The sequence below is a fragment of the Bergeyella anatis genome (assembly GCF_036016955.1).
Lineage (GTDB): Bacteria > Bacteroidota > Bacteroidia > Flavobacteriales > Weeksellaceae > JAYWXI01.
Map to the genome: position 1 here is coordinate 1 of NZ_JAYWXI010000008.1, position 57671 is coordinate 57671.

Annotated in this window: 50 protein-coding genes and 1 CRISPR repeat array (1 of these 51 running past the window's edge); of the genes, 25 read left to right on the forward strand and 25 right to left on the reverse strand. The window is 44.3% G+C overall.

From position 1 onward, the window contains the following. The coding region (locus VQ048_RS06895; protein ID WP_327610957.1) for a site-specific integrase at positions 1-836 on the reverse strand (836 nt) is incomplete at its 3' end. 267 nt (positions 837-1103) lie between these two features. On the opposite strand from VQ048_RS06895, the gene VQ048_RS12945 reads away from it, so the two are divergent. From VQ048_RS12945 to VQ048_RS06905, 3 genes are all read left to right on the forward strand, one after another. Continuing rightward, the gene (locus VQ048_RS12945) at positions 1104-1376 is read left to right on the forward strand and encodes a LytR/AlgR family response regulator transcription factor (protein WP_442872813.1); all 273 of its coding nucleotides are present in this window, start codon (positions 1104-1106) and stop codon (positions 1374-1376) included. A gap of 94 nt (positions 1377-1470) precedes the next feature. Next, positions 1471-2340: a transglutaminase-like domain-containing protein gene (locus tag VQ048_RS06900; protein WP_327610958.1), complete on the forward strand. Its 870-nt coding sequence runs from the start codon at positions 1471-1473 to the stop codon at positions 2338-2340. 25 nt (positions 2341-2365) lie between these two features. Then, complete coding sequence (locus tag VQ048_RS06905) at positions 2366-3091, forward strand: CPBP family intramembrane glutamic endopeptidase (RefSeq protein WP_327610959.1); 726 nt, start codon at positions 2366-2368, stop codon at positions 3089-3091. A 349-nt stretch (positions 3092-3440) separates the two neighbouring features. On the opposite strand, the gene sucC is transcribed toward VQ048_RS06905, so the two are convergent. Next, complete coding sequence (sucC, locus tag VQ048_RS06910; RefSeq protein ID WP_327610960.1) at positions 3441-4631, reverse strand: ADP-forming succinate--CoA ligase subunit beta; 1191 nt, start codon at positions 4629-4631, stop codon at positions 3441-3443. Between the two features lie 282 nt (positions 4632-4913). On the opposite strand from sucC, the gene VQ048_RS06915 reads away from it, so the two are divergent. Then, positions 4914-7058: an endonuclease MutS2 gene (locus VQ048_RS06915; protein WP_327610961.1), complete on the forward strand. Its 2145-nt coding sequence runs from the start codon at positions 4914-4916 to the stop codon at positions 7056-7058. A gap of 6 nt (positions 7059-7064) precedes the next feature. Beyond that, on the forward strand, positions 7065-7727 hold the full coding sequence (locus VQ048_RS06920) for an NAD(P)H-binding protein (RefSeq protein WP_327610962.1): 663 nt from the start codon (positions 7065-7067) through the stop codon (positions 7725-7727). 10 nt (positions 7728-7737) lie between these two features. On the opposite strand, the gene VQ048_RS06925 is transcribed toward VQ048_RS06920, so the two are convergent. Beyond that, positions 7738-8139 (reverse strand): META domain-containing protein, encoded by a 402-nt coding sequence (locus VQ048_RS06925; RefSeq protein ID WP_327610963.1) that lies wholly within the window; start codon positions 8137-8139, stop codon positions 7738-7740. Between the two features lie 264 nt (positions 8140-8403). Between VQ048_RS06925 and VQ048_RS06930 the strand changes: the two genes are divergently transcribed. From VQ048_RS06930 to VQ048_RS06990, 13 genes are all read left to right on the forward strand, one after another. After that, entirely contained in the window at positions 8404-8823 is a 420-nt protein-coding gene (locus VQ048_RS06930; protein WP_327610964.1) for a MarR family winged helix-turn-helix transcriptional regulator, read from the forward strand. A gap of 15 nt (positions 8824-8838) precedes the next feature. After that, entirely contained in the window at positions 8839-9261 is a 423-nt protein-coding gene (locus tag VQ048_RS06935; protein ID WP_327611076.1) for an organic hydroperoxide resistance protein, read from the forward strand. A gap of 12 nt (positions 9262-9273) precedes the next feature. Then, positions 9274-9642: a DUF1304 domain-containing protein gene (locus tag VQ048_RS06940; RefSeq protein WP_327610965.1), complete on the forward strand. Its 369-nt coding sequence runs from the start codon at positions 9274-9276 to the stop codon at positions 9640-9642. 145 nt (positions 9643-9787) lie between these two features. Then, positions 9788-12268 (forward strand): FtsK/SpoIIIE family DNA translocase, encoded by a 2481-nt coding sequence (locus VQ048_RS06945; protein ID WP_327610966.1) that lies wholly within the window; start codon positions 9788-9790, stop codon positions 12266-12268. A 103-nt stretch (positions 12269-12371) separates the two neighbouring features. Then, positions 12372-13019, forward strand: coding sequence for an outer membrane lipoprotein periplasmic chaperone LolA1 (gene lolA1, locus VQ048_RS06950; RefSeq protein ID WP_327610967.1), 648 nt, complete (start codon positions 12372-12374; stop codon positions 13017-13019). 69 nt (positions 13020-13088) lie between these two features. Further along, positions 13089-14543 carry an LptF/LptG family permease gene (locus tag VQ048_RS06955; protein ID WP_327610968.1) on the forward strand — a complete coding sequence of 485 codons (1455 nt, stop codon included), beginning with the start codon at positions 13089-13091 and terminating at the stop codon, positions 14541-14543. 40 nt (positions 14544-14583) lie between these two features. Continuing rightward, the gene (locus VQ048_RS06960; RefSeq protein WP_327610969.1) at positions 14584-15741 is read left to right on the forward strand and encodes a sulfite exporter TauE/SafE family protein; all 1158 of its coding nucleotides are present in this window, start codon (positions 14584-14586) and stop codon (positions 15739-15741) included. Continuing rightward, on the forward strand, positions 15738-17399 hold the full coding sequence (locus VQ048_RS06965; RefSeq protein ID WP_327610970.1) for a DEAD/DEAH box helicase: 1662 nt from the start codon (positions 15738-15740) through the stop codon (positions 17397-17399). The genes VQ048_RS06960 and VQ048_RS06965 overlap by 4 nt, the downstream gene beginning before the upstream one ends. Before the next feature lie 141 nt (positions 17400-17540). Further along, on the forward strand, positions 17541-18179 hold the full coding sequence (locus tag VQ048_RS06970; RefSeq protein ID WP_327610971.1) for a DUF47 domain-containing protein: 639 nt from the start codon (positions 17541-17543) through the stop codon (positions 18177-18179). A gap of 24 nt (positions 18180-18203) precedes the next feature. Then, the gene (locus VQ048_RS06975; protein WP_327610972.1) at positions 18204-19346 is read left to right on the forward strand and encodes an inorganic phosphate transporter; all 1143 of its coding nucleotides are present in this window, start codon (positions 18204-18206) and stop codon (positions 19344-19346) included. Between the two features lie 158 nt (positions 19347-19504). After that, a complete protein-coding gene (cas13b, locus tag VQ048_RS06980) occupies positions 19505-22825 on the forward strand; it encodes a type VI-B CRISPR-associated RNA-guided ribonuclease Cas13b (protein ID WP_327610973.1) in 3321 nt (1106 codons plus the stop codon). Positions 22826-22831: 6 nt separating this feature from the next. Continuing rightward, positions 22832-23356, forward strand: a complete 525-nt coding sequence (gene csx28 / locus VQ048_RS06985) for a type VI-B CRISPR accessory protein Csx28 (RefSeq protein WP_318161649.1) — start codon at positions 22832-22834, stop codon at positions 23354-23356. Between the two features lie 247 nt (positions 23357-23603). Continuing rightward, a CRISPR array of direct repeats spans positions 23604-24298; the repeat unit is 36 nt; unit sequence GTTGGGACTGCTCTCATTTTGAAGGGTATTCACAAC. A 623-nt stretch (positions 24299-24921) separates the two neighbouring features. Continuing rightward, entirely contained in the window at positions 24922-25101 is a 180-nt protein-coding gene (locus VQ048_RS06990; protein WP_327610975.1) for a hypothetical protein, read from the forward strand. A 43-nt stretch (positions 25102-25144) separates the two neighbouring features. On the opposite strand, the gene VQ048_RS06995 is transcribed toward VQ048_RS06990, so the two are convergent. From VQ048_RS06995 to VQ048_RS07060, 14 genes are all read right to left on the reverse strand, one after another. Continuing rightward, positions 25145-25864, reverse strand: coding sequence for a DNA-binding domain-containing protein (locus VQ048_RS06995; RefSeq protein WP_327610976.1), 720 nt, complete (start codon positions 25862-25864; stop codon positions 25145-25147). A gap of 13 nt (positions 25865-25877) precedes the next feature. Beyond that, positions 25878-27032: a phage tail-like protein gene (locus tag VQ048_RS07000; protein WP_327610977.1), complete on the reverse strand. Its 1155-nt coding sequence runs from the start codon at positions 27030-27032 to the stop codon at positions 25878-25880. 743 nt (positions 27033-27775) lie between these two features. Then, a complete protein-coding gene (locus VQ048_RS07005; protein WP_327610978.1) occupies positions 27776-28723 on the reverse strand; it encodes a pseudouridine synthase in 948 nt (315 codons plus the stop codon). A gap of 140 nt (positions 28724-28863) precedes the next feature. After that, the gene (locus tag VQ048_RS07010) at positions 28864-29811 is read right to left on the reverse strand and encodes an electron transfer flavoprotein subunit alpha/FixB family protein (protein WP_327610979.1); all 948 of its coding nucleotides are present in this window, start codon (positions 29809-29811) and stop codon (positions 28864-28866) included. Between the two features lie 44 nt (positions 29812-29855). Then, complete coding sequence (locus VQ048_RS07015; protein ID WP_327610980.1) at positions 29856-30602, reverse strand: electron transfer flavoprotein subunit beta/FixA family protein; 747 nt, start codon at positions 30600-30602, stop codon at positions 29856-29858. Positions 30603-30735: 133 nt separating this feature from the next. Further along, on the reverse strand, positions 30736-31446 hold the full coding sequence (locus tag VQ048_RS07020) for an SDR family oxidoreductase (protein ID WP_327610981.1): 711 nt from the start codon (positions 31444-31446) through the stop codon (positions 30736-30738). 81 nt (positions 31447-31527) lie between these two features. Then, entirely contained in the window at positions 31528-32910 is a 1383-nt protein-coding gene (locus tag VQ048_RS07025) for a dipeptidase (RefSeq protein WP_327610982.1), read from the reverse strand. A gap of 86 nt (positions 32911-32996) precedes the next feature. Next, positions 32997-33650 (reverse strand): OmpA family protein, encoded by a 654-nt coding sequence (locus VQ048_RS07030; protein WP_327610983.1) that lies wholly within the window; start codon positions 33648-33650, stop codon positions 32997-32999. A 112-nt stretch (positions 33651-33762) separates the two neighbouring features. After that, positions 33763-34920, reverse strand: a complete 1158-nt coding sequence (locus tag VQ048_RS07035) for a class I SAM-dependent methyltransferase (RefSeq protein WP_327610984.1) — start codon at positions 34918-34920, stop codon at positions 33763-33765. 32 nt (positions 34921-34952) lie between these two features. After that, on the reverse strand, positions 34953-36116 hold the full coding sequence (locus VQ048_RS07040) for a methylmalonyl-CoA mutase family protein (RefSeq protein WP_327610985.1): 1164 nt from the start codon (positions 36114-36116) through the stop codon (positions 34953-34955). A 27-nt stretch (positions 36117-36143) separates the two neighbouring features. Further along, positions 36144-36515 (reverse strand): FtsB family cell division protein, encoded by a 372-nt coding sequence (locus VQ048_RS07045; protein WP_327610987.1) that lies wholly within the window; start codon positions 36513-36515, stop codon positions 36144-36146. Continuing rightward, the gene (gene udk / locus VQ048_RS07050) at positions 36515-37132 is read right to left on the reverse strand and encodes a uridine kinase (RefSeq protein ID WP_327610988.1); all 618 of its coding nucleotides are present in this window, start codon (positions 37130-37132) and stop codon (positions 36515-36517) included. The genes VQ048_RS07045 and udk overlap by 1 nt, the downstream gene beginning before the upstream one ends. A 95-nt stretch (positions 37133-37227) precedes the next feature. Then, positions 37228-37839: a SanA/YdcF family protein gene (locus tag VQ048_RS07055; RefSeq protein ID WP_327610989.1), complete on the reverse strand. Its 612-nt coding sequence runs from the start codon at positions 37837-37839 to the stop codon at positions 37228-37230. Beyond that, positions 37836-38966, reverse strand: coding sequence for a 2Fe-2S iron-sulfur cluster-binding protein (locus tag VQ048_RS07060; protein ID WP_327610990.1), 1131 nt, complete (start codon positions 38964-38966; stop codon positions 37836-37838). Before VQ048_RS07060 ends, VQ048_RS07055 begins: the two co-directional genes overlap by 4 nt. 21 nt (positions 38967-38987) lie before the next feature. Here VQ048_RS07060 and VQ048_RS07065 point away from each other — a divergent pair, with 21 nt between their 5' ends. Next, complete coding sequence (locus VQ048_RS07065; protein ID WP_327610991.1) at positions 38988-39527, forward strand: TlpA family protein disulfide reductase; 540 nt, start codon at positions 38988-38990, stop codon at positions 39525-39527. Between the two features lie 23 nt (positions 39528-39550). Here VQ048_RS07065 and eptA read toward each other — a convergent pair whose 3' ends face one another. Continuing rightward, the gene (eptA, locus tag VQ048_RS07070) at positions 39551-41071 is read right to left on the reverse strand and encodes a phosphoethanolamine--lipid A transferase EptA (RefSeq protein ID WP_327610992.1); all 1521 of its coding nucleotides are present in this window, start codon (positions 41069-41071) and stop codon (positions 39551-39553) included. Next, the gene (locus tag VQ048_RS07075; protein ID WP_327610993.1) at positions 41058-41885 is read right to left on the reverse strand and encodes a phosphatase PAP2 family protein; all 828 of its coding nucleotides are present in this window, start codon (positions 41883-41885) and stop codon (positions 41058-41060) included. Before VQ048_RS07075 ends, eptA begins: the two co-directional genes overlap by 14 nt. A gap of 252 nt (positions 41886-42137) precedes the next feature. On the opposite strand from VQ048_RS07075, the gene VQ048_RS07080 reads away from it, so the two are divergent. Further along, on the forward strand, positions 42138-42380 hold the full coding sequence (locus VQ048_RS07080) for a YtxH domain-containing protein (RefSeq protein ID WP_327610994.1): 243 nt from the start codon (positions 42138-42140) through the stop codon (positions 42378-42380). A 78-nt stretch (positions 42381-42458) separates the two neighbouring features. On the opposite strand, the gene VQ048_RS07085 is transcribed toward VQ048_RS07080, so the two are convergent. From VQ048_RS07085 to VQ048_RS07100, 4 genes are all read right to left on the reverse strand, one after another. Next, complete coding sequence (locus VQ048_RS07085) at positions 42459-45734, reverse strand: TonB-dependent receptor (RefSeq protein ID WP_327610995.1); 3276 nt, start codon at positions 45732-45734, stop codon at positions 42459-42461. A 276-nt stretch (positions 45735-46010) separates the two neighbouring features. Then, entirely contained in the window at positions 46011-47294 is a 1284-nt protein-coding gene (gene hemL, locus VQ048_RS07090; RefSeq protein WP_327610996.1) for a glutamate-1-semialdehyde 2,1-aminomutase, read from the reverse strand. 81 nt (positions 47295-47375) lie between these two features. Then, on the reverse strand, positions 47376-48428 hold the full coding sequence (locus tag VQ048_RS07095) for a glucosaminidase domain-containing protein (RefSeq protein WP_327610997.1): 1053 nt from the start codon (positions 48426-48428) through the stop codon (positions 47376-47378). A gap of 51 nt (positions 48429-48479) precedes the next feature. Next, complete coding sequence (locus tag VQ048_RS07100; RefSeq protein ID WP_327610998.1) at positions 48480-49406, reverse strand: 1-aminocyclopropane-1-carboxylate deaminase/D-cysteine desulfhydrase; 927 nt, start codon at positions 49404-49406, stop codon at positions 48480-48482. Between the two features lie 165 nt (positions 49407-49571). Here VQ048_RS07100 and VQ048_RS07105 point away from each other — a divergent pair, with 165 nt between their 5' ends. Both VQ048_RS07105 and VQ048_RS07110 read left to right on the forward strand, forming a co-directional pair. Then, positions 49572-51452, forward strand: coding sequence for an ABC-F family ATP-binding cassette domain-containing protein (locus VQ048_RS07105; protein ID WP_327610999.1), 1881 nt, complete (start codon positions 49572-49574; stop codon positions 51450-51452). 12 nt (positions 51453-51464) lie between these two features. After that, a complete protein-coding gene (locus VQ048_RS07110) occupies positions 51465-52850 on the forward strand; it encodes an APC family permease (RefSeq protein WP_327611000.1) in 1386 nt (461 codons plus the stop codon). Between the two features lie 67 nt (positions 52851-52917). On the opposite strand, the gene VQ048_RS07115 is transcribed toward VQ048_RS07110, so the two are convergent. After that, positions 52918-54090 (reverse strand): proline dehydrogenase family protein, encoded by a 1173-nt coding sequence (locus VQ048_RS07115; RefSeq protein WP_327611002.1) that lies wholly within the window; start codon positions 54088-54090, stop codon positions 52918-52920. 94 nt (positions 54091-54184) lie between these two features. On the opposite strand from VQ048_RS07115, the gene aroB reads away from it, so the two are divergent. Continuing rightward, positions 54185-55222, forward strand: a complete 1038-nt coding sequence (gene aroB, locus VQ048_RS07120; RefSeq protein WP_327611003.1) for a 3-dehydroquinate synthase — start codon at positions 54185-54187, stop codon at positions 55220-55222. 127 nt (positions 55223-55349) lie between these two features. Here aroB and VQ048_RS07125 read toward each other — a convergent pair whose 3' ends face one another. Next, positions 55350-55490 (reverse strand): hypothetical protein, encoded by a 141-nt coding sequence (locus VQ048_RS07125; protein WP_327611004.1) that lies wholly within the window; start codon positions 55488-55490, stop codon positions 55350-55352. Between the two features lie 246 nt (positions 55491-55736). Here VQ048_RS07125 and purC point away from each other — a divergent pair, with 246 nt between their 5' ends. Both purC and purF read left to right on the forward strand, forming a co-directional pair. After that, entirely contained in the window at positions 55737-56459 is a 723-nt protein-coding gene (gene purC, locus VQ048_RS07130) for a phosphoribosylaminoimidazolesuccinocarboxamide synthase (protein WP_327611005.1), read from the forward strand. Positions 56460-56488: 29 nt separating this feature from the next. Then, positions 56489-57671 carry the 5' portion of an amidophosphoribosyltransferase gene (gene purF, locus VQ048_RS07135; protein ID WP_327611006.1) on the forward strand. The gene runs 311 nt beyond the window's last position, so only the first 1183 of its 1494 coding nucleotides appear in the window; it begins with the start codon at positions 56489-56491; the stop codon falls past the right edge of the window.

Sequence of the window (57671 nt, forward strand, 5' to 3'; positions counted from 1 at the left end):
ACAGAACTAAGTTGGTATATATCAATATACGAAAAACCTGTAAAACAACTAAAAAGGGCTAAATCCCTAACTAATTCTATGAGCTTTTTCATTCTTTCAGAAAAATCATCATAAGGTGTGTATTCAATGAGTTTTATAATCTCTGATTTTAAGAGATAACCTCTATCTTTTGGTACAAGTGTATTTTTATAGTGCCGAAAAGGATTAACAATAATGATGTTGTCATTTAACGCTCTTTTTATGGTTCGTAAAAGCGGTCCCATATTACCATAAATACTATTGTGGTCTAACCCTCTCTCTATTCTAAGATAATAGTCATAATCATCAATAAAGGTTTTGTCAAGCTCTATCAATTCTATATCGTCTCTGTGAAGTTTTTCTTTAAGAAATCGTTCTAAATTTCCATAGGCATTTTTATGAGTATTATAACTTCCTGGGGCTCTCAATTTCTTCTCAACTTTGAGTTCAAAATCTTTGAGTAAACCCTGAAAGCATTTTAATAAGGTGTGCCCCGAATGTTCTCTGCCTAAATATCTATCTTTTACTTTTTTTGCAGTTACATACCCCTCGTATTTTAGCATATCGCTATAAATATTCTGGATATTGGTTTCAATGGCTTTTAATTTTTTGTTGATTTGCTTAGCTTCGTCGGTTTTTCCGCAAACCTGACTGTTTTGTAAATCCAACGAAGGAGATAAACTCAACTTGGTAGAAAAGGGTTCATTTTTTCCGTTAATGGTAATCCTTGCCATAATGGGAATAGTTCCATCGGCTTTCGGATTTTTTCTTTTTAGGTAAAACAATACTGTGAATGTTGTTCTTTTGGTCTGTTTCATCACTCCATATTTTATAGTTACTAAATTAGTTTCTATTGAGTAACAATGAAAGATGAAATTTTACGCAAATTACTGAAATATAACCTCTTTAATGAAAAACTTTCTATACAAATCAAGTAACTGATAAGTAACTCAACTTTGTCATTTGAGGTCAAATCTCAGTAAATCACAGTCTGCAAGTTAAAGGTAAATGAACAATTAATCTCTTATTTTACAACTAATTATGATTTTTTTCATAATTTTGCTTTTTGACTAAATGTTTATTTTATAGAATCTGCGGATAATTATTGTACTTTTTACTATCAAGACCATTTTGGAATAAAAAAAACACTCATTAGAACCACGCTAAAATCAATTTTGGAACAAACCCAATCCGAAAAAATTCTTCGTAGTCATCGTTCGTTTATCATAAACTTAAAAAAGGTGATAAGTATTAAAGGTAATGCTCAAGGTTACAAATTGAGACTACAAAATTGTGATTATGAAGTTCCTGTGTCTCGAAAATATATGGAAGAAGTAAAGAGTCAATTAAATGATTGATAATCAAAGTTTGACAAACACCACATTTCTTTGATAAACAGCCCTTTTATTTTCAAACCCCATTTTTTCATAGCAACTTTGCAATAAAAAAAAGATGAAGCAACTATTTTTCATTGGTTTTTATTGTGTCATTTTATCACTCACTTCTTGTCAACCTACTGCCCGACTTCTCAAATACATACCTTCTCAAAAAATTGAAAGACTAACTTTTGAAGAATCGTCTAACAAGGATTTTCCATTTCATTGCAATGAATCTGAAAACGATTATATTAAGCAATTGAACGACAATTACGGATTACAAAATATGGTCAAAGGAAAAACGGAAATTGAAGCAGTCGGAATATTGACCAATTGGACAAATAAACAGTGGCCACATTCAGGAAATAATGTTCCATCAAAGTCTGATGCAATAAGCATTTTACGAGAGGCAAAGCAAGGGAAAAAATTCAGATGTGTGGAATATGGAATTGTAAATGCCTCTGTTTTAAATGCGGTAGGGTTAAAAGCCCGAACCATTGGACTGAAAACAAAAGACGTGGAAAAAGTTAAATATGCAGGCGGACACGTGGCTTCAGAAGTTTACCTTTCGTCATACAAAAAATGGATATTTGCAGACGCTCAATTTAACGTTATCCCATTCTTAAATGACATTCCTCTTAATGCTGTCGAGCTTCAAAAGGCTATTATAGGAAATAAACAAGAATTGCAGTTTAAACGAAACGGAATTATTATTGACAGCAAAGAAAAAAGCGATTATTTAAAATTCATCTCAAAATATCTCTTCTATTTTGACATCAACTTTGACAATCGAATCGGAGTAGCAGACAAAGAAAAACACAATGGATTCTATAAGTTAATGCTTGTTCCTATCGGTAAAGAAAAACCAAAAACTTTTCAACGAGATTCAAAAATTGAAGCAATTTATACAAATTCCATAAATACTTTTTATACAATACCAAACTAATATAAAAGACTGAAACAAACTAAAAATGCTCAATCTATTTCTTGAACCTATTTTACATATTCTGATTTTAATTCCTTTTATCCTACTCTTGCTGAAAGAAAAGTTGGCATTAAATTTTCAAAGAATTTTCGCCTTTTCAATTTGCTATATCGTATATGAAATCGCTCTTGTCTTACCCAAAATCAGTCCAATATTTGAATTTATAAAAAGCAGTTGGAATTGGGAAGGTAAATTATTCGGAATCGTTTGGGCAATAATCGCTTATTTCTTATTTAGAAACCTGTTCAGAGAAAATGACTTTTTCACTTTTCGGCAAAATAAGAAAGGCTTTAAAAGTGCTATAATTGGAGCGATTTCAATTGTTATTTTATCAATAACTATTTGGTTCATTCTTGGAAAATCAACATTTGATTACGAAACATTGTTTTTTCAAATTTCACTTCCAGGAATAGATGAAGAAATGATTTTCAGAGGAATTCTATTTGGACTTTTGCTAAGTTCATTAAAAGAAACTATTCCAGTAATAGGAAATCCAGCAACTTTAATTATCTCAATACTTTTTGGACTAACGCACGCATTAACTTTGGACAAAAGTTATTCTATAAATTTTGAACCGATTTACTTTATGCAAACAGCATTTGCAGGCTATGTTTGGGCTTGGATAACGCTGAAAAGCAGAAGCATTTTATTATCAATGATCTCACATAATTTGAGTAACTTTTTTGGAATTCTTGTAACAATGATTAAATAGTGAAAAAAGAAAAACGGCATATAACAAGGTATTGCCGCAAGCGGACTGAAACTGTTTTTTAGAAACTTCAATTTATCTTTGAAATATCGTGTTTTAGTTAAAGTTAGGTGCTAAGAAGCCCTACTTTCGCAATACTTTTTCCGTTAGCAGCAGTTTGGCAAAAGTGGAGGGCAGTACTCACAGACAATTTTGAGGTTAATCAATCGCTGGATCTCCGCATAAACATTTGTAGCGAACCCCGCCCCGAGCACTCCTAACCTATTTTAACCTGATTTTCTAAGCCTCAGAGTCTTCCCAACAAAAAAGCATCCGCTTAAAACGGATGCTTTTACTTTATGATTTAAACAGCTTAAGCCAAAACTTCTTTCACCTTGTTTGCTGCTTCCTCCAGCGTAATTGCCGAGTGAATAGGCAATCCTGCCTCGTCGATCAATTTCTTCGCTTCTTCGGCATTCGTTCCTTGCAATCTCACGATCAAAGGAACCGGGAACTCTCCTACAGCCTTGTAAGCATCCACAACCCCTTGGGCCACTCTGTCGCAACGCACAATTCCTCCAAAGATATTGATAAGGATTGCCTTAACGTTCGGATCTTTCAAAATGATGTCAAATGCCGTCTTCACACGAGCAGCATCCGCCGTACCTCCTACATCCAAGAAGTTTGCAGGGTTACCACCGGACAATTTAATAATATCCATGGTGGCCATTGCCAAACCGGCACCGTTAACCATACAAGCCACATCACCGTCCAACTTCACGAAGTTAAGCCCGGCCTCTCCGGCCTCTACATCCATCGGATCCTCTTCTCTCTTATCTCTAAGTTCGGCCAAATCTTTGTGACGGAAAAGCGAGTTATCATCCAATGTCACCTTCGCATCCACCGCGATGATTTTATCGTCGGAGGTTTTAAGCACCGGATTAATCTCGAAAAGCGAAGCATCAATACCTACGTAAGCATTGTAAAGGTTGGTAATGAATTTGGTGAATTCTTTAAATGCATTACCGGAAAGCCCTAAATTAAATGCAATTTTACGGGCTTGAAACCCTTGCAAACCTATAGCTGGATCAATGGTCTCCTTATGAATCAAGTGAGGGGTTACTTCAGCCACGTGTTCGATATCCATCCCTCCTTCTGTGGAATAAACCACCGTATTTTTACCCTGAGCACGATCCAAAAGAATGGACACGTAGAACTCCTTGGTTTCGGACTCTCCCGGATAGTAAACATCCTCCGCAACCAAAACAGAGTTCACCAGCTTACCTTCAGCAGAAGTCTGAGGCGTCACCAAACGCATCCCGATAATGTTCTGCGCATTCTCTTTCAATTTATCCATGTTCGGAGAAAACTTTACGCCACCGCCTTTACCACGGCCTCCCGCGTGAACCTGAGCCTTAACGACCCATCCCTCGTTTCCTGTAAGCGCTTTCAACTTATCTGCAGCTTCTACCGCCTCATCAACGTTATTGGCTACAAACCCGCGCTGGATAGCAACGCCATACTTCGCTAAAATCTCTTTAGACTGATACTCGTGAAGATTCATAATATTTTTTTGTTAGATTTTCAATTTTTTAACGTTCCACAAATTTAAGAAAAAGATGCAAACGACCGAATCCGTGCACGATTTTTTTTGATTTTTTGTGAACAAAAACAGTTTGCTTCTCTTCCAACCTGCCCTCAAAAGCCTTCTCATTCGACTGAAAATCAACCTCAAAACCTCCACCAAACCTCAAAACGAAAAAAACGACCGAATCCCTGCCTGCAAAAACAATTCTCTGCCATCGGATTTAGAAGCTACATTTTCCAAATTCACTATTTTTGCACCGTGCATATCAATAAAAAAGACCTCGTAGAATTAGAGTTTCCGGAACTGCTTTCGGAAATTGCGCCTTTGGCCTACTCTCCCAAGACGGCAGACCAAATCATGAACCTTCGTCCAATGGCTTTGGAAGATGCCGAATTGGCTTTAAAAAAGACGTCGGAGTTTCTCACCAGTTTTGAAAGCGAAAATGCGATTCCCTTCAACGAATACGAAGATATTGAAGACGAATTAAAACTTATGCAGATTGAGAATTTCCGTTTGGACAATAAAGCCTTTATCAAAATAAAGGCCCTGACCGAACAAATCGGAAAACTCCAAAAATTTTTCCCTTCCCTTCCCGAAACGTTCCCACATTTGCTTGAAGAAGTCCGCCATCTTGAATTCCGCAAGGAAATCATCGATAAAATCGACAAGGTTTTCAACCGCTTTGGTGAGGTCAAAAACGATGCCTCGCCCGATCTTCACCTTTTACGAACCGAAATCCAGCAAGCCCGAAAGACCATCGACGAAAACTTTAACCGCGCACTCACCGCTTCTGCCGACTTCTTGGAAGACATTCGGGAAACCATCATCGAAGACCAAAGGGTTTTGGCCGTAAAATCCGGATTCAAAAAAAGAGTGGCAGGGCGAATCCTGGGGCTTTCCAAAACGGGATCCATCACCTACATCCAACCGGAGTCCGTCGTAAATCCGTACTTCAAATTGAGAGAAAATCAGGAGGAAGAAAAAAAAGAAATCGACCGCATCCTTCGGAAATTAACCGCCGAAATAGCCCTCTATACGCCTGAACTATCCGAATACCAAACCTATATTTTCAGGCTGGACCTCACTCGCGCCAAAGCCAAATTTGCAGAAAAAATCAACGGGGTTTTACCCAAAATCAACCGTCATAAAACCCTAAGGCTAAAAGACGCCTACCATCCGTTGCTATGGCTTCAGAATACCGCCGAAAACAAAAAAATCCATCCCCAGACGCTTACCCTCACCGAACACAATCGCATCATCTGCATTTCCGGGCCTAATGCCGGAGGAAAATCCATCACCTTAAAAACAATAGGGCTGCTGCAGTTGATGCTTCAAAGCGGTCTATTGATTCCGGTGCATCCCAAGTCCGAAATGTTCTTCTTTGACAAAATCATGACGGATATCGGGGACAATCAATCCATCGAAAACCATCTTTCCACCTACTCGTCCCGGTTGAAGAAAATGGCAGGCATCATTCGTGAAGCCGACTCCAACACCCTTCTCCTGATCGACGAATTTGGTACGGGGTCCGATCCAGAACTCGGCGGGGCATTGGCTGAGAGTTTTTTGGAATTCTTTTACGACAAAAAGTCCTTTGCCATTATCACGACCCACTACACCAACATCAAGCTTGTTGTGGAGCAACTGCCCAACGCCACCAATGCCGCCATGCTCTTTGACGAACATTCTTTAGAACCACTCTACAAATTGGAAGTCGGGCAAGCCGGAAGTTCCTTCACCTTCGAGGTGGCCGAAAAAAACCGAATCCCACGGTTCATCATTCAAAAAGCACGAAAAAAAGTGGAACGCGACGTGGTCAATTTGGATAAAACCATCGTAAAGCTGCAGCAGGAAAAATTTGAGGTCGAAAAACTAAAATCCAACCTCACCGAACAAAAAGAAAACGTGGAAGACAAAAGGGAAAACCTTCAGAAGCTAAACACCCAGCTGGAACAAAAACTTTTCAACTTCCAAAAACTTTACGAGGAGGAGCATCGCAAACTGCAATTCGGCAATAAGGTTGAGGCCTTCATCGAGGCCTACATCAAAGGACGCCCCCGAAAAGACCTCGTCCGAGATTTCGTCAAAATACTGGAGCAGGAAAAATACCGAAAACTCGGCACCGACAAAGACGAATCCAAACGCCTGCAAATCATTAAGCGCAAAATCACCCAACAGCTTAAAAAAACAGACGTTAAAGAAAAAATTGCCCAAACCAACGAAAAATTAGAGCTCAAAAAGCAGCAGGAACGCGCCGTATGGCTCAAACCCGGGCAACGCGTCAGAATTGCGGGATCCACCAGCGTCGGCACCATCGAAGAAGTCCTAAAAAATGGAAAAGTTACCGTGAATTACGGCAAGTTCAAAACCCAAATTAACGCCGACGAATTAGAACGAATCTAAAAACCCATGAAAGCCCTTGTCATCGGAGCCACAGGCGCCACAGGAAAAAAGCTCGTCCAAAACCTTTTGAAAGACGACGATTATCGTGAAGTTCATATTTTCGCAAGGAATCCCGTGGCCTTTTCCCACGAAAAACTCACCGTTCATTGCATTGACTTCAACCGTCCCGAACAATGGAAACACAACGTTTGCGGTGAGGTCTTATTTTCTTGTTTGGGAACCACGCTCAAAACCGCCGGAAGCAAGGCTCAACAACGAAAAGTGGATTTCGATTACCAGTTTCATTTTGCCCAAGCTGCAAAATCCAACCACGTTAACCATTACGTTTTGGTTTCGTCCTATGGAGCCGATGCGCGGTCTTCGTTTTTCTACCCCCGAATGAAAGGAGAACTGGAAGAAGCTGTTGTAAAATTAGATTTCAATCAAACCACCATCTTCCGCCCCGGCATGTTGGAACGGGAAAACTCGGATCGTCCCGCAGAAGTATGGGGCGTCAAAATATCGAAACTATTTCTCCGATGGGGAAGACTAAAAGCCTACCGCCCCTTGCCCGTCGAACAACTGGCCAAAGCCATGATCAACCGCTCCAAACAGAACCAAAAAGGAACAGCCGTGGTCAGTTTGGACGAAATCCTCCCCCTTGCCACGGCCGAAACTTCCTCTTACTAAAAGACAAGAGTTACATCTTGGTGAATTTCATCAAAAGTAAGCTCCCTTTGTAAAGCTCCAGTACATTACCGTTAACCCTGTAACGATCGGCTTGGCGAAGCATATTCAAGAAATTGGATTCCGTGGTCATCTGATCGCAAGCCATACGTGTCGAGCCGATATTCTGAGCCGAAAAACGCCCCACCGAAGCATCCAAAGTCAATTCGCCAAAATAATTATTACACCCTGCATTCCCCGAAATTTTATCGGCTTCCAACACCAAAGTAGGGCTCTTTCCCTTAACCGAATCCACCAGGGTCCACTGCGTTCCGGCAATAGAGGTCTGCTTTTTCCCCACCGTGCTCCCCGTCGATACCGAAGAACAAGAACTAACGAAGAGCGCCGACAGCACCCCGAAAATCATTTTTTTCATAACATCTCAATATTAAGGTCAAATTTAGACATTTTTTAAACCCTATACAATAAAATCCGTGCCACGCTCCTCCTGCCGCCCTGCTGCGCGCCTTCAGTTCTGTTGAAAAATAGAATAAATTCAAACTTGACCACACCGATATATAAAATCAATCCCCTTGATTTAAAGCCATTAACAACACAAAAAAGAAAAAAAACACAAAATTATATTGTGCGCAATTAAATTTCGCCTTATATTTGCAGTGTCATTTAAGACCCCTTGAAAATGAGCAGCGAAAAATTGAAACTATCCAACCAGTTTTGCTTTCCGGTTTATGCCTTGGCAAAGGAGATGGTTCATTTGTACCGACCGCTTTTGGACGATTTGGATTTAACCTACCCCCAATACCTCGTGATGCTTACGCTTTGGGAATCGCCAAATCTTTCCGTTACGCAGATTGGCGAAAAACTTTCGCTTGACAGCGGTACCTTAACTCCTCTGCTCAAGCGTTTGGAACAAAAGGAATTGCTAACCCGTAACCGGCTGGCCTCCGATGAGCGGGTTGTCGAAATCAGACTCACAGCAAAAGGACTCCAATTGGAAAACAAAGCCGAGAAAGTCCCCGAAAAACTGCTCGAATCCCTAAACGTAAACCTCGAGGAATTAAAAACCTTAAAAACAATTATTTGTAAAATATTAAACTAAAAAACACATTTTATGATGAAATCATTATACAGCATCAGCGCCACCGCTACCGGTGGAAGAAACGGTAACGTAAAAAGCGAAAACAACGTTTTGAACTTGGAAGTTCGCTCTCCTAAAGCCCTTGGCGGGAAAGAGGATTCTTTTGCCAACCCTGAAATGCTTTTCGCCGCAGGTTATGCCGCTTGTTTCGACAGCGCCCTAAACCTGGTGATAAGACATGAAAGGGTAAAAACGGGAGAAACCTCTGTGACCGCCAAAGTCGGTTTAGGCCAACTGGATCATGGCGGCTACGGCTTGGAAGTCGACCTTCACGCCAACATTCCGGGAGTAAGTCTTGAGCAAGCCCAAACGCTTATCGAAAAAGCCCATCAGGTCTGCCCGTATTCGAACGCTACGAGAGGTAACATTGAAGTCCGCCTAAGCGTATCCAACCAGTAAAAATCGGTCTTTATGGAACTTTTAGCCTCTATTCTAACCGCAGTCGTTGCCATCGAACACCTCTACATCCTTTGGATCGAAATGTTCGCTTGGGAAACCACCGGAAAAAAAGTTTTCGGAAAAACCATTCCCCACGAACTTTTCCCCCAAACGAAAAAATTGGCAGCCAACCAAGGGCTTTATAACGGTTTTTTAGCCGCCGGATTGTTTTGGAGTTTTTTCATCCAAAATCCGGAATGGGCCTTCAATATCCGCCTCTTCTTTTTAGGGTGCGTCATCGTGGCGGCTTTGTACGGCGGAGCTACTTCTTCACGAAGCATCCTTCTGAAGCAAGGCCTTCCGGCCATCCTCGCATTAATCGCCACTTGGTGGGCATACTAAAATCATCAGCGGCTTTCAGTCCGCTTTTTTTGTTTCGTATCCTTCCGAAAAGACGCCTTGATTTCCCCTAAATTTCCATCCAAGTATTTTAGTCCCGACCGTTATTTTCACTCAAAAAAGTGTTAAATTTGCCGAGATTGAAACTATGGAAAAAACACTAAAAAAAACAAAACCCTTCGCTTCGGGCGACAGTAAAATTTTATCGAAACCACGCATTTTTTTCGGACTCCTGTTCCTCTTTTTTGCCGTGATTTTATTTCTTTCCTTCAGCTCTTACCTTTTTAACTGGAAAGCCGACCAAAGTCAGGCGGGAACCATGTTGGACAAAACCATCAAGTCCTCCAATCTTTTCGGAAAAATCGGCGACTGGCTGGGTAATCTTTTTATTTTTGAAAGTATTGGTGTAGCGGCTTTTGTCGTGGCTTTTTTATTTTTCATGTTCGGAACGCTTATTCTGAAAAAAAAGTGGTTTAAGCCTTGGAAAACCATTGGACATTCTTTATTTTTCATCTGTTGGCTGCCCATCTTTCTCGGTGCACTAACGCAAGGCGAAGGCGTCTTAAGCGGAGTCTATGGCTTTCAAATCATGGACTTTCTGCAAGCCGTCATGGGCAAGGTCGGTTTATGGCTCGTTATCGTGGCCAGCATCCTTTTGTATTTTATTTTGGAATTTAACCTAAGACCGAGTGCCATCAAGAACCGCTGGAACGAAATCAATGAAAAAACCGTAGGAAAAGTAAAACAAATCCTACCCAATCCGCAGGAACTCTTCCAGGAAGAGGAAAACGAGGAAGAAGAAATGGTGGAAACAACACCACCATTCTCCCCAAATCCTGTCCCACCAGCCGCTTCAACCCCAGAGACCACAAAAGAAAAAGCGAGCCTCCAACCGACAGAAACCTCAAAAAACGAAGTCCAATCCGCTTCTTCAATCGTATTGGAACCCGAGGTCGGCGAATCCCTCGTCTTATCTCCTTCCGCTCTCTCTACGAAAATCAGCGAAACGCCGTCGTCCCCGAACGAAGCTTTCGACTTCAAAGTCGAAGTGGCTCAAGCGGTTGACGAAACCGACGAAGACGAAATCACATCGTCCAAACTTGTGGCTCAGTACGGCCTCTACGATCATACGTTGGATTTGCCCAAATACCAGTTCCCCACCTTGGAACTTCTTAAAAACTATGGCAACGAAGAAATTTCGATCGACAAACAAGAACTCGAAGAAAATAAAAACCGCATCGTCGGCCTGTTAAAAAATTTCAACATCGGTATTTCGGAAATCAAGGCCACCATCGGCCCAACCGTTACCTTGTACGAAATTGTTCCGGAAGCAGGAATACGGGTATCGTCCATCAAAAAACTTCAAGACGACATCGCCCTAAACCTTTCCGCCTTGGGCATACGCATCATCGCCCCTATGCCCGGAAAAGGAACCATAGGCATCGAAGTGCCCCGTCAAAACCCCACCATGGTTTCCATGCGGAGCGTTCTTTCCTCCCAAAAATTTCAAAATACGGACATGGAACTCCCCATCGTCTTCGGGAAAACCATTTCCAACGAAATCTTCATGGCAGATTTGGCCAAAATGCCCCACCTTCTAATGGCGGGAGCCACGGGACAGGGAAAATCCGTAGGAATTAACGCCATCCTGACCTCATTGCTTTACAAAAAGCACCCCAGCGAACTGAAATTCGTCATGGTGGATCCCAAAAAAGTAGAACTAACGCTCTATTCCAAAATCGAACGCCACTATCTAGCCAAGCTGCCCGACACGGAAGAAGCCATCATCACGGACACCAGCAAAGTGATCAACACCCTGAATTCTCTCTGTGTGGAGATGGACAACCGTTACAGCTTGCTAAAAAATGCCTTCTGCCGAAATATTAAGGAATACAATAAAAAATTCAGCGAACGCAAACTCAACCGCGAAAACGGCCATCGTTATCTGCCTTACATTGTATTGGTGGTCGATGAATTTTCGGATCTGATTATGACGGCGGGGAAAGAAATCGAAAATCCCATCACCCGACTCTCCCAACTGGCCAGAGCCGTAGGTATCCACCTGATTATCGCAACCCAAAGGCCTTCCGTTAACGTAATTACGGGGATGATTAAAGCCAACTTCCCGGCAAGGGTCGCCTTCAGAGTGATTACCAATATCGACTCGCGAACCATTTTGGACTCGCCGGGAGCCGACCAACTCATCGGAAAGGGCGATATGCTCTATTTCAACGGCAACGAACTTACCCGTCTGCAATGCGCCTTCGTAGACACGCCGGAAGTGGAAAACATCGTGGACTACATCGGTGCACAAAAAGGGTTTGCCTCGGCGCTGCTTCTTCCCGAAGCCCCCGAAAGCGAATCCGCGAACGGTGCGGGACCATTCGACCCCAACGAAAAAGACGCCTTGTTTGAAGACGCCGCCAGAATCATCGTCTCGTCCCAACAAGGCTCCACCTCCATGCTCCAACGCCAGTTAAAACTCGGCTACAACCGTGCCGGAAGAATTATGGATCAATTGGAAGCCTGCGGCATCGTTGGCGGATTTAACGGAGCCAAGGCAAGAGAGGTTCTCCTCTCCGATTTGGAATCTTTAGAGCGTCTTCTCGATGAATTGAGAAAATCTTAACATCCGCACGAGACTTTTTAAGATTTTTTTAAACCTTGATTGGAATGCTTTTTGCGCCGTCTCCAACGAGACAAGTTAAACAACGCCAAAAAAACAAACGACAATGAACAATACCATAAAAAAAATAGCTTCCGTAACCTTCGCTTTAGGAACTCTTGCATGGGCCGATGCCCAAAAAAGCGATGCCAAATCAAAACAGATTTTGGATGCCGTAGCCAACAAATACAAAGCCAATAAAAACACGTATTTTAAGTTTGCCTACGGAACAGGCAGCCAGGGAAAGGTCAGCAAAACCCAAACGGGAATCTTCTACACGACGCCCTCGCAGTATAAACTTAAAATCATGGGCATCGAGCAACTATTCGACGGACAGAAGGTGTACAACATTAGCGAAGAAGACCAAGAAGTTACCATTGCCAAAGCCAACGGTAACGAAATGATGTTCTCTCCCACCAACTACCTTAACAGTTACAAAACCAACTACAACACGCAATACGTCGGAAAGCGTACCCTGAACGGAACCAGTACCGAACTGATTAAACTGACCCCCATAAAAAATAACGGAATCAAAAACGTATTCATCTTCGTGGATGCCGCCAAAAATCAACTCGTGAAAGTCGAACAATACAACTCCAACAACGATGTGGCCATCATCCAAATCCAAGATTACCGTACCAATCAGAATTTAGCCGCGGATTTATTTCGTTTTAACCGCGACAAATACCAAAATTACGTCATCACGGAACTCTAACCCCTCCTCTCCTGAGGCTCCAAAATTACGAAGTCCCAACTTTGGGACTTTTTGATTATTTTTGCGCCAATGAAAATCCTCGACCGCTACATTATCAAAACCTTTTTTGGACCGTTTCTGTTTATCTTTAGTGTTTTGTTCTTCATTTTTGTGGTGAACATTATCTGGATACAGATGGCTCAATTCATGGGAAAAGGACTTTCAGTATTCCAGATTGCCAAACTGCTTTTCTATATGGGGGCCACAGTGGTTCAGATGGTTCTTCCCCTCACTGTCCTTCTCTCCTCCATTATGACCTTCGGCGAATTTGGCGAACGTTACGAATTGGCGGCCATGAAAGCCGCCGGAATATCCCTAACGCGGATTATGGCCCCTCTTTTTTTGGTGGTTTCGCTTATGGCCGTGGTTTTGTTTTTTTTCCAAAACAACATCTCGCCCGATTTCCAAAGAAAAGCGAGAAACATGATGTATAACATCGCCATCTCCAAACCGGCACTCAACTTTGTCCCGGGACAATTTATTAGCCAAATCCCCGGCTACTCGGTAAAATTTGACGAAATATCAGGCGAAAACGGCGAAAACGTCAGCGGGGTATTCATCCACAAAGCCACCAATATTTACGAAGATCAACAGGCGGTTATTGCAAGAAAAGGAAAATTCGTCCCTGCAGCCGATAAAAATTACCTGAAATTGGAGCTCCATGACGGGTACGCCTATGAAGGGAATTATAGAAACCGAAATTACCTCGAGCGGTTAAAACAACCCAACCAATCCATGAAATTCGATACCTTAGTGTTGCATTTCGACGTGAGCGAACTCATTAACAAAGCCATCGAGAAAGAACAAATTACAGACGACTACCGCTTTCAATCCTACGCCGAAATCGAATCGACCATCGGAAAAAGAAAAAAAGAAAACACCGAAGTATTCAACGGGTTGGGAATCTCCTTGGTCAGTAGCGCCAACAACTACATCAGCATGATCGAAGCCTCCAAGGCCAAATCACCAAAAACCAAGCCCCAGTTTAAAATCGATACCCTGAAAAAAGACAAAAAAATGGAAGTCCTCTATGCTTCCTACCACCAAATCGAGAACCAAAAAAACGAACTGGCCGTAAAATTAGACCAAATTAATGGCATCACCAAAGGGCAGAATAAAATGATTATGTATCAGCAACGTATTTTGGCCTATTCGTTCACTTGCATTATTTTCTTTCTCATCGGAGCCAGTTTAGGCAGCATCATCCGCAAGGGAGGCATCGGCACGCCCGTAGTTATCGCCATTATCATTTTCATTATTTTCTACGTCCTAAACCTCACCGTGGAGAATCTTTCTTGGAAAGGTAAAATGGATCCTTATTTGGCCTCTTGGCTTCCTAATCTCCTTCTCTTTCCTTTTGGCGTGTGGCTAACCTTCAAGGCCCTGGCCGACTCGCAACTTTTTGACGTGGAAAAATACAAAACGTTGCTTAAACCTTTATGGAGTAAATTTGTCAAACCCAAAGAGCATGCCCGATACCGATAGTATTTCTTCGGAACCAAAATAAACAACAAACCAAAAACCATTGATAATCAAAATCTTATTATTATTTTCAGGTGCCGTAGTTGCTTTTTGGATCAGTGCCATTTGCGGAGGAGGCGCAAGTTTGGTTCTCATCCCTATCCTCAACCTTCTTCTTCCCGCTTCGGTTGTTCCTTTTTCCTTAACGATAGCCACTTTTACCAGTTCGGCCTCCCGAATTGCCGTATTCAAAGAACACATCCAATGGAATATCTTTTTTTGGTTTGTCCCTTTTTCGATCCCTGCGGTTTTACTCGGTGCTTACCTAATTAAATACGTAAACCCGATTTACCTGCAACTGGTTGTGGCTCTTTTTCTCATCGCCAATATTCCTCAGCTCTTTGCCTCAAAGAAAAAACAGGCAACAGAAGAAAAGCCCTACCCTAAAGCCGTTTTGGGAGCCGTAGGCTTTTTGGCAGGTTTGGTGTCTGGCGTTACGGGAGCTATCGGGCTGTTGTTTAACCGTTTTTATCTTAAATACGGGCTTTCCAAAGAAGAAATCGTTGCCACCCGTGCTGCAAACGAAATCTGTTTACATTTCATCAAGCTGGTAGTTTACATCCTTTTAGGCTTGTACTCCGATGCGGCTATCGGCCTGGGTATTGCCATTGCATTGGCCTCCGTCGTTTCTTCCTACTCCGTTAAATTTATTCTGCCTTATTTGAGCGAATTTATTTTCAGAAAAATTGGTTACGGCGCAATGGTTGCGTCTGGAGTCGTCCTGCTGGTCAATACCTCCGATAAAATCATAAAACAGGACCAAATCGCCGTCCATACCAAAAGATTCGGCCCCAAAAGCGAAACTACAATAAGCTGGCGGGATAGCGATTTTGTTTTGGAATACGCTTTGGACTCGGGATTGGAATTGGAACGTCCCATCACACCAAAGGAGCTTCCTCCCGCTTTATTTCTCAAATACAAAGCACTTTCGGCGCATTACGACGAAATTGCTTTGGAAAAAGTATTCAAATTTGAAAAAAAACACAGCTTCGAATTTTACTGCTACAAAAATGGCGCTCTGACCAAATTGCACTTCGATGCCCCCGAAGAGTACTATTTTCGCACGGATTTGGAGGCCTTTCTAAAAACAAAAAAACTTTATGGGGTGCTTTCGGATAAAAAGCCTATCTTTGCCGCAAACTTTAGACGATCTTTTAAATGAATTTATTTACGGAATCCAATTTAAGCCCTGAAGTACTTCAGGCCATTGGCGACCTCGGCTACGAACAGCCGACCGAAATCCAGAAACAGACTATTCCTTTTATTCAGACAGATTTGCGCGATCTTATTGCGCTTGCGGCGACAGGAACAGGCAAAACAGCAGCATTTTCGCTTCCGATTCTGGATATGATAGACGACACGAGTCGTAAAATCCAGCTCTTGGTGCTTTGTCCTACCCGCGAACTCTGCTTGCAAATCGCTAAAGACATCAAAAATTTTACCAAATACCTTCCCAACCTCAAGACCACAGCCGTCTATGGAGGAAGCAGTATTATGGATCAAATCCGCTCTCTGAAAGAAAAACCCCAAATTATTGTGGGAACTCCCGGGCGGGTTATCGACCTTATCGGACGTAAAGCATTGGATTTTTCGCAAATCCACTGGTTGGTTCTCGACGAAGCCGACGAAATGCTCTCCATGGGCTTTAAGGACGACTTGGAAACCATCCTGAGCGAAACCCCCGAAACCAAACAAACCTTTTTGTTTTCAGCTACGATGAGTAAGGAAGTCGAGAAGATTTCCCAAAACTACCTGACCAAACCGCATAAAATAGCGGTAGGTTCCATCAATGCCGTCAAAAAAAACATCACGCACGAATACTACGTGGTAGGACACCGTCAGAAAAAAGAAGCCCTCAAAAGGCTAATTGACGCTAACCCGAACCTTTATTCCATCATCTTCTGCCGTACGCGGATGGAGACCCAAGAGGTCGCCGATTTCCTTATGCAGAACGGCTACTCGGCAGACTCGCTCCACGGCGATCTTTCTCAAGCCCAAAGGGATACGGTGATGAAAAAATTTCGCTTGAAAAACATTCAGGTTTTGGTTGCCACCGATGTGGCCGCCCGAGGTTTGGATGTGGATTCGCTAACGCACGTCATCCATTACTCCCTACCGGACGATCCCGAGGTCTTTGTCCACCGAAGCGGAAGAACAGGACGGGCAGGAAAAGACGGTATCTCCATGGCGTTGATAAAACCCGAAGAAACCAGAAAGCTGAAGCAAATTAAATCCCAAACCAAAATCGACATCATCGAAAAAACGGTACCCACGGGAGACGACATCATTAAAGCCCAAGTGGCCGGAGTTTTTGAAAGCTTATTGACCCAGCATGAAACCTTCTTCGATTTTGATGATGCTCTTATCCCGGATTTATCCGCCTTCTCCAAAGAGGAACTCGTACATCAGCTGTTGCAGTTCCAACTCAAAGACCTCGCCCTATACTACAAAGACAAAAAGGATTTGCAGCAAAGCAAAATGACGGAAGAAAGAGACCTTCCGCTCAGCCGTAGGGACCGCCGCCGTGACGACCGCAAAGGCGGAAGGGAACGAGGAGGAAAACCCAAACGTCGGAACGAAAGCATGGTACGCTTCTTCTTCAATTTGGGTAAAAAAGACAACCTGAAAAAAGTGGATCTTTTGGACATCATTAATAAAGCCACCAAAAAAGCCAAAAGACGCCCCGATATAGGTGACATCGAAATTCTCGAAAAATTCTCCTTCTTTGAAGTCGATAAAGAATTTAAAGGCGAAATCCTTCATAATTTTTCGGCCATGCGATTCAAAGGAAAAGAAATGAGAGCCGAAGTGGCCAACTAAAACAAGAACCACCGAATATCCGCATAAGCCAAAACCTGATAAAAGACATCCCCAATGTTAACAAAAATTAATATTGGCGTTTGGAAAGGTAACGGCATTATGCGGATATTTGCGTTCTGAAAAAAAATCACGTTAAAAGACATGGGAATAGGAAATATTTTCAAGGCTTTTCAGCCTAAAGACAAAGTTTTTTTTGTATTATTCGAGAAAGCTGCGGATAATCTCTACGCAATGTCCAAGGAATTCCACGAAGGACTGATGGACTTCGATCTGAATAACGACAGCCTCTTGAAAAGGATGAGCGACTACGAGCACAAAATGGACGATCTGACGCACGAGATTTTCGTACAGCTCGGCGAGAATTTCATCACGCCATTCGACCGAGAAGACATCAACTATTTGGCTTCCGGATTGGATGACATTGCGGATTACCTTTACGCTTCCGCCAAGTACATCTACCTTTACAAAACCCCCGAATTAAAAGAGTTCACCGAGCTTTCTTTGCTTATCCACAAATCGTGTGTGGAGGTGCGTAAGGCCATCACCAACCTCAACGGCTTCAAAAACCCTAAGGAAGTGAAAGAAGCCTGCATCAAAATCAATTCGTTTGAAAACATTGCCGATGATGTATTGAGCCAGGCTTTGGTAAAACTTTTTGAAACCAACGATGCCATTACGATCATTAAAGCCAAAGACGTTTTGGAATACCTCGAAGTGGTAACCGATAAAGCCGAAGATGTGGCCAATACCATAGAGAATATTCTCATTAAATACGCCTAAGTTAATCTAATACCCTTTAAAAGGATGGATCTTCCTATATTGCTGATTGTTATTGTTGCGCTGGCATTGGTTTTCGATTACATCAACGGATTCCATGATGCGGCCAATTCAATTGCCACGATTGTCTCCACCAAGGTTCTTACGCCTTTTCAGGCGGTACTTTGGGCGGCATTGTGGAATTTTGCGGCGTTTTTTGTCGCCTATTACCTGATTGGAGAGTTCAAAATCGGAAACACCATTGCCAAAACCGTTAATGAAGAATTCATTAATCTGGAAGTCATTTTCTCGGGACTCATAGCAGCTATTTTTTGGAATTTGCTCACATGGTGGTTTGGGATTCCCTCTTCCTCCTCGCATACTCTGATTGGAGGATTTTTGGGCAGCGCACTGATGTTTGCTTTGGTGAAGGATTACCAAGCGGCAGCCCAAATGCACCCTGAGGCCTCGTTCTTCTACACGCTGAAAGTAGCCTTTCAGGAACTTCTCACCCAAAGCGTGGTAAAGTACAATAAGGTAATCCCTATCTTCTTGTTCATTTTCTTGGCGCCGATTATCGGGATGATTATCTCGGTGATCATTACCCTGATTATCGTGTACATGGCACGTAACTCCAACCCGCATAAGGCGGAAAAACAGTTCAAAGGCTGGCAGTTGGTTTCTTCTGCGCTTTTCAGCCTTGGGCACGGGCTTAACGACGCTCAAAAAGTCATGGGGATTATCGGAGCAGCCATTATTTATTACCATGTGGATATGATTAACGACCCGATATACACCTCCTTGGAGGCGACGGAACGGTTCAATTATTTTACCGACCATTACCTTTGGGTGCCTTTTGCTTCGTTTTTGGCTATCGGCTTGGGAACCATGAGCGGCGGGTGGAAGATTGTTAAAACCATGGGAACCCGAATCACCAAGGTAACACCGTTGGAGGGCGTAAGCGCAGAGACCGCCGGGGCATTTACCTTGTTTTTGACCGACCACTTCGGTATTCCCGTATCGACCACGCACACCATTACCGGTTCGATTATCGGTGTGGGCCTTACCAAAAGGGTTTCGGCTGTACGTTGGGGGGTAACGGTGAGCCTGCTTTGGGCATGGATTCTGACCATCCCCGTTAGTGCATTCATCGCTGGTGTAACCTACCTTTTGGTTACCTTCTTTAGCTGATTATTCGCCGAAGGAAATAAATTAGTTATAAACGAGTTTCGCCCTCATCTAAAGATGGGGGCGAAACTCGTTTAAGTGGTTTTTCAAACCAACAAAGTGTTGATAAGTCGGCTGGTTTATTATTTAGGAAAGTTTTAATTTTAAAGAAAAATAAAACTATGAAAAAATCTTTACCACCGAATGTTTACACACTGAAACACAAATTCTTTTGGGGAGCCTTCCTTAACATTGCAAGGCATAATGCTTTTATTACCATTTGCCATATCAACGAACAATTGGGGCTTAAGATCCCTTCAAATGATGATAAAATCGTAGATGTTGTCTGTGGGACATGGAATAACATACTCAACAACGACCACGATTTACTTAAGAAGAGCCAACTAACGGAGCTTATCCTAAAACACTTCCCATTCCTTACGGCAATGTGCTACCACCCTCCTAAAAAAGAGGAAAAAAAGAAAGGTAGCCAAAAAGAGCAGCAGAAAGAGAAAGAAAATGAAGCCCAATCTCAAACCGAGGCTCTTAATCCAAGCAAATTGATTGAGGTATTGGAAATCCTTGTAAATCAACTCCACAGTCTTAGGAATTACTATAGCCACTACAAACACAAACAACCCGATGCAGAAAAAGATATTTTTAAGCATCTTTACAAAGCCTTTGACGCTTCTTTACGAATGGTAAAAGAGGACTACAAAGCCCACTTTACCGTCAACCTCACTCGGGACTTTGCCCATCTAAACAGAAAAGGTAAGAACAAGCAAGACAACCCTAAATTTGACCGCTACCGCTTTGAAAAAGACGGCTTTTTTACAGAATCAGGGCTATTGTTTTTCACTAATCTGTTCTTGGACAAACGCGATGCCTACTGGATGCTGAAAAAAGTCAGTGGTTTTAAATCCAGTCAGAAACAAAGCGAAAAAATGACCACCGAAGTGTTTTGCAGAAGCCGCATACTCCTTCCTAAACTAAGGTTAGAGAGCCGATACGACCATAACCAAATGCTCTTGGATATGCTTTCTGAACTGAGCCGTTGTCCTAAACTGCTCTATGAGAAACTCTCCGAAGAGGATAAAAAACATTTTCAAGTAGAAGCTGATGGCTTTTTGGACGAAATTGAGGAAGAACAAAACCCTTTTAAAGATACCTTGATCAGACATCAAGACCGTTTCCCTTATTTTGCTCTACGCTATTTAGACCTCAATGAGTCTTTTAAGTCCATAAGGTTTCAAGTGGATTTAGGCACTTACCATTACTGTATTTACGACAAGAAAATAGGCGATGAACAAGAGAAACGCCACCTAACCCGAACCCTATTAAGCTTCGGTAGGCTACAAGATTTCACAGAGATAAACCGTCCCCAAGAATGGAAGGCTCTTACCAAAGACCTCGACTATAAAGAAACTTCCAAACAGCCATTTATTAGTAAAACCACTCCGCACTACCACATTACCAATAACAAAATAGGCTTCCGCTTAGGAACTTCTAAAGAGTTGTATCCTTCGTTGGAGGTAAAAGACGGTGCCAACCGTATAGCCAAATATCCCTATAATTCCGATTTTGTGGCTCATGCTTTTATCAGTGTCCACGAATTGTTACCTCTGATGTTCTACCAGCATTTAACTGGTAAATCGGAAGACTTGTTGAAAGAAACCGTTAGGCATATCCAAAGGATTTACAAAGACTTTGAAGAAGAACGCATCAACACGATTGAAGATTTAGAAAAAGCCAACCAAGGTCGCCTTCCTTTAGGCGCCTTTCCAAAACAAATGTTGGGCTTACTGCAAAATAAACAACCCGACCTTTCGGAAAAAACCAAAATCAAAATAGAAAAACTAATAGCCGAAACCAAGCTGCTCTCCCACCGCCTCAACACCAAACTAAAAAGCTCTCCAAAGCTCGGAAAGAGACGAGAAAAGCTCATCAAGACAGGCGTATTGGCTGATTGGCTGGTGAAAGACTTTATGCGATTTCAGCCTGTGGCTTACGATGCTCAAAATCAACCTATAGAGAGCAGTAAAGCCAACAGCACAGAATTTCAGCTTATCCAAAGAGCATTAGCCTTGTACGGAGGCGAAAAGAACCGATTAGAAGGCTACTTTAAACAAACCAACCTCATCGGAAATACCAACCCGCACCCGTTCCTAAATAAATTTAATTGGAAAGCGTGCAGAAATTTGGTGGACTTTTACCAACAGTATCTGGAACAAAGAGAAAAATTCTTAGAAGCTATCAAAAACCAACCTTGGGAACCATACCAGTACTGCCTACTTCTTAAAATACCGAAAGAGAATAGAAAAAATCTGGTTAAAGGTTGGGAACAAGGGGGCATTAGCCTGCCAAGAGGGCTGTTTACCGAAGCAATTAGAGAGACCCTTTCGGAAGACCTCACGCTATCCAAACCTATTAGAAAGGAGATTAAAAAACACGGCAGAGTGGGCTTTATCTCCAGAGCCATTACACTATACTTTAGGGAAAGATACCAAGACGACCACCAGCGTTTTTACAACCTTCCGTACGAGCTAGAAGCCAAGGCTTCTACGCCCAAACCACCACTACCGAAGGAAAGAGAATATACCCTCAGAGCAGAACACTACGAATATTGGCAACAGAACAAACCCCAAAGCCCTACGGAGTCGCAGAGGCTGGAGTTGCATACCTCTGACCGATGGAAAGACCACCTCCTCTACAAACGCTGGCAACATTTGGAGAAGAAACTTAGGCTCTACAGAAACCAAGATATTATGCTTTGGCTGATGACCTTAGAGCTGACAAAAAATCACTTTAAAGAACTGAATCTGAACTACCACCAGCTCAAACTAAAGAACTTGGCGGTCAATGTTCAGGAAGCAGACGCCAAACTCAATCCGCTGAACCAAACCTTGCCTATGGTATTGCCTGTAAAAATCTATCCTGCCACTGCATTTGGGGAAGTACAATACCATGAAACACCGATAAGAACCGTCTATATCCGAGAAGAGAATACCAAAGCCCTTAAAATGGGGAACTTTAAAGCCTTGGTAAAAGACCGCCGTCTTAACGGTTTGTTTAGTTTTATCAAAGAGGAGAACGACACCCAAAAGCACCCGATTAGTCAACTCAGACTAAGGCGGGAGTTAGAAATTTACCAATCGCTAAGGGTAGATGCCTTTAAAGAAACCTTGAGCTTGGAAGAGAAACTACTGAAGAAACACACCAGCCTCTCCAGTTTAGAGAATGAGTTTCGTGCATTGTTGGAAGAATGGAAGAAAGAGTATGCTGCTTCCTCCATGGTTACGGACAAGCATATCGCCTTTATCGCCTCGGTACGCAATGCCTTCTGCCATAACCAATACCCTTTTTATGAGGAAGCTCTCCACGCTCCTATTCCGCTCTTTACGGTTGCCCAGCCAACCACCGAAGAAAAAGACGGCTTAGGCATTGCCGAAGCATTGCTAAAAGTCTTGCGTGAATATTGCGAAATTGTTAAATCTCAAATTTAGAATAGCATGTATTGGATATCAGAAGTTTTAAAAATAGTAACCCCTACCATTGCCGTCATTGTGTCTGCCATTTTATTATCCCGTAAGATTAGGCAAGAGCTTAAGGGCAACATTGAACGCCAAAAGTACGAGGCCATACTCCATGCCCATAAGCAGATGTACCGTCTGCTGGCGTATATGACTGACCAAGACAACCCCAAAAACCTCTTAAAATGGGAAGTTCCCAAAGGGCAAAAGGATAAAATTCATTATATTAGCCGAGCCAATGCCCAAGCCTTTCTAAGGGAGCTCCCAGAGCTATTTTATGGGGAGGGCTGTGGGCTCTTCTTATCTGAGGAAGTCACCAAAAAGTTTTTTGAGTACCGTAGTATCGTTTATAAGCTCCTACTTGCAGAACAAAACAGCACCGAGGCGGAGTTCCGACTAAAAAACGAAGAGGCGGCTACCAGAATGAAGGAGCTGCATCAGATGTTGAGCAAAAGCATTAGGCAATGCCTAAAAATAGAACAACGCGATTTAAGAGCGTTGTAGAGAAAAGCGTTCTTTGAAACACCGAGATAAAACAAGCACCCAAAAAAAGACAATACCCTATCATAACAATAATGCACAGCATTTGAAGGGTATTCACAACCTTCTGTTAGTTCAAAATGTTTTTTCATAAGTTGGGACTGCTCTCAGTTTAGCTCACAGCTTCGTTGTAATTTTCAGCGGAGTTCGTGAATGCGTAACATTTGAAGGGTATTCACAACACTTGGATCTTGAAAAGATGAAGCATGAGGTTGGGACTGCTCTCATTTTGAAGGGTATTCACAACAGTCATAATATTGCTCCATATAGAGCTTATGTTGGGACTGCTCTCATTTTGAAGGGTATTCACAACTCCAATGTAATTTTCTCCCTTTCCAACTTCGTTGGGACTGCTCTCATTTTGAAGGGTATTCACAACTTAGATTGTAAAGATATGAATTACGCTTAGTTGGGACTGCTCTCATTTTGAAGGGTATTCACAACTTTAGAAATCATGAAAAATCAAGAAGTTACGTTGGGACTGCTCTCATTTTGAAGGGTATTCACAACCTCTTGTCAATAAACATAACCTCACTCCTGGTTGGGACTGCTCTCATTTTGAAGGGTATTCACAACTCTTTAATTGTTAATACTTCCGAAATAGTCGTTGGGACTGCTCTCATTTTGAAGGGTATTCACAACTTTAGAAATCATGAAAAATCAAGAAGTTACGTTGGGACTGCTCTCATTTTGAAGGGTATTCACAACACTCCTAATAATTCATAGAACACTACGGCAGTTGGGACTGCTCTCATTTTGAAGGGTATTCACAACCTCTTGTCAATAAACATAACCTCACTCCTGGTTGGGACTGCTCTCATTTTGAAGGGTATTCACAACTCTTTAATTGTTAATACTTCCGAAATAGTCGTTGGGACTGCTCTCATTTTGAAGGGTATTCACAACCAATAGTCCGCGCTGGTTTTCTCGGGCCACGTTGGGACTGCTCTCATTTTACTCACAGCTTCGTTGTTATTTTCAGCGGAGTTCGTGAATGCTTAAGCATTTGAAGGGTATTCACAACCAGAAGTATTTAACATTAAAATTGCCATTAGTTGGGACTGCTCTCAGTTTAGCTCACGGCTTTGTTGTAGTTTTCAATGGAGTTCGTGAATGCATAGCATTTGAAGGGTATTCACAACATTATTTCGACAATGCAGGGGGATTTGATAGTTGGGACTGCTCTCAGTTTACTCACGGCTTCGTTGTTGTTTTCAGCGGAGTTCGTGAATGCTTAAGCATTTGAAGGGTATTCACAACAATACAGCTATATAATATCCTTCGTCCATCGTTGGGACTGCTCTCAGTTTAGCTCACAAGCTTTGTTGTTGTTTCAGCGGAGTTCGTGAATGCTTAAGTATTTGAAGGGTATTCACAACACATCTTCAACCGCTTCCCTTATAGTGTCGGTTGGGACTGCTCTCAGTTTAGCTCACAGCTTTGTTGTAAGTTTTCAGCGGAGTTCGTGAATGCTTAAGCATTTGAAGGGTATTCACAACACCTGAGGGCATAAAAAATCCCTGCTCTGTATGGTACAGAGCAGGGATTTTTGCTTTCTATTGATTCTATTACAGAAAACCCCTCACTGCCTTAATACAGACGAAGTCGGTTCCCTCGTGCGAGGGAAGGCTCTTCTCCTTACCGAGAGAAGAGCCTTCGCCTTAGGCAGTGAAGGTGCTTCCTCTTATAAAGCGACCGCCCCTCCTTAGTGATAAGGAAGGGCGGTCTTTATTTAGAAGTGCCAAAAACACGCTATACAATCGTAATAGGTGTGCTTAGTGTTTCGGTGCGGGGTTCTTTCAGTAAGGTAGTGCCTTTACTGCTTTGCGTGGTGAGGCTGAGTTCATAATTACCTGCTTCTAAATCTGTAGGAACGAGGATAAGCAATCTTGACGGCTCGTTAAGGACAATATGCTCTGCTGAGAGTTTTATCTCGTTTTGGTTGTCTAGGTTTTTAAAGACGATGCCGTTTTTAGGGTCATTGCCGTCTATTTTAATGAATGTGCCTTTGATTTCCGCATTTTTGCCTTTGGTAAGTGTGCCGTCTGCTTTGCCTGTGGCTTTGTCGGTAATGCTGAACACACTCATTGGGCTGGATTGTTCGCCTAGGATTTCTACCTTGGTGTCGGCTACCGCTTTTCTAAGGTCTAAACCTTGGTTTACATTTACATACACCGAATGTTTCTCTTTATCCCAAGTTTTATCGTAAAATACGCCCTTAATGGCAGGACGCATATACACCAACCCTGTATTTACACTGTACCCGTTAAGCACCAACTCCGAGGCTTTGCGATTAAAACGGGTAACGATATCTATTGCCGTTTCGGTTTTTATCTCCATACCCTCTTTTTTAAGAGCATTTACGATTTCTGTAATGCCAAGGCTACCGCCTAGAAGGGGTACGGCTACAAAATCGTTAGGGTCATCTTTCGTGAGTAGGTTGGGACGCAACCACGCTTTTAGTGTATTCATAATATTGATGTTTTTAGTTTCGTTTTAAAGCAAATAAATAATTTTCAAGCCAGTTTCCAGAAGAGATAGGACTTAATGTTGTTGTTGGAGTGTTAATGAATGTGCCTGATGCAATTTCGATAGAAATTTTAACATAGTAGGTCTTTGCAACTATACTATCATTATTAATCATCCATATCCCACTTGCAGTACCATAATTAGTATGAGGCAGAATATTAGCTGATATAAGTATAGGGCTTCCTGTAGCAACAGCCGTTGAAATATATCCAAACAATCCATTTTCCTTGGTTTCCGAAATAGTTCCCCTTACCCATATCACTTGATTATCTGTAAGACTCTGAGTTGGATGTAGAAAATATGAACAATAAACTACCCATTTACCAGGAGGTAAAGTAATAGATTGCCCTGTATATCTAGTATAATTAGGACCTGTACTAGCAGAATTTTTTTCTATATCATAAAAAGTTTGTCCTTCCATTGCATCTACATTTTCAGCACCATTACCATAGATAACATCTACTCCACTAGGTACTGTAGGGTTGGTTCTACTTACCACTCCTAAAGTCCCATCGGGTTTTGCGACTACAGCCTTAGTGTACTCGCTTTCTAACGGTGTAGCATCAGTCATTTGGTTGATTTTGGCATTGCCGTTGACCTCTAATTTTTGTGATGGGCTTTGGGTGCCTATCCCTACATTACCATTCCCCATAAATTTGAGATCGTTTCCATTCTGTTGGATGGTCGTCGCTTGGTTTAGGGTTCCGCCCAATCGAAGGGTTGTACCGTTCATGCTCAGCCCGTTTTCCGCCGTATAAGTCGGGGTACTGCCCAGCTTCAACCATTTTTTGGACGAAGCCTCAAAATAATAAAAGCCTTTGCCGTTGAACAAAGAGGTCGTCCCTGCTCCCGCCACGCCCTCCGTAAGATACAACAAAGTGCCGTCGGCCATATTATCGCCCATGCTTTCTGCACGGGAGGCCGTTACACGGGGGATAAGGATGCCCTCTGCGCTGTCTCCCGTCTCAGCATAAGCCTTGATGTCCAAGGTGGCGTGCGGAGAGGTGGTATTAATGCCTACGGCTCCTTCTGTCTTCGCCTTTTGGGCGTTTAAAGTAAGACCTGCCGACAAGAAAACCGACAAAGTCAATCGGGATAAGATTGTTTTCATACGCTGTGTTTTTTAATTGTTATATTTTGATTTGTGTTCATATTTTTTCATGCTTTCCGATTTTATTGACGTTCAATCGGATAAAGTTTCGCAAGAAAGCCGGAAAGCCATGGGGCGACCTTCCGGCGGATAAAAGCCCCGATACACTTAAACTTTAACTTATGAAAACAAAGAAGGGCTTTTAGCTTGGGATTTAGCGTTAAAAATGAACTTCGCGAAAATGGAAAAAGAATAGCGGCCAAAGCGACCACAAAGGCAGAAACCAAAAAAGCGTTGTTTTGAGAAAACAGACTTCTCAAAACAACGCCTAAAACCAAAGCCCCAAAAAAATAAAGTGCCGTTGGTTTTTCCGAAAAATTTTTGTAAGATACGCGTGCCTGCGCGCTTTTATAAGGACTTAGGGGACGTAAGTGTGTGTGTGTGTGTGTGTGTGTGTGTGTGTGTGTGTGTTTACACGATTATCCGAAACCACCAAATTTTTCGGTTGTTTTTTTTCGTTTTTTCGGATGTGATTGGGTCCCAAAAGCATAACGAGCCAAATGTAGAAAACTATGAGGACATGCACAAGTTTTTTACCCTGATTTATTTCAATTTTCAGCTTCAAAAACCCTAAAAATCACAAAAAACCAAAGGCTTCATTGGGTTTGTCGTAATAAAAAAAGCCTTCCCGCAAAAGGAAAAGCCGTATAAACCAAAGAGGAAAAACAGAAGCGCTCCCTCCCTATTTCAGTCCCAAAAACAGCCTAAAGCATCTTCAGATTGTTCACCTCCAACTCGGTGAGGATGCGCCAATGCCCGCGCTTAATGTTCTTCTTCGTAAGCCCCGCAAACATCACGCGATCCAAAGCCTCCACCTCGTACCCCAAACGTTGGAAAATCCTACGAATCACACGGTTCCAACCGATGTGAATCTCGATACCAATTTCATTCTTCGGCTTGCCCTCGATATAGGAGATGGAATCCACCTGAGCCACCCCTTCCTCCAAACGAATCCCCTCGGCAATCGCTTTCAAATCTTCCCCCGAAAGCTTACGATCCAACGTTACATGGTAAATCTTTTTAATCTGAAACGAAGGGTGCGTCAGTTTTTTGGTAAGATGCCCGTCATTGGTCAGCAAAATGACCCCCGTGGTACTCCGATCCAGTCGCCCCACAGGAAACACCCGGTAAGGCGAGGCATTCGCCACCAAATCCATTACCGTCTTCCGGGCTTTCTCGTCTTTCGTAGTCGAGATATAGCCTTTAGGCTTGTTTAGTAAGACATAAACGGGCTTCTCCGGAGTAATACTCTGCCCGTCGAACACCACACGGTCGGTCTTCAGAACCTGATACCCCATTTCCGTCACCACCTTTCCATTCACTTCCACCAACCCTTGTCTGATGAGTTCGTCCGCCTCCCTACGGCTGCAGATTCCCGAATTGGCGATGTATTTGTTCAGGCGAATGGTGTCTTTGTGGATGTCTTTCTCTATCTTCTGAAGACGGCGTTTCTGCACAAAGCCCCGCGTACGCTCTTCGTCCCTTTCCCTCGCATCCGAAGGACGGCGACCGTATTTCAGGTTGCCTCGTTCGTATTTGTCCCGGCTGTCAAACGTTTTGCCCGTACGCTTAGAAGGACGTGCACCGCCGAAACTTCCCGTTTTCTGAAAGCCCGACCGTTTGGATCTGCCGTTATTTTGTTCTCTACTCATTTCTTGTACTTAATTTCTGCAAAGATAGCAGATTTGTGGTTAAGTCGGAAATTGGGTTGATACCCAAACCGAAAGCCCCCGAACCTTTAAGAAAGATTCGAGGGCTTTTCACTCGAAAAAAGTTAAAAAAAAGGAAACGATTAACCTTTCAGAGCTTTAATCTTTTCGGTAAGTGCCGGCAAAACCTGAAATGCATCGCCAACCACCCCGTAATCCGCCGATTTAAAGAAAGGCGCCTCCGGATCGTTATTGATCACCACGATGGTCTTGGAAGAGTTAACCCCCGCCAAATGTTGGATGGCTCCCGATATTCCGACAGCCACGTAAAGATTAGGCGCAATAGCCTTACCCGTCTGCCCCACGTGCTCGCTATGCGGACGCCATCCAATATCGGAAACCGGCTTAGAACAAGCCGTAGCCGCCCCCAAAACATTAGCCAAGTCTTCCACCATCCCCCAATTTTCGGGGCCTTTCATACCGCGTCCCGCCGACACCACGATTTCCGCCTCCTTCAGATCCAATTTGCCCGAAGACTGCTCATGAGAAACCACCTTCGTATCCTGAACAGAAGCCGATACCGACAAAACCTCCTCGCTACCCGATACCGGATGCTCTTTCGCCCCAAAAGCATTAGGCGAAACCGTGACCACAACGCCCTGACCTTCCGCCTGAGCCTGCATATACCCCTTACCCGAAAAAGCTTTACGCTTTACCCGAAAAGGAGAAACACTCTCCGGCACTTCCAACACATTGGTAACCAAAGAAAAATCTTTAATAACCGCCAACATCGGAGCCACCGAAGAAGCATCGGCCGTGTGAGGAAAAACCACCACCTGAGCCTCAGCCACCCCCGAAAGAACTTCAGCGTAAGCCCGAGGACTAAAAGCCTTAAGCCCCTCGTCCTGCACCTTAATCACCTTATCCGCCCCATAGCGGTAAAGCGTTTCGGAAGATTCGGTAGGATTAACGGTAACCGCCGTAACCGTATCTCCCGTTTTTTCGGCCACCGCCTTGGCATAAGCCACCGCCTCAAGAGCCGATTTTTTATAAGCTCCGTTTATATTTTCTGCGTATACAAATACTGCCATGATAATAATGTTTTAAAATGAAAAATAAGTACTGAAACTAAGATTTAGATGACTTTGGCCTCCTCGTGAAGCAAACGTACCAGCTCGTCCAACTGATCCGGAGAAACCATCTTCACCGCCGCTCTCGGAGGCACACTCTCGAAAGAAACCGCTTTTACCTTCGCTTCCGATGCCGCAGGCTCCTGAACGTTAAGAGGTTTAGTCCGCGCCGACATAATCCCCCGCATATTAGGAATGATAAGGTCTTTCTCGTCCACCAATCCCTTCTGCCCTGCAATAACCGCAGGAAGCGTTAAAGCCACGGTTTCTTTACCTCCCTCAATTTCCCGAACCACAGTCGCCTCGCTGCCACTAACCTCCAAGCCCACAGCGCCGTTCACAAACCCACAGCCCAACAACTGCGCCACCATTGCAGGAACCGCCCCGCCGTTATAGTCAATCGACTCCTTTCCGCAAAGCACCAAATCGTACCCTCCACTTCGAGCCACCTCGGCAATCGCCTTGGCCACCGAAAGACTGTCCATCGGCTCCGCGTTTACCCGAACCGCATCGTTAGCCCCAATAGCCAATGCCTTACGGATAACCGCTTCGGTTTCCGCCATCCCGACATTCACCACCGTTACGCTAGCCCCTTGGCTCTGCTGCAGCTGAATCGCCCTCGTCAGCGCAAATTCGTCCAAAGGGTTAATCACCCACTGGATTCCGTTTTTGTCAAACGCCGACCGATCCGCCGTAAAATTAATCTTCGAAGTAGTATCCGGAACACTACTGATGCAAACTAATATTTTCATGTGTCTATAATTTTAAAAAATCGTTTCTAATAAAATCAAATCTGTTTTTTGGCTAAGGCTAAAATAACAAAAAATATATTATGCATGCATAATAATTAAAAGTTTTTATTATTCGCCGCATTCCTCCACCCGATTAAGGCTTCAAATCCGGTCTCGAAGGGCGGAACTCAATCTTGCTGGGAAGCACGCGAGGATTCATCCTCAAAACGTCGGCCACCAAATGCCCCATGTCTTCCGGCTGAATCTTCCAATCGTCCGCTAAAGAAGGCTCGTTACCGTTAAAATAAGAAGCAACCGACCCCGGCATAATGGTTACCGCACGAATCCCGTACTTTCTAAGATCCAACATCGCCGCCTGCGTAAAGCCTACCACGCCAAATTTGGAAGCGTTATACCCCGAAGCCTTTTCAAAAAAATAAGCCCCCGCCAAACTCGCAATGCTGATATAATACCCCTCGCTTTTTTTCAACTCCTCCACAGCCGCTTTCATGGTGTGAAACGCTCCCGTAAGGTTCGTGTCTATCATGGCCTGCCACTCTTCCGTAGAAAGCTCATCCACCGACTTGAAAACCCCGAGCCCCGCATTGGCCACCACCCCATCCAAACGTCCGAACTTTTCCACAATCGCCCGAACCGCTTTCTGCTCATCCTCATAACGTCGCACGTCGGAAGCCACTCCGAACACACGCTCCGAAATCGCCGACAAAGCCCGGCAAGCCTCAGCCACATCTTCCGCCCCACGCCCACTAATCGCTACCGAATACCCTCGTTGGAGCAGAACCTCCGCAATACCGTAACCAATCCCCTTGGTTCCGCCCGTAATGTAAATCACTTTGTTTTCCATTCCCTAAAAATACAAAAAACATCCCCCCGAAGAGAGATGTTTTTTAGGTTTAATAAAACTTTAACGCTTTTAAAACAACGTTCAGCCTTTCGCATAATTCTCAAAGAACAACGGAATACTCTCAATGCCTTTGTAGAAATTAAACAACCCATAATGCTCGTTCGGCGAATGAATCGCATCCGAATCCAAACCAAAGCCCATCAGTACCGATTTCGCCCCAAGAACCTGCTCGAACATCGCCGTAATCGGAATACTTCCACCACTACGGTAAGGCAGAACCTCCTTGCCGAAAGCAGTTTCCATCGCCTTTTTAGCCGCCAAAAATTCCTTGGTATCACTAGGCAGCACATAAGGCATACCGCCATGGTGAGGCGTAACGGTTACCTTCACATTATCCGGCGCAATTTTATTGAAATATGCCGTGAACTTCTCCGTAATTTCCTCCGGCGTCTGGTAAGGCACCAAACGCATCGAAATCTTCGCATAAGCCTTCGACGGAATCACCGTTTTTGCCCCTTCACCCGTATAACCTCCCCAAATGCCATTGCAGTCCAGCGTCGGACGGATGGAAGTCCTTTCCAAAGTGGTATACCCCTTCTCGCCTTCCACTCCCTTCAAGCCAATGGAATTCTTAAACTCCTCAGGATTGTCTTTCAACTTATTCATTTCGACACGTTCCTCATCGGAAACCACCAAAACATTATCGTAAAATCCGTCAATCGTAATATGCCCGTTTTCGTCTATCAAGCCCGCAATCATCCGCGATAATACGTGAATAGGGTTTGGAACCGCTCCCCCATAAAGCCCCGAATGCAAATCCCGATTAGGCCCTTCCACTTCCACTTCCACGTAACTAAGCCCCCGAAGACCCGTGGTAACCGTAGGTTGCTCCCTGCTGTAAATATGCGTATCGGAAATCAAAATACAATCGCAAGAAAGCTTCTCGGTATTGCTCTTAACAAAGCCTTCAAGGCTCTTCGAGCCGACTTCCTCCTCCCCTTCAATAATAAACTTTACATTGCAAGGAAGACTGTCGGTTTTCATCATAGCCTCAAAAGCTTTCACATGCATGAAAAACTGCCCCTTGTCGTCCGCTGCCCCACGAGCAAAAATAGCCCCCTCAGGATGCAGCGCCGTTTCCTTAATATAAGGCTCGAAAGGAGGCTTATGCCATAACTCCAAAGGATCGGGCGGCTGAACGTCATAATGCCCATAAACCAACACCGTAGGCAAATCCGGATTAATAATCTTCTGCCCAAAAACAATAGGGTAACCCTCCGTCTCGCATACCTCCACCTCATCGGCGCCCGCATGGCGCAAATGCTCCGCCACCTTTTCGGCACAATCCAAAACATCCTGATTGTACGCCGGATCGGCACTAATGGAAGCAATACGCAAAAGTTCAAACAACTCCTCCACGTAACGCGAGCGGTTATTCTGAATGTAATTTAATGTATCCTGCATTTCTTAATTTTTAGTGTATTGCGTAAAATTAAAAAAAATGCCCTGCTGACGCAAGACATTTAAACTTTATTTGGATAAAATCGTTTTTATTTCGTAAAACGAACCGCCATTTTTCTATCGGCAGCCCTTTCACTATCAGACGCCTCAGCAGGAACTTTAGCAAATTCGCTACCGTACCCCTCCGCAGAAACCACCTGAGAACCTACCCCCAAACGAGTAAGTTGAGCCTTAATGTAATCGGCACGACCTTGAGAGATTTTTTTATTAACCGCTTCGTCTCCCGTCTTATCGGTGTACCCTCCGATTTTGATTTTTGCCTCTGGATAAGCCTTCAAAATTGCCGCCAAGTTGTTTAATTGAGCCTCAGAGCCGGCTTCCAACTCGGAGGAAGACCCCATCTTGAAGTTCACATTATCAAAATTGAACCATTGATCCTTCAATGCCGCATCATCCGCCGCATTAGTGTATTTACCCGAAGCCAAAAAGTCAACCAAACCTTGCTCCAAGCCTCCTTGGTAAGCCTTAAGTTTAGCGCCGTTAACATCCACTTCCACAACGGTGCGTTCTGCACCCGCCACAGAAGATTCCTGCGCATGGTGCACCCCTCCTCTCACTTCGTGATCGTCGTAACGCTCCGTCCCGTGCTCCATTTTGATAACCCCACGGTTTCCTCCTTCAGGAATTTTTTTGCAGCTAAGCACCAGCGCGGCAAAAGAACATGCCAATAATACTTTTTTCATATCGTAATCTATCTTTTTAATCTTTATCCGCGTGTTTATCCGTTTTGCAGAAAACACCGCCTCAAAAATAAGAAATATTGCCCCTAACGGCAAAACTTTTTGTTTGGTTTTTTCAAGGAAGCGGATCGGCTTCCAAAATAAGCGTCCCTTCCATCCCGCGGGTAAAAATAAGATAACGCGAACCACCGTCTTTCAATTTGTATTTCTTCTTAATGGCTTCGGGCTTCAAAGGATGATTTTTAGAAATAATGTTATAACGTTCGCCCTTCTTAAGGTGTTTGGCATCAATACTCTGCGCACGAAAAACCCGACCCGGAAAATCCTCACGCCGCACAGACGAAGTGTACAAATGCGTATTAGGATGCAGTTTTTTCAGCCCGAAACGCTCCGCCACCAAATGAAATGCCCCCAATTTCAGAACCGCATTATTGGGCAGATACAAATACTCCTCCAGTGCCCCAAACCGCCCCAAAACCTCTTCTCCAAAGAAAAAAGAAAAATCAGGCTCCTCGGTCTCAAGATTCACCCCAACGCACTGCACCCGCTCGACGGCCTCCTCGGGATAAAGGTGAACCAAAAGCTCCTTCACCTCGTTCTTTACCGCAACCACTTCTATTTTCCCAATGGATTTCAGCGTATTGACCAAATAAGCCAAATCAATCAAAGGCGAAAGCTTAATCATGATACGACGTCCTTTCGCAAGCAATAAAGATTCAATCTCCAAAAGGTTGGGCGAAAGATCCTCCAAAAGAAAAACCTTATTCGCAAGCCGATCCCGACGAGCAGGATCCAAATAAATCAAATCCCGCTTCTGCCCAAGCCCCTCCAAATAAGCCAAAAGATCCCCAGAAACAAAATTCGCTCCGCGCCCCAGCACCCCCCAATTGTGCCGAACAATAGAGAGTAATTCGGCGTTTCGTTCCACCAAATCCACCGCCTTAAAATGCCGAGAAAGAAAAAAAGCATCAATCCCAAAACCGCAAGTCAAATCCGTAAATGTTTCCCCCGAAAGTCCCTTAGCCTTATAACGCGCCGTCGCCAAAGAAGAAGCCTGCTCCAAATTGAGCGAAGGAGGAAAAACCACCCCTTCCCGAAGTAAAAAAGGAAACTTTTTAGCCGCCACTTTTCGCCCTTTAATCTGACCCGCCATCACCGAAATCGGAACTTCAGGAAATGGCGATTTCGTCAAAAGAAACCGCTCCACAGGCACATCGGCATTTTTATCGATAAACGACTGAACCTCATCCGAAAGCAAGTGCTCTAAATTCATCACGCCAAAGCTTTTTTGCAAAAAAGAAAAACCTACTCAAACATCTCAGAAAGCCGAACCGCCCTGATTTCACCCTTACGGTACATCGATTCAGCCGAACGTTGCTTTTCCCTCGAAGGGTAAAGATTCACCCCAACCAGCTTCATCTTTCCTTCCTCCACCCACTTTTGCTCCTCCAAAGCCTGAGCATAAATCGCTTCTTGAATCCTTCCGTTTCTAAGGTTTGCAAGATACCCCCCGCTTTCTTCAATCGTCAAAAAATCCGCCCACGCCCGTCGAGCAATCTGAAGCGTAAGATCTTCTACATAATAACTCCCGCCGGCCGCATCATCAAAAACATTAATAAGACTTTCGTAAGCCAAAAGAATCTGCTGCTTAAAAGCCGTTTCCCGCGATAACGCCGTGGAAGCCTTTAATTTAAAGTCCCCAGAAAAAACAGCATCCCCACCGCCAATCATAGCCGAAGCCACCTCCAAAGTCGACCGAATCAGATTATTTTCTTCATCGTAAACGGATTTGTTCCTCATCGAAGTTTCGACAAAAAGATAAGGTATTTCGTTCAAGCCAAATTCTTTGGAAAGCTGATTATAGGCCAGTTTCAATGCCCGAAGTTTCGCTATCTCGAAAAAATAATTTCCGCCCACCGCCACACGCAAAATCAGTTGGCCAAAAACCTCCGCCCCAAAAACCTCCGTCAACTCCTTCACTTTAGCCAAAGCCAAAGCCACCTGCTGCACCATGGAAGCCCCCGCATTCTGCAACAAAGCAACATCCACCCCCAAAGCTCTGGAAAAACCCCTTGATAAAAGCGTCTTCCCCAGCTCCTCGTCCAACCTTTTCTCGTTCTCAAAAATTGGATCCGCCATACAAAAATAACGGTTCTCAGGCTCCATCATTCCCACCCGAGCCAAAGCCCGATCCCCAATAAAAAGCGTCTTGCCCGAAAGTCCGCTAACCGCCCGATCAATAAAGTAAGCCAAAACCGAATCCTCCTGCTCCCCCCAATAATAAGACACCAAATGAGGCGATTCTTCCACTTTGGGCAGCGCCCCAACGGACGCAACGGACGCATCGTAATAAGGCTTCACCGTAAGACCTTCCAAATTGGGCTTGGACAAAACCCCGTACAAATCATCGGTTTTCAGTTGTTTTCTAACCAATTCTTCCCATTGATGAAGCGAGCCTTCGGTATTCATAATCGTACGCTTTTATGAAGAGTGGATTTAATTGCCGGAAGAAGGTTTCAAATTAGTGCTATCCGCCACCAAAATGAAAATTTCTTCGTTCGGTTTTTTCATGAAATAATTTTCGCGGGCGTATTTTTCTTTCTCCTCTTTATTGTTCATCAGCTTCTTGTAAAACCCATCGTTTTTTTCGTATTCGGATTGGTAATAGGCCAACTGCTCCTCGTATTTTTTTATTTCACCATTGAGTTCGTGAAGAACCAAAAACGAAGAACTATCGAAAAAAGTCATCCAAACAAAAAAAATCGTCAGCGTTACACTATACTTATTCAATAAGTATTTGGAGAGAAATTTACCCCCCAGAAACGAACGTTTAAACGTTTTTTTTTCAAATTCCTTCTGCGCCGACATCAGTGCGATTTTTTAAGGGAGTTGTTAATGACCGTCGTCAAAAAATCAATAGCCACACTGTTTCTCCGCATATTGGGAACAATGAGATCCGCCTCGTTTTTAGACGGTTCGATAAATTCTTTATGCATCGGCTTAAGAGTGGTTTGGTAGCGGTGCAAAACCTCATTAAGATCCCGCCCCCTTTCCTGCGTATCCCGACGAATACGACGAATCAAACGCTCATCGGAATCGGCATGAACAAACACTTTCAAATCAAACTCCTTCAAAAGTTCTTTATTGGTCAGCACCAAAATCCCCTCCACAATCAAAACGTTCTTAGGTTCCACCGTCACATGATCCCCCGTGCGAGAATGCGTAACAAAGCTATAAATCGGTTGATCGATATTCTCGCCCTGCTTCAAAGCCTTCACATGCTTCACCAAAAGCTCAAAATCAATGGATTTCGGATGATCGTAATTAAGCGCTTCCCGCTCCTGTAAAGACAAATGCTGATTATCATGGTAATAATTGTCTTGCGAAAGCACATTGACCCCCTCTGCATTGAGTTGCTGTAAAATTTTGTTCACCACGGTGGTTTTCCCACTTCCGGTTCCACCGGCAATTCCAATCACTAACATTCAAACGTATTTTTTACAAAGATAATCATTTTGACGGTTCATTCACGTACAAATCCGTCATTCCGCCCTAAAGCCACCCCGTAGGCAAAACCACTCTAATCAATCCCGAAAACATAATGAACCACCGCCAAAACCCGTGCAAAAAACTCCCTCGACTGATTACGGTAATAACTCTCCGGTTGCTTGATGTCCTGAGCATCAAACCCCAAGGCATTCATGTCTTGATTACGGGCAAAAAACAAAGCCCTAAGATTATGATACCCCTGCGAAACGATAATCACATTGTCCCCGCCATAGAGTTCTTTGCATCGCTTAATGCTCTGTTGGGTCTTAAACCCCTTGGAATCCTTCACAATAATATCGGCCGGAACCCCCTCCTGATAAACCAAAAAATTCTTCATCGCCGTAGGCTCGTCGTACCCCCTGCTTTTTTCTCCACTTACAATAATCCGTTTTATCTTGCCATGATGGTAAAGCAAAGCCGCCGCATCCATACGGGAAACAAAATAGGGATTGACATTACCGCCTTTAGTCCTGGGCGAGGTCCCCAAAACCAAAGCCAATTCCCGCGGCGGAATCTTGGAAATCCTCGTATAAGTACGCCCATTGGTAAGGGCATAAACCCAAACGTTAGCTAAAATCATGAGCACCAAGCCGAATTCCACCAACCCGAAAAACAAACGAAATATGTTAAGCAGCTTTTTCAAATGCGATCAAAATCAAGCGTTATTTTATCGGTTAAAGCAAACGCCATGCATGGCAGAATATACCCTTTTTCTTCCTCGCCTTCGGTAAGGTATTCGTTCTCTAAAAGCTCGACCTCGCCATGTTCCAAGCGGCAACGGCAACTACCGCATATCCCCGATTTGCAGGAAAACGGAACGGCAAAACCTTCCGCCGAAAGACTCTGAAGTATTTTGTGTTTATTGTTTTCCAGCCGAGCCGTGTGCGTCGTACCGTTGTATGTAAATTGAACCTCAAGATTTTCCACCAAAGGAAAGTCCACCTCCACAGGAAAAATGTCTTCGTTAAAAGTCTCGAACAATTCGAAATGAATATTTTTTTTCGGGATACCGTGACGATGGCACGCATTGGCCACTTCACGAATCATCTCGCCCCGACCGCAAATTACCACCTCGTCCACCGAATCCCAAATCGTAGACTCTTCGTCCGTCTCATCCAAATGAAGCACCTGATTGATGATAAGCCCAACTTTCTTCTCGTCCAAACGCCCCTGAGTGAACGCATTACCCGTCTGCTCTTCCGAAAAGAAATAGTAGACCTTCAACCGTTCCGGATAACGCTCTTCCAAAGCCTCCAAAACTTCACGAAAAGGCACATCCTGACGAGTCTTGTTCCCCAAAAAAAGAAACAGCCTCGAACGGGGCTCACTATGCAAAATGGTTTTGAAATGACTGAGAATCGGCGTAATTCCAATGCCCGTAGCAAAACCCAAAATCGTTCTAAATTCATGAGGTTTAACCTTCAAAACAAAACGCCCTTTCGGCTCGCTAACCTCCATCTCATCGCCCACCTGATAATCCGCCCAAAGACTATTAACGGAACTCTCCTCGGAATGAATCTTCAACCCCAAAGAAAGCCGCTCTTCAAAAGGCGCCGACGTCATCGAATAATCATTGACCACCCAATTCTCCCGATGCTTGTAACGAAGAGTCACATATTGCCCCGAAGAAAAACGAAAACGCTCTTTCAAAGACGGTGGTATATCAAATTCAAGCGAAAAACAACTGTTGGTAAGTTGTTCTTTTTTCACTATTTTTAGCCGATGAAAAACGGAATGATCCGCGCGGAATGAGGGTTGTTCCAATAACATGAAACAAAAATATAAAAAAAAATGAAAAAGCTTTTAATGCTCTCGAGCTTCGCCCTGCTCCTTACCGCCTGCCAAAAAGATAAAGCCGAAACAACAACTGCCGAAACAACCAAAGCAAAAACCGAAATTTCCGCTTTAAAGGAATACACGCCAGAGCAAGTTTCCGAACTGCTTAAAACCCAAAACGATACACTTTACGTAACCAACTTTTTCGCAACATGGTGCGGCCCCTGCATGCGGGAAATGCCTCACTTCAGAGAAAAAATAAAAGAAACCGAAGGGCAACCCATAAAATTTACTTTCGTTAGCCTGGACGACCGGAAAGACTGGAACACCAAAGTAAAACAATTCGCCGACCAATTCGAAATGAAAAACGTAATCCTTACCGACGGAGCCGCTTTGGATCCAACGTTTTTTGAAAATCATTTCCAAACCTGGGACGGTTCTTCCATCCCCTTCACCATTATGAAAAAAGGCGACAAAACCGAAGAAATCGTAGGAATGCTCACCAAAAGCGATTTAGATCAAAAAATAGCCGCTTTCGGAGTTTCACAAAAATAATCCCTCCTAAAGGAGGAAAAGAATTACTCAAAAATATTCATTTCCTCCTTATAAATCGGGCTTTCGACACCCAAGAAATTCAAAACACTGTGAAAAACATGGTTTTGTGAAAGCGACGATTGGGCTTTCAGCCGCCGCGAAGCATCGGACACCCAAACAATAAAAGGAATTTCATACTGCTCTTTCGGCGCCATACTCATCGGCAAACCATGCATGTACAAGTTCTTCTCTCCCAACGATTCGCCATGATCGGACACGAATATCATTGTGCTCTCGTAGTCTTTAAGCGACTTTAAATCCTCAATCACCCCATTGAGAAGGTAATCCGTATAAACAATCGTATTATCGTAAGCATTCACCAATTCCTGCTGGGTGCATTTCCCCAAATCCACGCTATTGCAAACCGGCTTAAACACCTCGAAGGCCTTCGGGTATTTCTTGCTGTAAGTTGGTCCGTGACTGGTACTCAAGTGTAAAACCACCAAAATTTTAGATTTATCGCTGGATTCTATCCGCTCCTTTAGTCCCGTCAGCAAAGCGCCATCATAACCGCAATCGTCCCCCTGGCAATCCTTCGCCAAATCGTCTCTCCTTTGGTAATCCTTGACATGAACCGGCGGCTCCCCCCAGTTGGCCGTCCGCCAAACCACATCCACCTTGTTGCGATAAAGATAATTAGGCAAAATTTCGTAAAGCTTCCCCGTATTCTCGTGTTCCAAAATGCAACGCACCCCCGCCGTCGTATAAGTTGCACACGAAGCCGCATCAAAATGAAAAAGATTAGACCTCTTGGAAAGAAGCGGATTGGTATTTTTACCATAACCGTAAAGCGAAAAATTTTGACGCCTTGCCGACTCACCAATCACCAAAACCACCACGGATTTCTTTTGGTCTTTCAGCTTCGCATCGGGAAGAAGAATTTCCTTTTCGTTGGCCTTGTGTTTATGAATGAAAAACAAAGCCGTATTGACAGAGTAAGACCACGGCATCGCCAAGCCACCCAAAACCTTAGAATTTTTATCAATCCAAAGCCAATTCGCCGCATTGGCAAACACCATAACGCCCATAAAAACCAACGTAAGCGAAACCGTCGAAAGAAATTTTTTCAACGGAACCCTCACTATTTTGGCTTTCATAAAGTAAACCGACGGAAGAACACCCAAAAACAAAACGTAAAGCACCAGTTTAAACGAAAAAAAACTGCTCGACTCTTCATAATTGGTATTAAACACATTGCCAATCATGCTTTCGTCCAAAATAACGTTGTAGGTATTGATAAAATAAACCGCCACCGCATTAATCAAAAACGAAAGGCAAAGTAAAAAGCGTCCAAACCCACGAAACAAATAAAGAAAAAGATAAAAAACAAAAGCATTGGCCACCACCATCAAAACCGCTAAACTCAAAAGAATCGTAATCCCACTAATGCCCTTATAGTCCACATTCCCAAAAACGAAACTAAAAAAAGGATAATGAAAAAACAAAAAATTAAGGCCACTTGCCACCAAAGAAAAACGTCTGAGACTCATCTTATTTCCGAACATATTTCACAAGCATTACCGTTGAAGAAACCAGCAAACTAAACATTGCTACATAATAAACCGCCAAAGGCTCTTTCATTATTTTACCTATTAAAACGACTGCGCACGCCAAAAATGCCACCAAAAACACAGGATAAAACCGCCGCTCTCCCATCCAATACCACAACCGGCTTTTAGCCGCCACAAAAACACCCAAAACCCCAGAAACATACCCCAAAATCCCTCCAAACAACACATCCATAGGGTAATGTGCTCCAACTCCCACTCTCGTCAAGCCCAAAACCACCCCTACTGCCAAAACAAAGAAGCTCCAAAAAAATTTAGCTCCAAAACTTTTTGGCCAAAACGCCACTCCCAGTACCGTAAGCGAAGTAAAAATGGTTACCGCATGCCCCGAAGGCAGACTATTATGCCCCGCAAGCACTTTCCCCACAATCACAAATGCATCGTGGTCTAAAACGGCGGCCGGCCGGGGTACGGCAAAAAAGGTTTTGGGAAGATTACACAAGAGCAAAGAAATCAGCGATCCCGAAACCAAAGCCTCCCACACTTTAGGGGTGTACACCACTAAAATAGCCAAAAACGAAAGCATAATCATCGCATCCCCCAACTGAGTCAAGTTGTACTGAAGCCTCGGTGTCTTGGACAAAATTTCATTCAGTGAAATAAACATCTCCTTCTGAATCCCGATATACCCCTCCCGATCCAACGCCCCATGAAAAGCCAAAAAAGCCACCAAAACCATCAAAAGTAACACCGGCCATATCAGTGCACGCACTCTCAAAGCCTTAAAATTATCGACGACGTTAGTATTCATTGCCAAGTTATAAATTATTAAAATGCGCCGGCCAACTCACACGCGACCAAGGTTAGGCAAAAATACAATTTCCTCTAAGTCCACAAAAAAATCACCACGAAAAAAATATCTTCTCCCCTGCAATCCCCTTGGCTAAAGCCACATTTAACGATCCTTAAAATCCAGACTCCTCTATTTAACATAATTTTAATACTTTCCCGCTAACCGTGGCACGCTTTTTCCTTTTAATCCTATCAAAAAAAATATTTAATTATGGGAAATAAAAGAAACGGCCTTTTGGCTCTGTTAGGTTTAGGTGCATTGGCATGGTGGAGATACCAAAAATCGTCTACTGAAGAAAAACAAAAAGTGAAAGACCAAATCGACAACGTAAAAAACAATTTTTGCAAGTGGGGCAACGATTTGAAAGGAAAAGTAAATGAGGTTTCAAAAAAAGTGGAAAACTCGGCCAACGAGCTAAAGGACGAGGCCCAAAAAGCCATCGACAAAGCTTAAAAAATAAATCATCATATCAAATCATAACTCACCGGGGCGGCCTTTAGGCCGCCCCGGTGAGTTAAAAACAAAAGTTCCTTATTTATTGAAAATATACCTTAATCCGATTTGGATTTGGAACACATCGTTCAGCGTAGCCGATCTTTGGAACTGATCCCGCAAAAGAATCGTTTTGCCCGATTCGTCCAACTGGGTATTAAGTCTGTAAATCGGATTGCCGTTGGCATCTTTTCGGTTTTGATACAATAAAGGTGTCGTAGTTACCGCATTATAGCCCACACCCCATCGGTTATTAAATAAATTACCGACGTTCAAAATATCCAAACGAATTCGGAACGTGTTAGGTTTAGCCGTTCTCGAAAACTTCGCCACAATATCCTGCTCAATGCTCAAATCAAAACGCTTCACCCATGGCGAGAAGATAGCGTTGCGCTCCGTGTACTGCCCACGACGTCCATTCAGATAAGCACTACCACTAATAAAACGCTCAAACGCCTCCGCCTGCTGCTGTGCCGTAAAAGTGGTTCCTCCCGACGTAAACGATTCAAAAACCAAATCGGACGCCTTTAAAGGAACAAACATCAAATCATTCCCCGGAAGACCATCTCCGTTCAGATCTCGGTTGTAAACATAAGTCGTATTCCAGCCGCTGTTCGCAATAAATCCTAACGTGAAAGTGGTTGCCCCACCAAAAAGACCATCGCCATAATTCAATCGGTATGTTACGTTCGACATCACCCTGTGTCTCATGTCATTAGCAGAGAACGAAGGTTCCAAATAATTAATCCCTCGTACAGTACTGTACACGTTTCCGTTAACCGTACTTCCCATTTCCGCCAAATTAATCGCCTTGGAATAAGTGTACGCGACAATTCCTCCCCAGCTTTTGGTTACCGGTTTTTCCAATTTCCCCGTCAAAGAGTACTGGTAGCCTTTGTTATTATTCGTTAAAACAAAAGCATTGGATACCTGAGAGTTGATAAACCTCGGCGAAGGGTACAATGGACGGTTATCCACACCCGCCAGCGTACCGGTGGCCTGCTTCATGTTAACATCCATATAATTAAGCGCGTTGATGTTCTTGTTGTAAATCCCTTCCACTGTAGCCACAATGCCTCCAAACGGCAACTTTTGATCCACCGCGATATTGGTTCTCCAAACCTGAGGAAATTTGATGTTCGGATCCGTGTAATTGATCTGATACCCCGATCCCGACGACGCAGAAGTCGGTCTAAACCGTGAAGGATCTAACGTAAACGGAAAAGCCGTGGTATCCAATTGGGTCAATCTTCCGACATTCACCCCATTGTTCCCCAACTGATTACTAATCAAAACATAAGGCAATCTGGACAAGAATACGCCTGTCCCCCCTCTGAATTGAGTCTTTTTATCATTGAAAACATCATAATTAAACCCAAAACGAGGCGAAACATAAAGCCTTCCCTTCGGCATAGTCGCCGTATTAATTTTATAATCATTCCCCGAAGGATCTTTAAACCTCAAAGCTTCAACCACCGGATTGGCATAGTCCGCTGCCGTATTTACGAAGCTCACGTAATCCAATCTGGCGCCTAACATCAACCTCAGGTTATCCATCGGCTGATAAGTATCTTGAAGGTAAGCACTCATCGTATGCACTTTCAGCTTCGACCAAGGAAGGCGGCCGTCCGGCAAAAGGGAATAGCCATAGTCATAACGGGCAAGAGAAACCGGGCTCACCGTCGCATTCGGATTGGCTTTGTAAGCTAATACTGCGGTTTTAAAATCTTCGATGCTGTTATAAACGTAAACGCCATTGGACGCTGGGAAAAACAAATTATTCGAGTCAAAACGTTCGTACGCCAATCCTCCGGCCAAAGTATGTTTCCCCAACAAAACCGTCATATTATTAGCCAAATTAAGCGTCGAATAATTCAAACGGTTATTCGGCGTAAAAGGATCCATCCCCAAAGACGTATACGTCTGACCGTCTTTCAAAATGTCAATGGTCGGAAAAATCCCCGGCGTCTTATACGAACGGTCTTCGATCTGCTTGTTATACGTCGCGATGAACTGATTGGAAATCGTATTGGATAGAGTGGAATTAAGCTCCATAACATAAGACCGCGTATTGTCCTGAATACCATACCCTGAGTTCTGCGGTGAAATGGCATTAAATAAATTCGTCCGATTTCCCCATCCCGCACTGCTCGAATTACTAACCATTACATCGGTCTGACTATCATGACGAGCGTAACGGAAACTCAGTTTGTTACGATCGTTGATATTCCAATCCAAACGGCCCAAATACTTTCGGCTGTACGAATTATTGTTGTATCCGTCAATCGCCCCGATATTTACCCCAAACTGCTCCTGCATAAAGTTTCTAAGGTCCACCATATCGGAATAAAGCACCCTGCTGGGTACTCCTTGCGTCCCAGAACCTACCGTTGCGTAATTGAGCGCAGGAGAAGAACCTTCGGTGGATTCCACATTAACAAAGAAAAACAATTTGTTTTTAATGATGGGACCACCTACCCTCACCCCCATGGTTTCCGTTGAAAACTTTTGGTAAAATGGCTGATCGTAAGCTTTTTTTCCCGTAAGCGAACCACTATTCCAAAAATTGAAAACCGAGCCCGAAAACTGATTGGTACCACTCCGGGTTACCGCATTGATGGCTGCGCCCGCAAAACCAGATTGTTTAACGTCGTAAGGCGCCACATTCACCTGAATTTCTTCAATAGCATCAATGGAAATCGCCCCCGAACCCGTACGTCCTCCGGCCTGAGCCTGAGAACCCAATCCGAAACCGTTATTGAAAACCGCTCCGTCAATCGTAAAATTATTAAATCGGGCATCTTGCCCTCCGAACGACCTCCCGTTACCGTAAGGGTTATACTTGGTAACGTCATTCACTGTTCTGCCTACCGTGGGTGTACGGTTAAGAGCCTCCACGCCGTACGTGGTTGACGCACCGGTGGCCTTGGCATTAATAATGGAAGAATTTTTCCCTACTGCCGTAATCTGAACCCCTTCGATGGATTTCACCCGCTCGCCCATCACAAGGTCGATGTTAGCCGTATTTCCCAAAGTCGTATAAATATCCGACTGCTGGGTTTCGGACTTACCACTCGCCGTCACAATGATTTTATAAGGCCCACCAACCCTTACATTAGGGAGGGTATAAACCCCTTTGGCATTGGTTTTGGTGGTGTATCTCGTCCCCGAAGGTTCATGGATGACCACCACCGAAGAAGACGAAACAGGATTGTCATTAGCATCCCTAACAACGCCTGAAATGGCCGAAGACGTTACCTGGGCAAACGTAAACATCCCGGTAAACATAAAGACAGCGACTAAGCTCTTTTTCATTTTAAAGATCGTTTAAAAAATTTTCGCAAAATTGGACTAATTGTTTTGAGGTAATGTTAACGTAATATTAAATATTTGTTAACAAAGCGGTTTTTATTCGTTGGTCGTCCCAACAGCCAATCCAATTCTCAAAATACTAAAAAACAACACATTAAAACCATCCCCAAAGCAAAAAAAAGGATTTCAAAAACCGAAATCCTTTTCTATGATCCTGAACCAAAATAAGCCTGTATCCGGGGCTCCTTCCGTTCTCTTTTATTCAAACTCTTCTCTTTATCAAGAGTATTCAAACCGGCGAACCGCCTCCAAAGTTTGATCAATCTCCCGTTCCGTAATGGCTGCCGAAATAAACCAAGTTTCGTAACCGCTCGGCGGAAGATAAATTCCCTGCGCAAGCAACTGATGAAAGAAGTTGTTAAAAAGCGCATGATTAGCCGATGCCGCCTCATCAAACGAAGCCACCGAAGAAACATCAAAAAATACACTCATCATCGAACCTTTACGGTTAATACGATGACGGATGCCTTTTTCGTTAAGAATTTTCCCGATTTCAAAATCAAGGGTTTCGGCCGTTTTATTGATTTTTTCAAAAAAATGAGGGGTACTGAGTATCTGTTGCAACGTGGTAAGCCCCGCACGCATCGCCAAAGGATTCCCACTAAGCGTCCCTGCCTGATAAACCGCCCCTTTGGGAGCTAAGGCCTCCATAATGGCTTTCGGTCCAGCGAAAGCACCCACCGGCATCCCGCCTCCTATAACCTTACCGTAAGTCACCAAGTCCGCTCGCACGCCAAAAACTTCCTGAGCTCCCCCAAAAGCCAAACGGAATCCCGTCATCACCTCATCAAAAATCAACAGAGCGCCATACTCATCGCAAAGCGACCGCAAATGCTGAAGAAAATTATTCTCCGGTAAAACACACCCCATGTTTCCAGCTACAGGTTCGATGATAACCGCCGCAATCGCATCGCCATGGTGACGGAAAATATCTCGAATTTGTTCCGCATCATTGTAACGCGCCAAAAGCGTATCCTTCGCCGTACCAGCCGTTACTCCGGGCGAGTTGGGATTACCAAAGGTCGCCGCGCCACTGCCTGCCTTAATCAAAAACGCATCCGAATGCCCGTGGTAACACCCTTCAAACTTTACAATCTTGTCCCGTCCCGTGTATCCTCGAGCCAAACGCACCGCACTCATGCAGGCCTCCGTCCCCGAAGACACCATACGAATCTGGTCGATATTCGGTACATTCTCGACAATCAAACGAGCAATCTCTGTTTCCAATTCGGTAGGCGTCCCAAAAGAAAAGCCTTTTTCGGCCTGCTGCTGAACCGCACGCAAAACCTCCTCATGCGTATGCCCCAAAATAGCCGGTCCCCAAGAATTAATATAATCCACATAGGTACGCCCGTCCGCATCCGTAAGGTAAGCCCCTTTGGCCGACTGCATGAACACCGGTACACCTCCCACCGACTTGAATGCCCGTACCGGAGAATTAACCCCGCCCGGAATATAATTTTGCGCTTCATCAAAAAGCGCGGAACTCCTCTGATATAACATTTTATCTTTAAATTATTTTTTTAACTAATACGAAAAAGCCGCCATACGACCAACCCGACAAAATTACAAAATCTTTCCCGCTTATCCGCCCCGAGGCTTTCTTTCCTGCAGGTAAATCGTCTGACCTACGGTCGGTTCTTCACCGAAAGCCATTCTGTTTTTCGAATACAAACTGGCCAATTTCACCCCAAATTTTTGAGAAATCCCGTACATCGTATCGCCCCTTTGGGTCTTATAAGTCGCCACATTTCCGCTCGAGGCTTTCCCCTCCAAAAAAACGATGGCATTTTTGGCCAACTTCGTTTCCTCCAGCTCGTTCCACTTCATCAAACGATTTTCTTTAATATCGAACATCCGAGCCACCAAAGCCACATCCGAATCGTACGGTACCACAACGTATTTTCGCCCACCGTTCGGATGATTCTTAACCAAAATGGTTTTAGGCAGAACCGCCTTATCACTCAATGCCGAAAATCGCTCCACCGGTTTTTGAGGTGCAACCGAAGCAGAAGCCACCCGAACCGCAACAGGCTCTTTTTTAGACGGCGACATTCCGCTTTTAGCCATAAATTCCTTATCGTTTTTCAGATCAGGATAAAGGTTCAGCACCGTCGCCCAAACATCCTTGGCCGAAACCGAATCAAACTCGTATAAACGATGCTTTTCAATCTTTCCAATCAAAATATAAGCGTATTTCGGATTGGTGGCATATCCCGCTTTTTTCAAACCGTGTGCCCATGCCTTATAATCTTTCGGATCCAAATTAAAGAGCCCTTGATAATACTTTCGATACCTCAAAAATTTGGAATGGTCTTCATAGGATTCTTTAGGGTCGGTATACACCCGAAAACACTCGTTGGGAGCGTCATCGGTATGCTTCATCGTCGGCCCCGTCCAACCCTCCTTGCATTTGATTCCGAAATGATTGTTCCCTTCACGAGCCAAACGACTCTGCCCGCCTCCTGTTTCCAAAAGCCCCTGAGCCAAAGTAATCGAGGCCGGAATCTGGTATTTTTCCATCTCCTCCACCGCATAGAGGGCAAACCGCTGAATGTACTGCTCCTCCGTATTCCACGTTTGGGCAAACGTCTTGGCTCCCCACAAAAAGACCGTTACCAAGAATATTTTTTTCATTTTTATTATTTTAGATTTTTTGATTCTCAGGGCGTATTGATCTCAAAAGCCCTAAGACTCCACCAAGGCAATCGTAGGACGTCCCCGCTTTTGCAAAAAAGCATTAGCCCCCGCAATCCCCTGCAAACCTCCGGTATGAAACGCCAAAATTTTGCTTCCCTTGGGGAAATACCCCTTCTCTATAAGCTTAAAAAGAGCCAGCATCATCTTCCCCGTATAAACCGCCTCCAGCTGAATACCGAAGTCCATCCCAAATTCATTGATAAAACGAACCACCGCATCCGAAAGCTTTCCGTAACCGCCAAAACTCGCCTCAAACAAAGCCACCTCCTTCCCTCCAGACAAAGCCCTTATCTTCCCCTGCAAAGAGTCATCCTTAACGACAGGAAACCCAATAACCCGCTGATGCTCTTGAGCAAACTTTGCCAAGCCCGCTACCGTACCGCCCGTACCCACCGCCGTGCAAAGATAATCAAATCTTTGCGTATCGGGAGAAAGCATCCGTTCGATCCCCTCCACCGCTTCAGCATTAGTACCTCCCTCGGGAAGGATAAGAGCTTCAGGATAATCCGAAGCCAACTGCACCATCAAACCTTCTTTGTCCCGGTATTCTTCCCGACGAACAAAACGAAATTCCATCCCGTTACCCGCCGCATAACCCAACGTGGGATTTTCACGCCATCGGTATTCCAATTCATGCCCCCGTATAATCCCCAGCGAAGAAAAACCACCCTCCCTGGCTAACGCCGACACCGCCGCTATATGATTAGAATAAGCCCCGCCAAACGTAATCAACATAGGCCGCTCCGGCCGACGCTCCAAATAATGATTGACGTTATAAAACAACTTCCAATATTTATTCCCCGATATTTCAGGATGAACCTTATCCGCCCGCTTGACAAACAACCGAACGCCCAAACGCGAAGGAATCTCAACCAAAGGGCAGTCCACCGCAGGCAATGCCAACTCCGAAATCATCAAATCTTCTTTTTTCTATCCAACGATAAAATTAATCATTCCGCACGGTTCAGGCAAATCGTCATCAATTCAAAAAAAACAAAAAACACCCGACCCTGCCCTGCCCCCATCGAAATTTCGTATTTTCGCCCTCAGAAATCCTACTTGCAGACAAATTCCTAAGCAATGAATTACGTATCAGCCGAAAATTTAAGCAAATCCTACGGCATCAAACCCTTATTCGATTCCATTTCTTTTCACATCAACGAAGGAGACAAAATCGCCATCGTCGCCAAAAACGGCACGGGAAAATCCACCCTGCTGAAAATCATTTTGGGAAAAGAAATTGCCGACAGCGGCACGGTAACCCTCAACAAAGACATTCAAGTAGTTCTCTTCGATCAGGAAATTCAATTCGACCCCGAACTTTCCGTGGAAGACTTCATGATGACCCTGGACTCCCCTCCCATCAAAGCCCTGAAACAATACCACGCCTCGCTGCTCTCGCAAGACCCCGAAGCCATGGAAAAAGCCATTGCCGAAATGGAAAACCAAAAAGCCTGGGATTTGGAAAATGAAATGAAACAATTTCTATCCCAACTGAAAATCAACAACCTCCATGCCCGGATGGGCACCCTCTCCGGTGGCCAAATTAAGCGCGTCGCTTTAGCCAAACTACTCACCGAAACCCGAGCCCAACACACCCACACCCTATTAATCATGGACGAACCCACCAACCACCTGGACGTGGAAATGGTGGAATGGTTGGAAAACTACCTCAGTAAAGCTAAAATCACCCTGCTTTTAGTCACACACGACCGCTACTTCTTAGATGCCGTATGCGACAGCATTTGGGAAATGGAAGACCAAAAACTCTACATCCACCAAGGCAGCTACGCCACTTACTTGGAAAACAAAATGATTCGTGAAGAGAATCTCAACGCCACCATCGACAAAGCCAACAACCTCTACCGAAAAGAGTTGGAGTGGATGCGTCGCCAACCCAAAGCCCGAACCACCAAATCCAAATCCCGCATCAGCGCATTTTACGAAACGGAAAAAGTAGCCAAAACCAATACCAAAAAACAATCCCTCGATTTAGAATTCGAAATGAAACGGTTGGGCAAAAAAATCCTGGAACTGAAAAACATCAACAAACGGTACGGCGACCTCGTCCTGCTGCATGATTTTTCCTATTCGTTCCAACGAGGCGAAAAAGTGGGCATCATCGGAAAAAACGGTGCCGGAAAATCCACCCTGCTCAACATCATCCAAGGGCTCGAACCCAAAGATTCAGGCGAAATCGAAACCGGAGAAACCATCACTTTCGGCTATTTTTCCCAAAAAGGGCTCTCCTTCAACGAAGAAGAGCGCGTGATCGACTCCATTCGGGAAATCTCCGAAAATTTCCCCATGGCCAATGGCAAAACCCTCTCGGCTTCCCAGTTTTTGAGGCTATTTCTCTTTGACGACCAAACCCAATACGCCCCGATTTCCAAACTCTCGGGTGGCGAAAAAAGAAGACTGCATCTAATGCACGTCCTCTATAAAAACCCTAATTTCCTCATCTTCGACGAACCGACCAACGATTTGGACCTGCCTACATTGACGGTTTTGGAAAATTTCCTCCAAAACTTCCAAGGGTGTCTAATTATCGTCTCCCACGACCGCTACTTTATGGATCGGATTGTTGATCACGTGCTGGCCTTTGAAGGAGAAGGAAAAATAAAAGACTTCACCGGAAATTTTTCCGAATACCGCGAACAAAAAAAATCGGAAGAACGCCCTGCCAAACCCGAAACACCGGCAACACCCCCACCAAAAGAAGAAGCCGCTGGCACCCCAAACAAACCACGCAAGCTCAGCTTCAAAGAGCAAAGGGAACTGGAGCAAATCGAAAAACAAATGCCCGAACTGGAAGCCCAACGCCACACCGTCATGGAGCAACTAAACAACGAAACCGATTACGAAAAAATAACCGCCCTATCCCAAACCATAGAACAACTAACCCAACAACTGGAAGAAGCCGAAATGCGCTGGTTGGAACTTCAGGAACGGATCGGATAAAACCCTAATACAATGGAGAAAACAAACACCCTAAATGCCAAATACGGCCTTTTCACCGCTATATCCATGGTCGTTGGCCAAGTCATCGGCTCCGGAATCTTTTTTAAAGTGGATGATGTTTTGACCGCAACCCAAGGCAACATCTTTGCCGGATTACTCGGTTGGATTCTCGTGGGGCTCAGCGTCATTTTGGCTGCTTTTTCCATGGCTTACTATGCGGCATTGCTGCCCAATGATGGCGGCATTCTCAATTACGTTAAATTCCGATTTGGCCCGAAAAGCGCCGCCATGGTCGGATGGATCTACATGAGCCTCTTTTACCCTTTGCTTACTGCCGTACTTTTTACGGTATCGGGCATCTACCTTTGCCAGCTGATAGCCGAATTCATCAACTTCCAACCCACTTTTGCCCACTACTCCGCCATTGGATTCCTGAATCTTCTTTTTTTCGCGGTCTTCAATATTTTCCAACCGAAAAGCAGCGGTTTGTTCCAACAAATCACCACCGTTCTGAAACTCATCCCCTTGATTTTGATTTCAGCCATGGGGTTGATTTGGCTCCTCCAAGACCAACCCTCCGAAGCCGCCACCTACACACGACACTGGGCTTCCGCCTCGGAAAAAGGCAACCTTTGGCTTTTGGTCGCCGCCAGCTTCATCCCCATTTCCTTCGCTTTCGACGGATGGTACGTCGCCACCCAACTCTCGGGAGAAATAAAAAACGCCAAAAAAAATCTGCCGAAAGCCATGGTCATCGGAACCTTCGTCGTAGCACTGGTTTACCTTCTCTATTATACGGGTATCGTATACGGAATGAAAACCGACGAACTGCTAAAACTAAAAGACGGCTACATCGCCGAATTTTCGCGAAACCTGCTGGGAAAAACCGGCGCCATTCTCATCCAATTGTTCATCATCATCTCGGTACTGGGAACCTCCAACGGGCTGCTTTTGGCCAGCACGCGCGTGCCTTACCAATTCCACAATTTGGAAGCCAGCAAAAAATTTCTCAACCTCGGAAAACTCTCTGAACGCAACGTCCCCGTCAATAGCGCTCTGCTTGCCATCGCCGGCATTACCTTTTACCTTATCGTCTTTTACCTGACCAATACCCTAACCGTGTTTACCTCGGTCAATTTCGACCTCTCTGCCGTCCCAATCGCTTTCATGTACATGGTAAACGGCGCCTTGTTTTTAGGTCTATTCCGACTTATCCGAAAGCAAACCTTCCAAGGCCGTAAAGCCCCGAAATACCTTATGGTCACAGGAGCCCTGCTCGGCGTCGTTTTGGTATTGACCGGCACCGCAACCGCCCCGAACGGTTGGATTTACATCGCCATTTCCGCCGCTTTCGTGCTCTTAGGACTGTTGGTTATACGAAAACCTAACACCCCTTAAAAAAAACCATAAAAAAACGTCGGACAACATTAACTCATGCGGTCCGACGTTTTTATTATCTCATCTATTAACGTTCCGTTTTTCTCCTTCGGAGTTCTTTTTCGATCAAACCGAGTTCCCGACCCGTCTGCCCCGCTACCAAAGTATTCTCCTGAGCCCTCCGCGTAAGATAAGGCACCACGTCCTTAACCGGACCGTAAGGCAGATACTTAACAGCATTATACTTCTTATCGCCCAAATAATAGGTGATATTGTCACTCATGCCATAAAGTTGCCCGAAATGAATTTTCGCATAATCGTTGGGAAGGTTCATTTCCCTCATTTTATCCATGACCAGCTCGGTGGATTTTTCGTTGTGCGTCCCGAAAAAAGCCGAAATACGGTCGATATTTGCCATGACAAATTCGATGGCCGCATTATAATTATCATCGGTGGCCGCCTTGGTCGGTTGAATCGGATCGGGATAATTCATCGCCTGAGCCCGAGCTCTTTCCTTTTCCATATACGCCCCGCGAACAAACTTATACCCCAAAAAGTAATTTTTAGAACGCGCCCGCTCCAAATCTTCCGCCAAATACTCCAAACGTCCCGTACGGTACATCTGAATCGTGTTCCAAACAATAGGCTTTTTTTTGTTAAATTCCGCCATCATTGCATTGGTAAGGTCATCCACCGCCGCCTGAATCCAAGTCTCTTCCGCATCCACCATGATGACCACATCACGCTCGTAAGCCATTCGGCAAACCTCCTCGTAACGCTTCACAACACGTTCCCATTCTTCTTTCTCACTGGAGGTCAAAACCTTACCCGCCTGAACTTCGGCATACAAATCAAAACGCCCAAAGCCCGTCGGTTTAAACACCACAAACGGAATCGCAGGGTTGCCTTCTGCAAATTTGATGTTCTGCTTAATCTCTTCGCAAGTATGATCAAACGCCGCTTCTTCTTCTTTCCCCTCAATGGCATAGTCAAAAATACTCCCGATATGGTGTTTGAACATTCGATCGACCACCTCCATGCTTTTCTCACGGGTCTCACCGCCCACAAATTGCTGGAAAAGCGTCTTGCGAACCACCCCTTCCACCAAAGGAAAGTTATTATGAATCGTGAAATTAAGCGCCTTAATCCCCCATTGGGTCACGTGCGGATGCTCAATGGTCTTGAACATCCAGTAGGCCTTACGGAGCTGCTCCGTCGTCTTGTCCTGAAAAGCAATTTTGGTATCGTTAAATATCGACATGGTTGATTAGATAAAAATTTAAAGTCCACAAATTTAGTAATCCTTCCATTAGTATAAAACGAATTTTAAATTTTAATTTTGCGAAAAAATAAAAATGATCCTAAAATTAGACCATGACTTCACGGCTTTAAACCATTATATTGAAGAACTCTCCCCCAGTTTACTGCTCTTCCTCGTTGACGAAAACACGCACCAATGCTGCCTTCCTCTTCTCTTGGGCAATTTGGAAACTTCCATTCCGTTCGAAATTATCGAAATCACTCCAGGGGAAGACCTAAAAACCATTGAAACCGCAGCCCAACTGTGGAGTATTTTCGCCGATTTTTCCGCAGACCGAAAGGCTTTGGTCATCAATTTGGGAGGTGGAGTCCTCACCGATTTAGGCGGATTCGTCGCTTCCACCTACAAAAGAGGGCTGAAATTCGTCCATATCCCCACAACGCTTCTTGCCATGTGCGATGCCTCCATCGGTGGAAAAACCGGGGTGGACCACCAAGGACTTAAAAATATCGTAGGAACGTTCTGCACCCCCGAACACACTTTCATCTACCCCGATTTTCTAAAGACCCTCCCTTTTCGGGAGCTCCGCAGCGGCTTTGCCGAAATGCTGAAGCACGGTTTAATCGCCGATGCCGACCATTGGAAAAAACTCACCGCCGAAAAACACCTCGCGCCCGAACATCTCGCACCCTTGATAGAAACTTCCATGAATCTGAAACAAACCATCGTCGATCAGGATTTCAAAGAGGAAAACCTCCGCAAAACCTTAAACTTCGGTCATACCATCGGTCATGCTGTGGAAAGCCTTTTCTTGGAAAAGAACCAACCCGTTCCTCACGGCGAATGCGTTGCTTTAGGCATGATTATCGAAAGTTTCATCGCCTGCATCGAAAACCAAATGAGCCCAAGCACAAGAGACCACATCGTCGAAACCCTTTGCCACTATTACCCTAAACTCGATCTTTCCGATTTCAGCAACGAAACCCTCTATCACCTGATGCTCAACGACAAAAAAAACCATTCCGGAAAGCTGCTTTTTTCTCTCGTTACCGAAATAGGAAGCTGCAACTACGATTATGCGGTTGATAAAACCGTGATTTTTGAAGCCCTAGACCAATACCGAAAATTGTAATCCGTTAAGAGAAAAAACACGCCCAAAAATCAAACCTGTTTTATCCTGGCGGGAATACCCGCCACCCTAAACACACGCTCCAAAACGGCAGCCAAGCACCGCTTTAAGATTTTTTTTGTTTGTCGGTTTATTTGTTTATTTTTGTGCAATGATAGCGGGCGTCTTTGGAGTAAGTACTCCTATTGGTCATTCGGATGCATCCGTCGGACGTTCTCCGATGCAACACCCGACCGCCGGCAAACCAAGCTCTGAAAACAAAAAGCGGCAAATTTTAACCTTGAAAAGGTTTGGTCTTGCCAATGCCGTTCTTGCGCCGTTTGCACCCAACTCAGCGGCCTCGCCCAAAAAGTTATCCACCGCCTCCCGTGCGGTCTGTTATTCGGCTGCAAAGCCGTCTTTTTTTTTCCAAGAGAGAACACTGTTTCTCCCGCTAAATCCGACTAATCGCAACCTCTTATCTAATAAAAAGAATCAAACCGAAAGGTTCGGTTCCCTAAAAATGAAATTTTAAATTATGAGCGAAAAAGGAGCCATGCTTTACGAAGGTAAAGCCAAACAAATCTTCCTTACGGAACATCCGGAAGAAGTGATCGTAAAATTCAAGGACGATGCCACAGCATTCAACGCCCAAAAAAAAGGATCTTTTGAAAGAAAAGGCGAGTTGAACAATGCCATCACCACCCTGATTTTCGAATACCTGAAAAGCAAAGGAATCGAAACCCATTTCATCAAACAACTCAACGACCGCGAGCAACTGGTGCGAAAAGTGGACATCATCCCTTTGGAAATGGTCGTTCGCAATTACGCCGCCGGCAGCATGGCCCAGCGGTTAGGCGTGGAAGAAGGCACCCCCTCGCCCCTTCCCATCTTTGACCTCTGCTATAAAAAAGACGAATTGGGCGACCCGCTCATCAACGACTACCACGCCATTTTTTTGGGTGCGGCCACTCGCGAAGAACTGGACGAAATGTACCAGCTGACCGCCAAAATCAACACGCTTCTAAAAGAACTTTTTGACCAAATGAACATCATTCTGGTGGATTTCAAAATCGAACTGGGCAAAACTTCAGACGGAAAAATCATCCTCGCCGACGAAATTTCGCCGGACACCTGCCGCCTTTGGGACAAAGACACAAAGAAAAAACTGGACAAAGACCGCTTCCGAAGAGATTTAGGCGAAATCACCGAAGCCTATGTGGAAATCTACGAACGATTGAAAAAAGTACTTAGCGCCTAACTATTTTTTCTTTTTGACCCAAAACTGAAATGGAAAACTTAACTCACTGGAAAAAAGCCTATCTCGAACAATTTAAAACCCGAAACTACGGCCGCAACCTCTTGCGTACGCCGCAAGAAGAACGCTTGGATGCCCCAAATGAAGAATGCGGCATCTTCGGCCTCTATTCCCAAGAAGATCTCGATACGTTTTCGCTTTCCCAATTCGGTCTTTTTGCCCTGCAGCACCGCGGGCAGGAAGCCTGCGGCATCTCCGTAATGAAAGGCGGAAAAATCAATAACGTTAAAGACGAAGGTCTGGTATTGGATGTTTACAAAAACATTGCCGAACCCGAAAACTTCATGGGCAACGGCGTTATCGGACACACCCGCTACACCACGGCTGGCGACAAGAAAAAATACAACTTCCAGCCTTTTTTCGCCAAAAACGAATACGACCAAATCATCCTCTCCATCGCTCATAACGGAAACCTGACCAACGCCATGGAACTGAGAAAAGAAATGGAAGCCGAAGGCGTGGTCTTCAAAGCCACTTCGGATTCGGAGGTAATTTTGCGTCTGATTCAGAAAAACTTGGATTTAGGCCTCCGCGGAGCCATCAAGGAAACCATGGAACGCATTAAAGGCGCTTATTCCGTAGTGGGCATTACGCGCAACAAGTTTTTTGCTTTTCGCGATTTCCACGGCATCCGCCCTCTGGTTTTGGGAGCCATGGACGAAAAAACCTTTGTCGTCGCCTCGGAAACCGCCGCACTGGATGCCGTAGGAGCCCAATACGTCCGCGACCTTCTTCCGGGCGAAATCGTCTACACCAGCGAAAACGAAGAAGGCCTAAAATCCTTTTTGGTCAAAGAAAATTGCGAGCGTCAGATTTGCGCCTTCGAATACATCTACTTCGCCCGCCCCGACTCGGAAATGGAAGGCATCAACGTGCATGAAATCCGAGAAAAATCGGGAGAAAAAATATGGGAACAAGCCCCCGTGGAAGCCGACATCGTGATTGGCGTTCCCGATTCCGGCGTTCCGGCAGCCATCGGTTTTTCCAAAGTATCGGGCATTCCGTTCCGCCCCGTACTAATCAAAAACCGGTACATCGGGCGCAGCTTCATCGTCCCCACGCAGGAAATGCGGGAAAGAATCGTCAATCTAAAACTCAACCCCATCATTTCCGAAATCAAAGGCAAACGCGTGGTCATCATCGACGATTCCATCG

Coding starts and splice junctions, on each gene's coding strand:
- VQ048_RS06925 (WP_327610963.1), bottom strand. CDS start 8,139: ATGAAAAAAATGATTTTCGGGGTGCTGTCGGCGCTCTTCGTTAGTTCT.
- VQ048_RS06970 (WP_327610971.1), top strand. CDS start 17,541: ATGGGAATAGGAAATATTTTCAAGGCTTTTCAGCCTAAAGACAAAGTT.
- VQ048_RS06990 (WP_327610975.1), top strand. CDS start 24,922: ATGGTACAGAGCAGGGATTTTTGCTTTCTATTGATTCTATTACAGAAA.
- VQ048_RS06920 (WP_327610962.1), top strand. CDS start 7,065: ATGAAAGCCCTTGTCATCGGAGCCACAGGCGCCACAGGAAAAAAGCTC.
- VQ048_RS07065 (WP_327610991.1), top strand. CDS start 38,988: ATGAAAAAGCTTTTAATGCTCTCGAGCTTCGCCCTGCTCCTTACCGCC.
- udk (WP_327610988.1), bottom strand. CDS start 37,132: ATGTTAGTGATTGGAATTGCCGGTGGAACCGGAAGTGGGAAAACCACC.
- purC (WP_327611005.1), top strand. CDS start 55,737: ATGAGCGAAAAAGGAGCCATGCTTTACGAAGGTAAAGCCAAACAAATC.
- VQ048_RS07000 (WP_327610977.1), bottom strand. CDS start 27,032: ATGAAAACAATCTTATCCCGATTGACTTTGTCGGTTTTCTTGTCGGCA.
- VQ048_RS06945 (WP_327610966.1), top strand. CDS start 9,788: ATGGAAAAAACACTAAAAAAAACAAAACCCTTCGCTTCGGGCGACAGT.
- VQ048_RS06935 (WP_327611076.1), top strand. CDS start 8,839: ATGAAATCATTATACAGCATCAGCGCCACCGCTACCGGTGGAAGAAAC.
- VQ048_RS07115 (WP_327611002.1), bottom strand. CDS start 54,090: ATGTCGATATTTAACGATACCAAAATTGCTTTTCAGGACAAGACGACG.
- VQ048_RS06905 (WP_327610959.1), top strand. CDS start 2,366: ATGCTCAATCTATTTCTTGAACCTATTTTACATATTCTGATTTTAATT.
- VQ048_RS06995 (WP_327610976.1), bottom strand. CDS start 25,864: ATGAATACACTAAAAGCGTGGTTGCGTCCCAACCTACTCACGAAAGAT.
- VQ048_RS07040 (WP_327610985.1), bottom strand. CDS start 36,116: ATGAATACCGAAGGCTCGCTTCATCAATGGGAAGAATTGGTTAGAAAA.
- VQ048_RS07045 (WP_327610987.1), bottom strand. CDS start 36,515: ATGTCGGCGCAGAAGGAATTTGAAAAAAAAACGTTTAAACGTTCGTTT.
- VQ048_RS06930 (WP_327610964.1), top strand. CDS start 8,404: ATGAGCAGCGAAAAATTGAAACTATCCAACCAGTTTTGCTTTCCGGTT.
- VQ048_RS07015 (WP_327610980.1), bottom strand. CDS start 30,602: ATGAAAATATTAGTTTGCATCAGTAGTGTTCCGGATACTACTTCGAAG.
- lolA1 (WP_327610967.1), top strand. CDS start 12,372: ATGAACAATACCATAAAAAAAATAGCTTCCGTAACCTTCGCTTTAGGA.
- VQ048_RS06940 (WP_327610965.1), top strand. CDS start 9,274: ATGGAACTTTTAGCCTCTATTCTAACCGCAGTCGTTGCCATCGAACAC.
- VQ048_RS06955 (WP_327610968.1), top strand. CDS start 13,089: ATGAAAATCCTCGACCGCTACATTATCAAAACCTTTTTTGGACCGTTT.
- VQ048_RS07085 (WP_327610995.1), bottom strand. CDS start 45,734: ATGAAAAAGAGCTTAGTCGCTGTCTTTATGTTTACCGGGATGTTTACG.
- VQ048_RS07110 (WP_327611000.1), top strand. CDS start 51,465: ATGGAGAAAACAAACACCCTAAATGCCAAATACGGCCTTTTCACCGCT.
- VQ048_RS06965 (WP_327610970.1), top strand. CDS start 15,738: ATGAATTTATTTACGGAATCCAATTTAAGCCCTGAAGTACTTCAGGCC.
- VQ048_RS07060 (WP_327610990.1), bottom strand. CDS start 38,966: ATGTTATTGGAACAACCCTCATTCCGCGCGGATCATTCCGTTTTTCAT.
- VQ048_RS07095 (WP_327610997.1), bottom strand. CDS start 48,428: ATGAAAAAAATATTCTTGGTAACGGTCTTTTTGTGGGGAGCCAAGACG.
- VQ048_RS07030 (WP_327610983.1), bottom strand. CDS start 33,650: ATGAAAAAAGTATTATTGGCATGTTCTTTTGCCGCGCTGGTGCTTAGC.
- VQ048_RS07080 (WP_327610994.1), top strand. CDS start 42,138: ATGGGAAATAAAAGAAACGGCCTTTTGGCTCTGTTAGGTTTAGGTGCA.
- VQ048_RS06975 (WP_327610972.1), top strand. CDS start 18,204: ATGGATCTTCCTATATTGCTGATTGTTATTGTTGCGCTGGCATTGGTT.
- VQ048_RS07010 (WP_327610979.1), bottom strand. CDS start 29,811: ATGGCAGTATTTGTATACGCAGAAAATATAAACGGAGCTTATAAAAAA.
- VQ048_RS07100 (WP_327610998.1), bottom strand. CDS start 49,406: ATGATTTCGGAGTTGGCATTGCCTGCGGTGGACTGCCCTTTGGTTGAG.
- VQ048_RS06900 (WP_327610958.1), top strand. CDS start 1,471: ATGAAGCAACTATTTTTCATTGGTTTTTATTGTGTCATTTTATCACTC.
- VQ048_RS07035 (WP_327610984.1), bottom strand. CDS start 34,920: ATGAATTTAGAGCACTTGCTTTCGGATGAGGTTCAGTCGTTTATCGAT.
- VQ048_RS07005 (WP_327610978.1), bottom strand. CDS start 28,723: ATGAGTAGAGAACAAAATAACGGCAGATCCAAACGGTCGGGCTTTCAG.
- sucC (WP_327610960.1), bottom strand. CDS start 4,631: ATGAATCTTCACGAGTATCAGTCTAAAGAGATTTTAGCGAAGTATGGC.
- VQ048_RS07075 (WP_327610993.1), bottom strand. CDS start 41,885: ATGAATACTAACGTCGTCGATAATTTTAAGGCTTTGAGAGTGCGTGCA.
- VQ048_RS07025 (WP_327610982.1), bottom strand. CDS start 32,910: ATGCAGGATACATTAAATTACATTCAGAATAACCGCTCGCGTTACGTG.
- VQ048_RS07020 (WP_327610981.1), bottom strand. CDS start 31,446: ATGGAAAACAAAGTGATTTACATTACGGGCGGAACCAAGGGGATTGGT.
- aroB (WP_327611003.1), top strand. CDS start 54,185: ATGATCCTAAAATTAGACCATGACTTCACGGCTTTAAACCATTATATT.
- VQ048_RS07105 (WP_327610999.1), top strand. CDS start 49,572: ATGAATTACGTATCAGCCGAAAATTTAAGCAAATCCTACGGCATCAAA.
- hemL (WP_327610996.1), bottom strand. CDS start 47,294: ATGTTATATCAGAGGAGTTCCGCGCTTTTTGATGAAGCGCAAAATTAT.
- csx28 (WP_318161649.1), top strand. CDS start 22,832: ATGTATTGGATATCAGAAGTTTTAAAAATAGTAACCCCTACCATTGCC.
- cas13b (WP_327610973.1), top strand. CDS start 19,505: ATGAAAAAATCTTTACCACCGAATGTTTACACACTGAAACACAAATTC.
- eptA (WP_327610992.1), bottom strand. CDS start 41,071: ATGTTCGGAAATAAGATGAGTCTCAGACGTTTTTCTTTGGTGGCAAGT.